53 protein-coding genes and 2 pseudogenes (1 of these 55 running past the window's edge) are annotated in these 57,671 nt (G+C 31.6%); 53 read left to right on the forward strand and 2 right to left on the reverse strand.

From position 1 onward, the window contains the following. The 14 genes and pseudogenes from EI71_RS05380 to ilvB all read left to right on the forward strand — a co-directional run. Positions 1–198 (forward strand): annotated as a pseudogene (locus tag EI71_RS05380) (group II intron reverse transcriptase/maturase); the annotation flags it as partial. Between the two features lie 263 nt (positions 199–461). After that, entirely contained in the window at positions 462–773 is a 312-nt protein-coding gene (locus EI71_RS05385; RefSeq protein ID WP_119016234.1) for a kinase to dihydroxyacetone kinase, read from the forward strand. Positions 774–807: 34 nt separating this feature from the next. Continuing rightward, positions 808–1,221, forward strand: coding sequence for a peptide deformylase (locus tag EI71_RS05390; RefSeq protein ID WP_119016287.1), 414 nt, complete (start codon positions 808–810; stop codon positions 1,219–1,221). Between the two features lie 74 nt (positions 1,222–1,295). Continuing rightward, positions 1,296–1,907 (forward strand): annotated as a pseudogene (locus EI71_RS05395) (cytidylate kinase-like family protein). Next, a complete protein-coding gene (locus EI71_RS05400; RefSeq protein ID WP_162849796.1) occupies positions 1,900–2,973 on the forward strand; it encodes an aminopeptidase in 1,074 nt (357 codons plus the stop codon). Before EI71_RS05395 ends, EI71_RS05400 begins: the two are co-directional and overlap by 8 nt. Next, entirely contained in the window at positions 2,961–3,287 is a 327-nt protein-coding gene (locus tag EI71_RS05405; RefSeq protein WP_119016236.1) for a Smr/MutS family protein, read from the forward strand. Before EI71_RS05400 ends, EI71_RS05405 begins: the two co-directional genes overlap by 13 nt. A 267-nt stretch (positions 3,288–3,554) precedes the next feature. Next, a complete protein-coding gene (gene ilvN, locus EI71_RS05410; RefSeq protein ID WP_119016237.1) occupies positions 3,555–4,052 on the forward strand; it encodes an acetolactate synthase small subunit in 498 nt (165 codons plus the stop codon). Between the two features lie 23 nt (positions 4,053–4,075). Next, the gene (ilvC, locus tag EI71_RS05415) at positions 4,076–5,101 is read left to right on the forward strand and encodes a ketol-acid reductoisomerase (protein ID WP_119016238.1); all 1,026 of its coding nucleotides are present in this window, start codon (positions 4,076–4,078) and stop codon (positions 5,099–5,101) included. A gap of 76 nt (positions 5,102–5,177) precedes the next feature. Next, the gene (gene cimA, locus EI71_RS05420) at positions 5,178–6,758 is read left to right on the forward strand and encodes a citramalate synthase (RefSeq protein ID WP_119016239.1); all 1,581 of its coding nucleotides are present in this window, start codon (positions 5,178–5,180) and stop codon (positions 6,756–6,758) included. 1 nt (position 6,759) lies between these two features. Beyond that, entirely contained in the window at positions 6,760–8,025 is a 1,266-nt protein-coding gene (leuC, locus tag EI71_RS05425; protein ID WP_119016240.1) for a 3-isopropylmalate dehydratase large subunit, read from the forward strand. 9 nt (positions 8,026–8,034) lie between these two features. Beyond that, positions 8,035–8,547: a 3-isopropylmalate dehydratase small subunit gene (gene leuD / locus EI71_RS05430; protein WP_119016241.1), complete on the forward strand. Its 513-nt coding sequence runs from the start codon at positions 8,035–8,037 to the stop codon at positions 8,545–8,547. A gap of 2 nt (positions 8,548–8,549) precedes the next feature. Then, positions 8,550–9,647 carry a 3-isopropylmalate dehydrogenase gene (leuB, locus tag EI71_RS05435; protein ID WP_119016242.1) on the forward strand — a complete coding sequence of 366 codons (1,098 nt, stop codon included), beginning with the start codon at positions 8,550–8,552 and terminating at the stop codon, positions 9,645–9,647. Between the two features lie 25 nt (positions 9,648–9,672). Continuing rightward, positions 9,673–11,337 carry a dihydroxy-acid dehydratase gene (gene ilvD / locus EI71_RS05440; protein ID WP_119016243.1) on the forward strand — a complete coding sequence of 555 codons (1,665 nt, stop codon included), beginning with the start codon at positions 9,673–9,675 and terminating at the stop codon, positions 11,335–11,337. A 36-nt stretch (positions 11,338–11,373) separates the two neighbouring features. After that, positions 11,374–13,047: a biosynthetic-type acetolactate synthase large subunit gene (ilvB, locus tag EI71_RS05445; protein ID WP_119016244.1), complete on the forward strand. Its 1,674-nt coding sequence runs from the start codon at positions 11,374–11,376 to the stop codon at positions 13,045–13,047. Between the two features lie 66 nt (positions 13,048–13,113). Here ilvB and EI71_RS05450 read toward each other — a convergent pair whose 3' ends face one another. Next, positions 13,114–14,772, reverse strand: coding sequence for a 2-isopropylmalate synthase (locus EI71_RS05450; RefSeq protein WP_119016245.1), 1,659 nt, complete (start codon positions 14,770–14,772; stop codon positions 13,114–13,116). Between the two features lie 252 nt (positions 14,773–15,024). Here EI71_RS05450 and EI71_RS05455 point away from each other — a divergent pair, with 252 nt between their 5' ends. The 11 genes from EI71_RS05455 (at position 15,025) to EI71_RS05505 (ending at position 24,782) form a co-directional block, all read left to right on the forward strand. Next, positions 15,025–16,578, forward strand: coding sequence for an ABC-F family ATP-binding cassette domain-containing protein (locus EI71_RS05455; RefSeq protein WP_119016246.1), 1,554 nt, complete (start codon positions 15,025–15,027; stop codon positions 16,576–16,578). A gap of 11 nt (positions 16,579–16,589) precedes the next feature. Next, positions 16,590–18,101: a 23S rRNA (uracil(1939)-C(5))-methyltransferase RlmD gene (rlmD, locus tag EI71_RS05460; protein ID WP_119016247.1), complete on the forward strand. Its 1,512-nt coding sequence runs from the start codon at positions 16,590–16,592 to the stop codon at positions 18,099–18,101. A gap of 103 nt (positions 18,102–18,204) precedes the next feature. Next, on the forward strand, positions 18,205–18,645 hold the full coding sequence (locus tag EI71_RS05465) for an SWIM zinc finger family protein (RefSeq protein WP_119016248.1): 441 nt from the start codon (positions 18,205–18,207) through the stop codon (positions 18,643–18,645). Between the two features lie 41 nt (positions 18,646–18,686). Further along, the gene (locus tag EI71_RS05470) at positions 18,687–19,676 is read left to right on the forward strand and encodes a radical SAM family protein (protein WP_147387566.1); all 990 of its coding nucleotides are present in this window, start codon (positions 18,687–18,689) and stop codon (positions 19,674–19,676) included. Positions 19,677–19,775: 99 nt separating this feature from the next. Then, positions 19,776–20,591 carry a hypothetical protein gene (locus EI71_RS05475; protein WP_211321046.1) on the forward strand — a complete coding sequence of 272 codons (816 nt, stop codon included), beginning with the start codon at positions 19,776–19,778 and terminating at the stop codon, positions 20,589–20,591. 2 nt (positions 20,592–20,593) lie between these two features. Continuing rightward, positions 20,594–21,127 (forward strand): GNAT family N-acetyltransferase, encoded by a 534-nt coding sequence (locus EI71_RS05480; RefSeq protein ID WP_119016251.1) that lies wholly within the window; start codon positions 20,594–20,596, stop codon positions 21,125–21,127. A 215-nt stretch (positions 21,128–21,342) separates the two neighbouring features. After that, positions 21,343–21,843, forward strand: coding sequence for an NUDIX domain-containing protein (locus EI71_RS05485; RefSeq protein ID WP_119016252.1), 501 nt, complete (start codon positions 21,343–21,345; stop codon positions 21,841–21,843). Between the two features lie 143 nt (positions 21,844–21,986). Further along, the gene (locus EI71_RS05490; RefSeq protein ID WP_211321047.1) at positions 21,987–22,388 is read left to right on the forward strand and encodes a MarR family winged helix-turn-helix transcriptional regulator; all 402 of its coding nucleotides are present in this window, start codon (positions 21,987–21,989) and stop codon (positions 22,386–22,388) included. A gap of 1 nt (position 22,389) precedes the next feature. Continuing rightward, positions 22,390–23,061, forward strand: a complete 672-nt coding sequence (locus EI71_RS05495; RefSeq protein WP_211321048.1) for a nitroreductase family protein — start codon at positions 22,390–22,392, stop codon at positions 23,059–23,061. Positions 23,062–23,176: 115 nt separating this feature from the next. After that, entirely contained in the window at positions 23,177–23,959 is a 783-nt protein-coding gene (locus EI71_RS05500) for a YwaF family protein (RefSeq protein WP_119016254.1), read from the forward strand. A 43-nt stretch (positions 23,960–24,002) separates the two neighbouring features. Beyond that, positions 24,003–24,782 (forward strand): histidinol-phosphatase, encoded by a 780-nt coding sequence (locus tag EI71_RS05505; protein ID WP_119016255.1) that lies wholly within the window; start codon positions 24,003–24,005, stop codon positions 24,780–24,782. A 32-nt stretch (positions 24,783–24,814) separates the two neighbouring features. On the opposite strand, the gene EI71_RS05510 is transcribed toward EI71_RS05505, so the two are convergent. Beyond that, positions 24,815–25,114 (reverse strand): hypothetical protein, encoded by a 300-nt coding sequence (locus tag EI71_RS05510; RefSeq protein ID WP_119016256.1) that lies wholly within the window; start codon positions 25,112–25,114, stop codon positions 24,815–24,817. Positions 25,115–25,352: 238 nt separating this feature from the next. Here EI71_RS05510 and EI71_RS05515 point away from each other — a divergent pair, with 238 nt between their 5' ends. From EI71_RS05515 to EI71_RS05645, 28 genes are all read left to right on the forward strand, one after another. Continuing rightward, entirely contained in the window at positions 25,353–25,988 is a 636-nt protein-coding gene (locus EI71_RS05515) for a hypothetical protein (RefSeq protein ID WP_119016257.1), read from the forward strand. A gap of 72 nt (positions 25,989–26,060) precedes the next feature. Next, positions 26,061–27,605 carry an NAD-dependent epimerase/dehydratase family protein gene (locus tag EI71_RS05520; protein ID WP_119016258.1) on the forward strand — a complete coding sequence of 515 codons (1,545 nt, stop codon included), beginning with the start codon at positions 26,061–26,063 and terminating at the stop codon, positions 27,603–27,605. After that, a complete protein-coding gene (locus tag EI71_RS05525) occupies positions 27,605–28,471 on the forward strand; it encodes an EFR1 family ferrodoxin (RefSeq protein ID WP_119016259.1) in 867 nt (288 codons plus the stop codon). Before EI71_RS05520 ends, EI71_RS05525 begins: the two co-directional genes overlap by 1 nt. Before the next feature lie 143 nt (positions 28,472–28,614). Beyond that, positions 28,615–30,603 carry an EAL domain-containing protein gene (locus EI71_RS05530; protein WP_119016260.1) on the forward strand — a complete coding sequence of 663 codons (1,989 nt, stop codon included), beginning with the start codon at positions 28,615–28,617 and terminating at the stop codon, positions 30,601–30,603. A 162-nt stretch (positions 30,604–30,765) separates the two neighbouring features. Then, positions 30,766–31,425: a hydrogenase nickel incorporation protein HypB gene (gene hypB, locus EI71_RS05535; RefSeq protein ID WP_119016261.1), complete on the forward strand. Its 660-nt coding sequence runs from the start codon at positions 30,766–30,768 to the stop codon at positions 31,423–31,425. An 18-nt stretch (positions 31,426–31,443) separates the two neighbouring features. After that, the gene (locus EI71_RS05540; protein ID WP_119016262.1) at positions 31,444–34,386 is read left to right on the forward strand and encodes an FAD-dependent oxidoreductase; all 2,943 of its coding nucleotides are present in this window, start codon (positions 31,444–31,446) and stop codon (positions 34,384–34,386) included. 1 nt (position 34,387) lies between these two features. Continuing rightward, positions 34,388–34,735 carry a hydrogenase maturation nickel metallochaperone HypA gene (locus EI71_RS05545; RefSeq protein ID WP_119016263.1) on the forward strand — a complete coding sequence of 116 codons (348 nt, stop codon included), beginning with the start codon at positions 34,388–34,390 and terminating at the stop codon, positions 34,733–34,735. Positions 34,736–34,918: 183 nt separating this feature from the next. Beyond that, complete coding sequence (locus EI71_RS05550; protein WP_119016264.1) at positions 34,919–35,803, forward strand: hypothetical protein; 885 nt, start codon at positions 34,919–34,921, stop codon at positions 35,801–35,803. Positions 35,804–35,824: 21 nt separating this feature from the next. Then, positions 35,825–37,735 (forward strand): hypothetical protein, encoded by a 1,911-nt coding sequence (locus EI71_RS05555; protein WP_119016265.1) that lies wholly within the window; start codon positions 35,825–35,827, stop codon positions 37,733–37,735. Positions 37,736–37,796: 61 nt separating this feature from the next. Next, positions 37,797–38,327 carry a DUF308 domain-containing protein gene (locus EI71_RS05560; protein WP_119016266.1) on the forward strand — a complete coding sequence of 177 codons (531 nt, stop codon included), beginning with the start codon at positions 37,797–37,799 and terminating at the stop codon, positions 38,325–38,327. Between the two features lies 1 nt (position 38,328). After that, the gene (locus tag EI71_RS05565; protein WP_119016267.1) at positions 38,329–38,508 is read left to right on the forward strand and encodes a DUF4250 domain-containing protein; all 180 of its coding nucleotides are present in this window, start codon (positions 38,329–38,331) and stop codon (positions 38,506–38,508) included. Between the two features lie 134 nt (positions 38,509–38,642). Further along, on the forward strand, positions 38,643–39,653 hold the full coding sequence (locus EI71_RS05570; RefSeq protein ID WP_119016268.1) for a hypothetical protein: 1,011 nt from the start codon (positions 38,643–38,645) through the stop codon (positions 39,651–39,653). An 816-nt stretch (positions 39,654–40,469) separates the two neighbouring features. Beyond that, positions 40,470–41,597, forward strand: coding sequence for a tocopherol cyclase family protein (locus tag EI71_RS05575; RefSeq protein WP_162849797.1), 1,128 nt, complete (start codon positions 40,470–40,472; stop codon positions 41,595–41,597). Next, positions 41,594–42,430, forward strand: a complete 837-nt coding sequence (locus tag EI71_RS05580) for an RluA family pseudouridine synthase (protein WP_119016270.1) — start codon at positions 41,594–41,596, stop codon at positions 42,428–42,430. Before EI71_RS05575 ends, EI71_RS05580 begins: the two co-directional genes overlap by 4 nt. After that, the gene (locus tag EI71_RS05585) at positions 42,423–42,674 is read left to right on the forward strand and encodes a DUF1292 domain-containing protein (RefSeq protein WP_119016271.1); all 252 of its coding nucleotides are present in this window, start codon (positions 42,423–42,425) and stop codon (positions 42,672–42,674) included. Before EI71_RS05580 ends, EI71_RS05585 begins: the two co-directional genes overlap by 8 nt. A 97-nt stretch (positions 42,675–42,771) precedes the next feature. Then, positions 42,772–43,821, forward strand: a complete 1,050-nt coding sequence (locus EI71_RS05590) for a Fic family protein (RefSeq protein ID WP_119016272.1) — start codon at positions 42,772–42,774, stop codon at positions 43,819–43,821. Between the two features lie 177 nt (positions 43,822–43,998). Further along, the gene (locus EI71_RS10155) at positions 43,999–44,136 is read left to right on the forward strand and encodes a hypothetical protein (RefSeq protein ID WP_162849798.1); all 138 of its coding nucleotides are present in this window, start codon (positions 43,999–44,001) and stop codon (positions 44,134–44,136) included. Then, complete coding sequence (locus EI71_RS05595; RefSeq protein WP_119016273.1) at positions 44,133–46,706, forward strand: glycosyl hydrolase 53 family protein; 2,574 nt, start codon at positions 44,133–44,135, stop codon at positions 46,704–46,706. The genes EI71_RS10155 and EI71_RS05595 overlap by 4 nt, the downstream gene beginning before the upstream one ends. Positions 46,707–46,811: 105 nt before the next feature. Continuing rightward, the gene (locus EI71_RS05600; RefSeq protein WP_162849799.1) at positions 46,812–47,450 is read left to right on the forward strand and encodes a hypothetical protein; all 639 of its coding nucleotides are present in this window, start codon (positions 46,812–46,814) and stop codon (positions 47,448–47,450) included. Beyond that, positions 47,447–48,304 (forward strand): hypothetical protein, encoded by an 858-nt coding sequence (locus EI71_RS05605; RefSeq protein WP_162849800.1) that lies wholly within the window; start codon positions 47,447–47,449, stop codon positions 48,302–48,304. Before EI71_RS05600 ends, EI71_RS05605 begins: the two co-directional genes overlap by 4 nt. After that, on the forward strand, positions 48,297–48,902 hold the full coding sequence (locus EI71_RS05610; protein WP_119016276.1) for an ATP-binding cassette domain-containing protein: 606 nt from the start codon (positions 48,297–48,299) through the stop codon (positions 48,900–48,902). The genes EI71_RS05605 and EI71_RS05610 overlap by 8 nt, the downstream gene beginning before the upstream one ends. Next, the gene (locus tag EI71_RS05615; RefSeq protein ID WP_119016277.1) at positions 48,871–49,614 is read left to right on the forward strand and encodes a hypothetical protein; all 744 of its coding nucleotides are present in this window, start codon (positions 48,871–48,873) and stop codon (positions 49,612–49,614) included. Before EI71_RS05610 ends, EI71_RS05615 begins: the two co-directional genes overlap by 32 nt. 184 nt (positions 49,615–49,798) lie before the next feature. Beyond that, positions 49,799–50,965 carry a galactokinase gene (locus EI71_RS05620; RefSeq protein WP_119016278.1) on the forward strand — a complete coding sequence of 389 codons (1,167 nt, stop codon included), beginning with the start codon at positions 49,799–49,801 and terminating at the stop codon, positions 50,963–50,965. Between the two features lie 56 nt (positions 50,966–51,021). Beyond that, positions 51,022–52,824 (forward strand): hypothetical protein, encoded by a 1,803-nt coding sequence (locus tag EI71_RS05625; RefSeq protein WP_119016279.1) that lies wholly within the window; start codon positions 51,022–51,024, stop codon positions 52,822–52,824. Beyond that, complete coding sequence (locus tag EI71_RS05630) at positions 52,797–53,057, forward strand: hypothetical protein (RefSeq protein ID WP_119016280.1); 261 nt, start codon at positions 52,797–52,799, stop codon at positions 53,055–53,057. The genes EI71_RS05625 and EI71_RS05630 overlap by 28 nt, the downstream gene beginning before the upstream one ends. Before the next feature lie 2 nt (positions 53,058–53,059). Continuing rightward, on the forward strand, positions 53,060–54,175 hold the full coding sequence (locus EI71_RS05635; RefSeq protein WP_119016281.1) for a glycoside hydrolase family 53 protein: 1,116 nt from the start codon (positions 53,060–53,062) through the stop codon (positions 54,173–54,175). A gap of 502 nt (positions 54,176–54,677) precedes the next feature. Then, entirely contained in the window at positions 54,678–56,399 is a 1,722-nt protein-coding gene (locus EI71_RS05640; RefSeq protein ID WP_119016282.1) for an extracellular solute-binding protein, read from the forward strand. Between the two features lie 87 nt (positions 56,400–56,486). Beyond that, positions 56,487–57,671, forward strand: partial view of a carbohydrate ABC transporter permease gene (locus EI71_RS05645; RefSeq protein ID WP_119016283.1) — the 5' portion only. The gene runs 372 nt beyond the window's last position; the window shows 1,185 of its 1,557 coding nt (coding positions 1–1,185); it begins with the start codon at positions 56,487–56,489; the stop codon falls past the right edge of the window.

Consider the following 57,671-nt stretch of genomic DNA (forward strand, 5'->3'; position numbering starts at 1 on the left):
ATGAAGGTAAATAAAGCCTATAATTGTGGCTTCACTGATGAAGAAATATATTCAGTAGCCAATACAAGACTAGGTTGGTATAGACAATGTGGTACAAAGATTGTTAACTATTTAATTAGTGCTGATTTACTTTCTAAGCCAAACAAAAAGAGGAATAGGCCGGGTTTGGTCAATCCTCTATTGTACTACCTAAAGTAGTTTGTGAATAATATAAATGTAGCGCCGTATACGAGACCCGTATGTACGGTGCAACGGGAGGGGCAAAGAATTATTTTCTTTCCTCTACCCTATTATTTCCACACTATAAATGTAGTTTATAAATTTATAAAAAATGATAAATTTCATTTATGTAAAATTATTGAAAATAGGTTTGTTTTAACTAACATTTATCTCATTTTTACTTTACAAATATACCCCTAAAGTATATAATCTATATAACTAAATATAGGAGGTTATTGATTATGGTTAAGGAACATACAAGCTTAGTAGAGTTTAAATTTGATACACAGCTTTTAATTGATATTGCGGATGGTGATATTGATGATGCTGAAGACTCTTTAAGAGAATTTATTTTAAATGAATTAGTAGGAGATTCACTTGTAATTGCTGCAATTGAGGGTGAAGATAAATATGGTAACCCAGAAAATTTCATCAAGGTACATTTCCATACAAATGAACCATGGCTTTTATTAGCAAAGGGACAGGAAATGGGCGATATTTATGATATCGTTGTAGAAAATATGCAGCGTCAAGCAGATGGTTTAAAAGGATAATAAAATGCCAATTTGGCATTTTTTCTTTATAGATATGATTAAAAATATAATTAAAGATGTTGAATTCTTAAAGAAGCCTTCTTCTAATTTATCTAAGGATGATTTATTTATTGCGGAAGATTTAAAGGATACACTCTCCTTCCATAGAAAGAACTGTGTAGGTATGGCAGCCAATATGATAGGATATTCTAAAAATATTATTATTTTCATTAATGAAAAGGAAGAAATGGAAATAATGATTCATCCCGTTATATTAAAAAAAGAAGGGGAATATCAAACAGAAGAAGGATGTCTATCCTTAACTGGAGTAAGAAAATGTATAAGACATAAGAAAATTAAAGTAGAATATATGACATTAGATTTTAAAAAGAGAATTAAGACTTATACAGGTTTTACTGCAGAAATCATTGAACATGAAATGGATCACCTACAAGGAATTATAATATAAAGCCAATTCGTTTGGCTTTTTATTTTATAAAAATAACATTGTTTGTTTTTGATTTATCGGTTATAATTATATTAATAAAGGACGGTGAACTGAATATGAAATATGTTATTACAATTGGCCGTGAATACGGTAGTGGTGGTAGATTTATTGGTAGATTAGTTGCTGAAAAGCTTGGCATTCCTTTTTATGATAATGAGCTTTTAATTTAGGCAGCTAAAAATAGTGGGTTATCCCCATCTATTTTTGAAAGCTATGATGAGAAGCAGGATGGCTTTTTAGGCGGAGGCTTAGGTATGTATTCTTATGATATGACCTTGTCTCAAAAGGTTTTCTTAGCTCAGTTTGACGCAATCAAAAAGATTGCATCTGAAGAGTCCTGTGTTATTGTAGGAAGATGTGCGGATTATGTATTAAGAGATAATCCAAATGTTGTAAATGTTTTTATTTGTGCGCCTATGGAAGATAAGATTAAGCGTGTAATAGACTATTATGGCATTAAGCCTGAAAAGGCAGCTTCCTATATTGTAAAAAAAGATAAGAAGAGAAAGGGCTACTACAATTTCTATACAGATATGGATTGGGGCAAGGCTTCCAATTATGATTTGTGCATCAATTCTAGAATTGGTATAGAGGGTTGTGTAGATACAATTGTTGATTACACCAAGCGAAGATTCAATCTTGAATAGGGAAAAAAGGCTCGCCTTAAGGGTTGTTTCTGAATATTATGATTTTTCTAGTACTAAATCCGTAGAAATATTATGCTCCTATGAGAATAATGATTTTGCTAAAATCCTTATGGAGCTTTTAGTAAAAAGTGGTGTAAGGAATATTTTTATTACATATACGAATGGCATAATGTGTGAGGAGATAAATAATGGATATAGGAAATATTTAGATGATAGAATTTCCTTTTATAAGGAAAGAATATCAGAAGAATTCATCCGGATCACCATTTTATCTCCTTTTCCTTTACCAGTGGTAATTACAGATGAAATCAGTGAATATCAGAAGCATTTAAGTGAGCTTTCCTTCTTAAATGATTATTTAATTGAATCTCCAAGGATAATGATTGTGAAGCCAAATCAGCTTTGGGCAAGAAAACTAGGATTAACATTAGAAGAGTTATGGGATAAGGTAGATTCTTTTTATGATTCCTTAGATTCTTATGATTCAATTAAAGAAAAACTGAATAATTATCAAATAAATAAAATACATTTTAAAAGTGATGAAGGAACCGATTGTATATTTGAACTTACACCAAATTTTAAATGGATTGGTAAAAAAATTAGTTGGAATGGCCATACATTTCAAGCAAATGCGCCTTCCTTAGAAATATTTACTGCTCCAAAGAAGTTTAGTGGGGAAGGGAAAATAGTATTTACTAAACCACTTTGCTATCACGGGAAAATCATTAATGATATGGAAATTCAATTGCATAATGGTAAAGTTATCGATAATAAGAATTTAGATTCAATTATTTCTTTGGATTCAAATCTTTCTTATATAGGAGAGGTTGCCTTATGCCCATATAAAGAAGGATTTTATTATTCTACAATACTAGATGAAAATTCAGGATGCCATATCGCACTTGGGAATGCATATCCATATGGAATAGAGAATAAGAACTTGATTAATCAATGCCCATATCATATAGATTTAGTCTTTGGTTCTGATTCTTTAGCTGTTGATGGTATTAAAGAAGATGGAAGTGTTATTCCTATTATGAGGGATGGTAAGCTATGTACACTGTAGATATACATAAATATAAGGAAACTGTAGATGCTGCCCTTTATGAATTGAAAGAAGCAATTCCCTTTGGAAAAAGAGAAAAGGACCATGTCCTAAAGGTGATTACAGGGTATGGGTCTAAGGGTGGTACCCATAAGATAAAAACTGCAGTTTTGGCTTACCTAGAAGAAAAAATAGGTCATGGTATAAAGGATTATATTAGTGGTGATGATTTATTAAATCATACGGAAAAATATTTTCGTTTTAAGTATTTAGGATTAATACCTCAAGAAGAAAAGATGTATCCAAATAAGGGTTGTATCTATATAATTGTCTAAAAATATGGACAAAAAAATAAAAAACGTTTTCAAAAAAGCGAATATTATTTATGCTATTTGTGTTATTATTTGATTTAAAAAATATAATTTCATATAATAACGTTTTCTCAAAATTTAATTTATGAAAAATATTATTTTCACAAAATGTAGTTCGTTTTGAGGCTCAAATCGGTTTGACAAAGTATTTTAAAATGTTATAATAAAACCATAATTCAAATTTGACTGCTTATATATTTATAATATATAGTGTCGGAAAGGATGGACATAGTGGCTAGACACACATTATCTGTACTTGTTAACAATCATATGGGTGTGCTATCTAGAGTATCAGGCTTATTCTCAAGAAGAGGATATAATATTGAAAGCTTATCTGTAGGTAAATCAGAAGATCCAAACGTCTCTAGAATGACAATCGTGGTTGAGTGTGAGGATGACGTGTACATGCAGATTAAGAATCAGCTAGCAAAATTAATGGATGTCATTAAGATTGCTGAATTTGAAGAAGAGCATTCTGTTAAAAGAGAGCTTGCTTTAATTAAGATTGATGCAATCAATGGTACAAGAAGTCAAATCATGGAAATAGCGAATATCTTCCGTGCACATATTATTGATGTTACAAACAGTACTATTATCCTAGAAATTACAGGTGATCAAAATAAGGTATCAGCTATTATTTCTATGCTTGATGAGTTCGGCATCAAAGAAGTAATCCGAACCGGAGTATCAGCTATCGCCCGTGGAGATAGCGAATTAAAAAATTATTAATATATAGAAAGAGGGATTAGAAAATGGCAGAAGCTAGAATTTTTTATGAAAAGGACTGTGACTTACATTATTTAGATGGTAAGACAGTTGCAATTATTGGATATGGTTCACAAGGACATGCACATGCATTAAACCTTATGGAATCTGGTGTAAATGTAGTAGTAGGTCTATATGAAGGATCTAAGAGCTGGGCTAAGGCTGAAGCTCAGGGTTGTAAGGTTATGGTTACAGCTGAAGCTGCAAAGATTGCAGATATTATTATGATTTTAATTAATGATGAGAAGCAGAAGGCTATGTATGAAAAGGATATCGCTCCTAATCTAAAGCCTGGTAAGATGTTAATGTTTGCTCATGGCTTCAATATTCATTTTGGTTTAATTAACCCACCTAAGGGTGTCGATGTAGCTATGATTGCTCCAAAGGCTCCAGGTCATACTGTACGTTCTGAGTTCCAGGCTGGTAAGGGTACTCCTTGCTTAGTTGCAGTTGAAAGAAATGAAACTGGTAAGGCTTTAGAGATTGCACTTGCATATGGTGCTGGTATTGGTGGCGCTCGTGCTGCAATTTTGGAGACTACATTTAAAACTGAAACTGAAACTGACCTATTCGGTGAGCAGGCAGTATTATGTGGCGGTGTTTGCGCATTAATGCAGGCTGGTTTTGAAACTCTAGTTGAGGCTGGCTATGACCCTCGTAATGCATATTTTGAATGTATCCATGAAATGAAACTAATCGTTGACTTAATTTATCAGTCCGGTTTTGCTGGTATGAGATATTCTATTTCTAATACAGCTGAATATGGCGATTATATCACTGGTCCAAAGATCATTACAGAAGACACAAAGAAGGCTATGAAGAAGGTATTAGCTGATATTCAGGATGGTACTTTCGCAAAAGACTTCTTACTTGATATGTCTACTGCATCAGGACAGGTTCATTTCAATGCCCTAAGAGCTAAGGCAGCATCTCATCAGTCTGAAAAGGTTGGTGCAGAAATCCGTAAGTTCTATGCATGGAATGATGAAAAGAATAAGTTCATTAACAACTAGTTTTAAGATTAATATAGTTTTTGAAAAATTATGGAAGTGGCTTAAGCTACTTCCTAATTTTCACATTTAAAAGGGGGTGAATTTCTTGCGTGCCAAGATATTCGATTCAACCTTAAGAGATGGAGCACAAGCAGAAGGAATCAGCTTTTTAGTTGGAGATAAGATTAAAATCGCTAAGGCATTAGATGAATTAGGAGTTGATTTTATTGAAGCTGGTAATCCTGGTTCTAACCAAAAGGATATGGAATTTTTCCATGTTGCTAAAGGATTAACATTTAAGCATTCTAAGCTTGTCGCATTTGGAAGTACAAGAAGATGTAATGGAGAAGCATCAAGTGATGCTAATCTTTTAGCCTTACTTGAGGCAGGGACAGATTATGTATGTATCTTCGGTAAATCCTGGGATTTCCATGTAACACAAATTATTAATACAACATTAGAAGAAAACTTATTAATGATTAAGGATTCTATCAGATTCTTAATTTCTAAGGGGAAGCATGTATTCTTTGATGCAGAGCATTTCTTTGATGGATATAAATCCAATAAAGAATATGCAATCAAGGCTTTACAGGCTGCAGAAGAGGCTGGTGCCGAATGCTTAGTACTTTGTGATACAAATGGTGGAACCTTCCCAGATGAGATGGTTGAAATTATAAAAGATGTAAAGAAAAACGTTCATACAGAGCTTGGTATTCATGCTCATAATGATTCTGGAATGGCAATATCCTTATCTGTCCTAGCTGTATTAAATGGTGTAACACAGGTTCAGGGTACATTCTTAGGCTATGGTGAAAGATGTGGCAATGCGAATCTTTCAGCTATTATTGCAAATCTAGAATTAAAAAGAAATGTGAAATGCTTACCAGATGGAAATATCAAGGATTTAACGAATACTGCTAGAGTAGTAGCAGAAATATCTAATTTTAAGCTTTTATCTACATTACCATATGTTGGTGAAACTGCATTTGCACATAAGGCTGGTATGCATGTGGATGGAGTATTCAAAAATTCAAAATCCTTTGAGCATATTTCTCCAGATTTAGTTGGTAATGAACGTAAGTTTCTAATTAGCGAGGTTGCAGGTAAAGCAACCGTCTTAGCTAAAATAGAAAAGATTTATCCAAACGTTGAAAAAAATGATCCAAGATTATCTATGATTATTCAAAGAATCAAGGATTTAGAATATTTAGGATATCAATTTGAAGGTGCAGATGCATCCTTCGAATTAATTGTCCATAAAACCTTTGGTGCCTTTAAGCCTTTCTTTGAGGTATTAGACTTCAAGACAATAGGTGAAGGTCCATCCAAAGCAAATCTTCATTCCTCTGCAGCAATCATTAAGGTTTCTGTTGAAGGAATAGAAGAAATTACAGCTGCCAATGGCGATGGCCCAGTGGATGCTTTAAACGAAGCATTAAGAAAGGCTATCGGTAGATTCTATCCAATTTTAAATATGGTTCACTTATCTGATTATAAGGTTCGTATTTTAGATGGTAAGGAATCTGCAACTGCAGCCAAAACAAGAGTATTAATTGAATCTACAGACGGAGCATCCACATGGTCTACTGTAGGTGTATCTAAGGATATTATTGAAGCTTCATTTAAAGCTTTAATTGATTCTATCGAATATAAGTTGTTTAAGGAGAATAATAAATAATATGGGAATGACAATGACACAAAAAATCCTTGCAGCTCATGCAGGATTAAAGGAAGTTACTGCCGGACAGCTAATTACTTGTAAGCTTGATTTAGTTCATGGTAATGATATTACTACACCTGTGGCAGTAAATGTATTTAAGAATATTGGAGTTGATCATGTATTTGATAAGAACAAGGTTTCTATCGTACCTGACCACTTTGTACCTAATAAGGATATTAAGAGTGCTGAGCAGTGTAAATATATCCGTGAATTTGCTCATAAGATGGGTATTGTAAACTTCTTTGAGGTTGGTCAGATGGGTATTGAGCATGCCTTACTTCCTGAAAAGGGCTTAGTAGTTGCAGGAGATGTAGTTATCGGTGCTGACTCTCATACATGTACATATGGTGCACTAGGTGCATTTTCTACAGGCGTTGGTTCAACAGATATGGCTTGTGGTATGGCAACTGGTGAGGCATGGTTTAAGGTACCTGCAGCATTAAAGTTTAATTTAACAGGAAAATTACAAAAGAATGTATCTGGTAAGGATGTAATTTTACATATTATCGGTATGATCGGTGTAGATGGAGCTTTATATAAGTCTATGGAATTCTCTGGCGAAGGCTTAAAGAATTTAAGTATGGACTCTCGTTTATGTATGGCAAATATGGCAATTGAAGCTGGTGCTAAGAATGGAATATTCGCTGTAGATGAGGTTACACTTGATTATATTAAGAAGCATTCAAAGAAGACTCCAGTAGTATATGAGGCTGATCCTGATGCAGTATATGATGCAGTTTATGATATTGATTTATCAAAGATTCGTCCTACAGTTGCATTCCCTCATTTACCAGAAAATACAAAGACTGTTGATGAGATTGGTCCTAAGGATGTAAAGATTGACCAGGTAGTTATTGGTTCTTGTACAAATGGTAGAATGGAAGATTTAAGAATTGCTCATGAAATTTTAAAGGGCAAGAAGGTTGACCCTAATACACGTGTCATTATTATTCCTGGTACTCAAAAGATTTATCTTGAAGCTATCGCTGAAGGCATTATTCAGGATTTAGTAGAAGCAGGATGTGCAGTATCTACTCCAACATGTGGACCATGTCTTGGTGGATATATGGGTATCTTAGCTGCTGGTGAAAGATGTGTATCTACAACAAACCGTAACTTCGTTGGTCGTATGGGACATGTAGATTCTGAGGTTTACTTAGCATCTCCAGCTACAGCAGCTGCAAGTGCATTAACAGGATATATCACAAATCCTGATTTGGTCTAGGAGGTTATTATGAACGCTAAAGGTAGAGCATTTTGTTATGGTGCGGATATTGATACAGATGTAATCATTCCAGCACGTTATTTAAATACATCAGATCCAAAGGAATTAGCTGTACACTGTATGGAAGATTCTAAGCAGGATATTAATGCTGGTTTACCAGTATTCTCTAAAAGAGTTAAGGATGGAGATATCATCGTAGCACAAAAGAATTTTGGTTGTGGTTCATCTCGTGAGCATGCTCCAATCGCAATTAAGGCTTGTGGAGTATCTTGTGTTATCGCTAAGAGCTTTGCTCGTATTTTCTATCGTAATTCTATTAACATTGGTCTTCCAATTTTAGAGTGCCCTGAGGCAGTTGATGGAATTGGTGAGGGTGATACTGTATCTGTTAACTTTGATACAGGAGTTATCACAAACGAAACAACAGGTAAATCCTTCCAAGGTCAGCCATTCCCAGAATTTATGCAAAATATTATTAAGGCTGGCGGATTAGTGAATAAGATTAAAGGAGAAAATAAGTAATTATGGCAACATTTAAGATTGTAACATTACCAGGTGATGGTATTGGTCCAGATATTGTAAGAGAAGCAGTTAAGGTTATGAACCGTGTTGGTGAGATTTATGGTCATACCTTCGAAATCACTGAAAAGAGAATGGGTGGTATCGCTATTGATATGGATGGTACATCCCTACCTCAGGATACTATCGATGCAGCACTTGCATCCGATGCAGTATTACTTGGTGCAGTAGGTGGACCAAAGTGGGATCATTTAACTAATGGAGACCGTCCTGAAAAGGGATTGCTTGGTATTCGTGGAGCTTTAAAGCTTTATGCAAATTTAAGACCAGCTGTATTATATAAGCAATTGCAGCATACATCTCCACTTAAGCCTGAAATCATTGGTGAGGGCTTAGATATCTTAGTTGTAAGAGAATTAACTGGTGGTATGTATTTTGGTGAGAAGGCAAATTCTCCTGCATTTAATCCTGAAAAGCCTGATTGCTGGGCATCTGATTTAGAGAAGTATTCTGTATTTGAAATTGAAAGAATTTTAAGAACAGGATTTGAAGCAGCAAGAAAAAGACAGAAGAAGCTATGCTGTGTACATAAGGCAAACGTACTTGAATCTTCAAGATTATGGAGAGCAGTATTTGAAAGAGTAAAGAATGAGTATCCTGATATTGAAACTAGTGAAATGTATGTAGATAATTGTGCAATGCAGCTAGTTCGTAACCCAAGACAGTTTGATGTAATTGTTACATCTAATATCTTTGGTGATATCTTAACCGATGAGGCTAGCCAGGTTGCCGGATCTATTGGTATGCTTGCAAGTGCATCCTTAGGTGCAGGTAAGTTAGGTCTTTATGAACCAATTCATGGTTCTGCACCAGATATTGCTGGTAAGAATTTAGCAAATCCACTTGCAACAATTCTTTCTGTTCCAATGCTATTTAGATATTCCTTAGGTTTAACTAAGGAAGCAGAGGCTATTGAGGCTGCAGTTAACGCTGTACTTGATGCTGGATGGAGAACTGGAGATATTAAATCTAAGGATACTCCAGCAAATAAGATTGTTGGAACAAAGGAAATGGGCGACTTAGTTGTTGCTGCAATTAAGTAATTTAAATTAGAAAAGGGGTGCCATCATGAAGAGTGATGTTGTTAAAAAGGGCGTTGAAAGGGTTCCTAACCGTTCCTTGTTCAAGGCTTTAGGCTATACAGATGAAGAAATTGAAAGACCAATGATTGGTATTGTATGTGCAAAATCAGAAATCGTACCTGGTCATATGTGGCTAGATAAGGTGGCTGAGGCCGTTAAAAGAGGTGTTTTAATGGCTGGTGGTACACCAATAGAGGTTCCTGCAATTGGTGTATGCGATGGTATCGCAATGGGACATAAGGGAATGAAATATTCCTTAGTAACTAGAGAGCTTATTGCAGATTCTGTTGAATGTATGGCTGAAGCACATGCATTTGATGGCTTAGTTTTAATTCCAAACTGCGACAAAATTGTACCAGGTATGCTAATGGGTGCATTAAGATTAAATCTACCTACAGTAGTTTGCTCTGGTGGACCTATGCTTGCTGGTAGAGTAGCTGGTCATAAGACTTCACTTTCCTCAACATTTGAGGCAGTTGGTAAATTCTTAGCAGGAAAGATTACACAGGAAGAATTAGATGAATATGAAAATAATTCATGTCCTGGTTGTGGCTCTTGCTCTGGTATGTATACCGCAAACTCTATGAACTGTATGTGTGAGGTTTTAGGTATCGCACTTCCTGGAAATGGAACAATTCCTGCAGCCTATGCTGAACGTATTCGTTTAGCTAAGCATGCAGGTATGCAGATTATGGAAATGGTAAAGAAGGATATCAAGGCACGTGATATCGTAAATGAAAAATCCTTAAGAAATGCTTTAACTATGGATATGGTACTTGGTTGTTCTACAAATACTATGCTTCATTTGCCTGCAATTGCACATGAGGCTGGTGTTCATATCGATTTAGATATGGCAAATAGTATTTCAGAGCATACTCCAAATCTATGCCATTTAGCTCCTGCAGGTCCTACATATATGGAGGATTTAAATGAAGCAGGTGGTATTCGTGCTGTAATGAATGAAGTATCCTCTTTAGGTATTTTAGATTTAGATTTAATGACTGTAACAGGTAAAACAATAAGAGAAAATATTGCTGGTGCAGTAAATAAGAATAAAGAAATCATCCGTCCTTTGGATAATCCATATTCAAAGACTGGTGGTATTGCTGTTTTAAAGGGTAATCTTGCTCCAAATGGCTGTGTTGTTAAAAGAGGTGCAGTTGCACCTGAGATGCTTAAGCATACTTGTGTAGCTAAGGTATATAATTCTGAAGAAGAAGCAATTGCTGCTATTGATGGTGGAAAGATTGAAAAGGGTGACATTGTTGTCATTCGTTATGAAGGTCCTAAGGGTGGCCCTGGTATGAGAGAAATGCTTGCTCCTACATCAAGATTAGCTGGTATGGGGCTTGCAAGTGATGTTGCACTTATTACCGATGGTAGATTTAGTGGTGCAACTAGAGGTGCATCTATTGGTCATGTTTCCCCAGAAGCAGCTGAAGGTGGCCCTATTGCATTTGTAGAAAATGGCGATAAGATTGATATTGATATGATTGCATGTACAATCAAGCTTCTTGTATCTGATGAGGAATTAGCAAGAAGAAAGGCAAACTGGGTTGCACCAGAGCCAAAAATCAAGACTGGTTATTTGGCAAGATATGCTAAGCTTGTAACAAATGCAGCTACAGGCGCAGTATTTAAAGATGAGTAAACAAATTATTTAAAACCTAGTAAGGGTGGTGTTGCTATGAAACTTAATGGTTCACAAATCATAGTAAAATGTTTAATCGAGCAGGGCGTTGATGTAATATTTGGATATCCAGGCGGCGCAGTATTAAACATTTACGATGAATTATATAAAAATCAGGACAAAATCCGTCATATCCTAACATCCCATGAACAGGGTGCATCTCATGCAGCTGATGGATATGCGAGATCAACAGGTAAGGTTGGTGTTGTGCTTGCAACTTCTGGTCCAGGCGCTACAAATTTAGTAACTGGTATTGCAACTGCATATATGGATTCCGTACCAATGGTTGCAATTACAGGTAACGTTGGTGTTTCATCCTTAGGTAAGGATTCCTTCCAAGAGGTTGATATTACTGGTATTACTATGCCTATTACAAAGCATAATTATATCGTAAAGGATATCAATAAGCTTGCTGAAACCTTCCGTGAAGCTTTCGCAATCGCAAGAAGTGGAAGACCTGGTCCAGTATTAATTGATATTCCAAAGAATATAACTGATCCAAAGTGTACTTGTGAATATGAGCCTGTAGAAATCGATACAAAGGTTATTGCTAAAAAGCTTCCTAAGGTTTCTGAGGATAAGATTAAAGAGGTTGCTGAGTTAATCAATAACGCAAAGCGTCCATTTATATTTGCTGGTGGTGGTATCATTCGTGCTAATGCTAGTAAAGAATTAAATGAGCTTGCAACAATGATGGATATTCCAACTTGTACATCCTTAATGGGACTTGGCGCATTTGATCAAACAAATAAGCTATCTACAGGATTAGTAGGTATGCATGGTACAGTCGCATCGAATAAATGTATTGTAGAATGTGATTTATTACTTGCCTTAGGTGTTAGATTTTCAGACCGTGTATTATCAAATCGTAAGCATTTTGCAGAAAATGCTAAGATTGTACAAGTAGATATTGATTTAGCTGAAATTGATAAGAATATTCCAACCGATTATTCTTTAGTTATGGATGCAAAGGAATTCTTAGACCGTCTACTTCCTTATTTAAGACCAAAGAAGAATCCTATATGGTTAGCCCTTGTAGATTCTTGGAAGAATATTTTTACAGAAAACCAAATGTCTTCTACATTAAAGCCTAGATTCTTTATGGAAGAAATCCAAAGAGCAACGAATGGAGATTGCTATATTTGTACAGAAGTAGGTCAGCATCAGCTATGGGCTGCACAGTATTTTAAGTATACAAAACCAAATCGTTTAATGTCCTCTGGTGGACTTGGAACAATGGGCTATGGTATGGGTGCATCTATTGGTACACAAATTGCTCATCCAGAGGCAATGGTATTTAATATTGCTGGTGATGGTTCCTTCCGTATGAATCTAAATGAGCTATTAACTATTTCGAAATATAATCTTCCAGTATGTGTTGTTGTTGCGAATAACCAAGTACTAGGTATGGTACGTCAGTGGCAAACTGCATTCTATGAAAAGAGATATTCTCAAACAATACTAGATACTGTACTTGATTATGAAGCCTTAGCTAAGGCTATGGGAGTTGCTTATTATGAATGCTTCACAAGAGATGATTATTCAAAGGCAATAGAAGAAACTGTTAAGCTTCGTCGTCCTACATTAATTAATGCACATGTTGAAATTGATGAAAAGGTATTACCAATGGTAGCACCAGGACATCAAATTGATGATATTATGCTAAAGTAAAAAAAATGACTACCTTTCGGTAGTCTTTTTTGATGGAAAAAAGGGGCTTCACAGCCCCTAAATATTTTATTTATATTGGTTATTGATTGCAGAAACAAGTGCGTAAATAGATGCACAAATGATATCTTCGTGAATACCAGAACCCCAAGTTTCCTTATCGTTAAATTTAACAGATACAAAGGCAGCAGCTTCAGATTTTGATGTAGATTCAAGTGCGTGCTCGTTATAATTTGTTAATACATAATCTAAATTATAACATTCCTTAATTGCGTTAGATACAGCATCAAGTCTACCTGAGCCTTCAGCTAAATAATCCTTACGAACTCCATTCCATTCTGTTGAAATCATTACCTTAAATAAATCTCCCTCACGAATGAAGTGATATTCTAGCATCTTAAGAGGAGTCTTAAGATTAACGAAGTTTTCAACGAATATAGTTTGTACATCAGAAGGAGTAAGCTCCTTATGTTCCTTATCGGATACATCCTTAACTGTATATCCAACAGTTTCTCTCATCTTTGGTGGAATGTTTAAGCCGAAGTTTGTTTCTAGAATATATGCAATTCCACCCTTGCCAGATTGAGAATTAATACGAATTACATCGGCAGAGTATTCTCTTGAAACATCCTTTGGATCTAGTGGAAGATATGGAACACTCCAAGTATCAAGCTTATTTGCCTTATGGTATTTCAAGCCTTTAGAAATAGCATCCTGGTGAGAACCACTAAATGCGGCAAATACGAATTTACCTGCATATGGCTGTCTATCATAAACCTTCATTTCTGTAACAGATTCATATAATTTTATGATATCAGGAAGATTTGAAAAATCTAAGATAGGGTTAATACCATGTGTATACATATTAAGCGCTAGAGTGATGACATCTACATTACCTGTTCTTTCACCATTACCGAATAATGTACCCTCAATTCTATCTGCACCAGCAAGAAGACCAAGCTCTGCATCTGCAACACCAGTTCCTCTATCATTATGTGGGTGTAGTGAAATTATTACAGAATCTCTTTTATTCATATATTTTGACATATATTCAATTTGAGATGCATATACATGAGGAAGAGACATTTCAACTGTTGCAGGTAGATTAATGATTAGCTTGTGATTAGGAGTTGGCTTAAATACATCAATTACTGCATTACAAACCTCAAGTGCGTAATCTGGTTCTGTGCCTGTGAAGGATTCTGGGGAATATTCATAATAAATATCACCCTTAGCCTCCTTGGCTAATTCTACAAGCATTTTAGCGCCTTCAACAGCGATTTCTTTAATTTCTTCCTTACTCTTTTTAAATACCTGCTCTCTTTGAGCTAAAGAAGTAGAGTTATATAAATGCACGATGGCCTTCTTACAGCCCTCTAGTGCCTTAAAAGTCTTTTTGATGATATGAGGTCTTGCCTGAGTTAATACCTGAATAGTAACATCATCTGGAATTAAATCCCCATCAATTAGAGTTCTTAAGAACTCATATTCTGTTTCACTTGCTGCAGGGAAGCCTACCTCAATTTCCTTAAATCCAATTTGAACTAAGAGCTTGAAGAATTCTACTTTCTGGTCTAGTGACATAGGTTTGATTAAAGATTGATTACCATCTCTTAAATCAACGCTACACCAAATAGGCGCTTTATCGATATATTCCTTTTTTACCCAATCATAACAGGGTACGGGTGGCATAAAATAGCCTCTGAAATACTTTTCGTATCCTTTCATAATAATCCTCCAATACTTTTCCTTAAATTTATAAATAAATTTATATATAATTATAACAAAAGTTCATATCCTAGTCAATTTTATCGAACAAAATATATTAAAATAGCGCTTTTATACATATATTTCATTATTATTGTCTTTTAAAATCAATTGGGAAATATATAGAATATATATTTTTCTTTTTGACTTTTCCTTTTTATATGGTATTATCTACTTGTTGAATTTTTAAGTAATTGATTTGGAGTTGAAAAAATGAGTGTATTAAAGTGTTCTAATGTTTCCTTTTCCTTTGGAAACCGTACAATTTTAGAGAATGCTTCCTTTGTTATGCAAAAGGGAGAACACATTGGTTTAATTGGTTTAAATGGTGAAGGTAAATCCACATTCATTAAAATGATCACTGGTGAATTAACACCAGACGATGGAAAGATTGAATGGTGTAAAAGAATTACAACTGGCTATTTAGATCAGTATACTACCCTAACTAAAGGCAAAACCATTCGTGATGTATTAAGAGAAGCATTCCAGCATATGTATGACATTGAAGCTGAAATGAATTCCTTATATGAAAAAATGTGTGATGCCACAGAAGAGGAAATGAATCAATACCTAGAGGACACTGGTGAAATGCAATCCTTACTTGAGTCTTCAGGATTCTACACTCTAGATGCAACAATCGAAGAGGTTGCTAATGGCTTAGGCTTAGGGGATATTGGACTTGACCATGATGTATCTAATCTATCTGGTGGTCAAAGAAGTAAGGTATTACTTACTAAGCTTATTTTAGCTAAGCCAATGATTTTAATATTAGATGAGCCTACGAACTTCTTAGATGAGGAACAAATTAATTGGTTAACTAATTATTTAGCAAATTATGAGAATGCATTCTTATTAGTATCTCATGATGTTCCATTCCTAAATAAGGTTGTTAATGTCATTTATCATATGGAAGATGGCACATTAACAAGATATAGTGGTAATTATGACCAGTATATGCAAATGTATGAAATTGAAAAAAGAAATCAAAATGTTGCGTATGAAAAACAACAAAAGGAAATCCGAGATTTAAAGGAATTTATTAATAAAAATAAAGCGAGAGTTGCAACTACAGACTTAGCCAAATCTAGACAAAGAAGACTAGATAAAATGGAAATCATTGATAAGGCAAAAGAGGTTATTAAACCAAATTTCAAATTTAAAGAATGTGGTGCTTCTGGTAAATTTGTATTTGTTGCTGAAAATTTAGTTATTGGGTATAATGAACCATTAACGAAGCCTGTTAATTTTACAATTGAGCGTGGTCAAAAGGTAGTAATTAAGGGTGCGAATGGTATTGGTAAATCTACCCTACTTAAAACATTACTAGGTATTTTAAAGCCATTAAGTGGTAAATGTGAAATGGATTATAATGTTCATTATGGATATTTCGCTCAGGAAGAGGAATATTCCGATAAAACAGCTCACCAAGAGGTTTGGGATATGTACCCTGCCATGACGAATGCTGAGGTTCGTGGTGCACTTGCCGCTTGTGGCTTAACAAAGGAAAAGATTGAATCTATGATGGTTGTATTATCTGGTGGAGAGGCTGCCAAGGTAAGACTTTGTAAAATTATGCTAAAAGAATGTAATACATTAATCCTAGATGAGCCTACCAACCATTTGGATGTTTATGCTAAAGAATCCTTAAAGGAAGCAGTTAAAGCATTTAAAGGAACTGTTGTTCTTGTATCTCATGAACCAGAGTTTTATAATGATATTGCAACAGATATTTTAAATGCAGAGGATTGGACAACAAAAATATTATAGGAGCTGATAAAATGGCATTAAAGGAGTTTAAAAATGTATCTGTAGGATATATTCCGGATACTGAAATTGAATTAAATAAAAAGAAATATAAAATCCATGATGTCATTAATGGCGAGGATATTTTAGTTGATACAGATAAAAATTATCCTACTTTAAGTAAAGTATTAAAGCCATCAAAGGATAGAATCTACGATGGATGTCCATATCAAGCAGAATGTGGTGGTTGTCAATTTCAGCATGTAAGCTATGAATATGAAAAGAAGCTAAAGGAAAAATACCTAAATGATTTATTTAAGCCCTTTGACTTACCATATATAAAGCTTGTATCAGGGGATTCTCCACTTCATTATAGAAATAAATGTCAAATGACATATAAGCTATCTAAAACTAAAAAGGTTGTTTGTGGCTTATATGAAGAATATTCTCATAAAATAGTAACAATTAGCAATTGCTTATTACAAGCAAATGAAGCAAATCATGTCATTGAGGCATTAAATAAGGTCTTAACTAAAAATAAAATAAGACCTTATGATGAAAAAACTAGAGAAGGTAACCTAAGACATGTTTACATTCGTTATGGTTTTAATTCTAAAGAAATAATGGTTGTATTAGTTACGAATGGAGAAATGTTTCCAGGAAGAAATAATGTAGTAACCGACTTAAAGAAATTAAATTTAGGCATAACTACTATAGTTCAAAATTATAATTCTAGAGATACATCCATAGTTCTTGGAGATAAGGAAAAGGTCATTTATGGTCCAGGCTATATTTATGAATTTGTAGGTGGCTATAAATTTAAAATCTCTGGTACATCCTTCTTCCAAATTAATACCATTGGAATGGAAAAGCTATATAATTTAGCCTTAGAAAAGGCTGAAATTAAAAATACAGATTTTGTCATTGATGCATACTGTGGAGTAGGTACTATTTCTATTTTTGCATCCAAATATGCAAAAAAGGTAATTGGTGTTGAATTAAATAAAAATGCCATTCAGGATGCTAAAATAAATGCCAAAATTAACAATATTACCAATGTAGATTTTATTGCAGATGATGCTACAAATTATATGACTCATTTAGCTAAGGATAGAGTTAAATGTGATGTTGTATTAATGGACCCACCAAGAGATGGATCAACTAAAGCATTTATTAATGCTATTAATTACTTAGGCGCAAGAAAGGTAGTATATGTATCTTGTAATGCGGAAACATTAAAAAGAGACCTATATCTATTTTCGGAAAATGATTATGTAGTTAAATCCATTACTGCAGTTGACATGTTCCCAAGAACTCTTCACACAGAATGTGTTGCGGTACTTGAAAAGGATTCAGAACTAGAATCCTTAGAAAAGCTATCTAAAATAAGTAAAAATGGTGGCAATGTTTTAGATGAATTAAATAAAAAGAATAAGAATAATTCAAATAAAATGAGAGTCATTCCTAAAGCAGATATAGAAATGATGAGAGAAGACCAGTATGAAAGAACTGGTAAAATATCTAGTAAAAAATATAAAAAATACTAAGAATGTATAAAGACCAATTGTTATTACACCAACAATTTGGTCTTTTTTCATGTTATAATTAATTTATGTTTAGGTGTGAATTATCAAAGAAGAAGGTGACTGTATGGGACTAATTGATTTGGCAAGTAGTAATTCTTTTTGGAGAGGTATTGATTATTATCAATCAAAAAAAGTTAAGAATGTTAAAAAAACTAGTGATTTGGAATTTGATTCAATTGTAAGTGGAACAGAAGAATATATGGTTCATATTGATTTGAATCATCCAAGAAAATCAACATGCACTTGTCCTTTTGCAGAGGGTAGAAGGGTAATATGTAAGCATATGGTTGCTACATATTTCACAATTTACCCGGAAGAAGCTGAAAGAATTATTAAAGAACAAGAAGAATACGAAGAGGAACAAGAAAGGATATTTGATGAACATTTAAACGAGGTTAGAGAATATGTTGATAGTCTAACAGAAGATGAAGTTAGGGCAATGTTAATTAATAAATTAATGGATGAATGGTATGATGACGACGATGATGATTATTATGGGTGGTAATAGATTCGTATAACTCTCATAATAGTATAAAGGAAATAAAAATGAAACAATTATTAGATAAACATATAAATTTAGTTGTAGACATGCATGGATGTCCCAATAGGTGCATGCACTGCTGGCTTGGTGATGTTCCAAATAACATAATACCTGATGCGATGGATTTAAAAATAGTAAATCGATTTAAAGAATATTTTAAGGATGTAACCTTTTATAGCTGGTTAAGAGAACCAGATTTCTTTCAAGATTATAAAAATAGATGGACTTTGGATAATGAATTATCTAATACAAAGCCTAATAGGTTTGAGCTTGCATCATTTTATAAGATTGTAAGAGATATAAACTATGTTAAATTCTTAAAGGAAGTTGGAACTAAAAAGGTTCAGTTAACCTTCTTTGGCATGGAAGAATTAACTGATAAATATATTGGAAGAAAAGGAGCCTTTAATGAGCTTTTACTTGCAACAACTATTTTACAAGAAAATGATATATCTCCTAGATGGCAAATATTCATTAATGAAGAAAATAAAGATGAAATATTAGATGTAATACATATTGCAAAAAATAATAATGTTAAGGATATCTTTATACATGCAGGATCCTGTGATGGCAATAATAGAAAGCTATATGATATAAGAATAAATAAAGAGGATATCTATAAAGAATTAATTCCTTATTATTTAGACTATAATGAATTATTAACAGAAAAGGAATGCTATAAATTATTAGAAAATGATAATAGCTATTTTATACCTGATTCTAGTGAATTAGTAATAAATATAACTTCAGATTATAATATGTATTTCAATTACACTAATCCAAGTAAAAAGTGGAGAATAGGTAATGTATTTGATGATAATTTTGAAGAAATTGTAAATAGAATTATAAATAAAGATATAGAGGCAATACGTATTGCAAAATCTATTCCTATAAAGGATTTAGTTAAAAAATATGGAAATTATAATTCGAATAGGGTATTCTTTTTAGATGATTATAAAATGTATTTATTAAATAATGAATTAAATAATAATTAAACATATCTCCATAAGTACAAATGAATACTTATGGAGTTTTTATTACAGTATTCATTTCTATTTTTATAAAAATAGTGTAAAATTAAAGAAATAAAGGAAGTGATTCCCTTGAAAATCGTTATTAAAGAATTAGATACTAAAGAAGTATGGGATCAAGTACTATATTTTAGATTAGAAAATTATCCTAAGATTAGTGATTATGAAATGAAATGCTTAATTGATTTCATTTCATATGAAAAAATGTATCAAAGAGATTGTCCTATTGAATGTGAGGATAAAGAATTATTATCATTTATCTATAAGGAATTAGATAATAAAGATTGGTATAAGGATATAAATGTACCTAAAATAATTAAAATACCATTAATGAATAAAAATTATGGTGGATATTTAACAGATTATGTATCTCATACTACAGATATAGAATCTGCTAAAAGTATATTTAAATCAGGAAAGTTAAAGGCTGCATATCTAGTTAGTGATAAAAGTGTAGAAGAATTACAAAAAGAAAAAAGAAATGCTGCAAATGATCCAATTGATTATTTTTATTATGTAATGTTTGCGTGGGGAAATCATTTTGGTGATTCCTTAGTTATGGAAAGAGAATTAAAAAGATTTCCTACTAGCTTAGATTATAAAATTAGATTTAAACCAGGTATAAGATTCATATTTAAATATGATAAGCTAATACACCACCCAAATTGTGTATTTGATGGTGTATTACCACTTAAAATTAAAGATAGTGTAATCCTTAAGGATTGGGTATATAAAATCATAATTCCTAAGGAATACTATAGTAGTTTAATAGGCTATATACCACAGTATTTATTTGATAGAATTCATTATGTCGACGATAAAGGATTAGATATATGGGATTATAATAAAAAAGTATATGAATTAATAATGGAGGAATAGTTATGGGTGAAATTGAACTTAAAAAACCAACCTTAGAATATAAGGATCAGGTAATGAAATATAAAGAGGATTTCTTAAAGAATAACCAAAGATTTGATGGTTGCTGCAAGCTTGAAGAATGTAATACCTATGAGGAATGGTTAGAGTTTGAAAAAAGAAATAAAAAGAATTATTTATGGGGCTATGTACCATCTACTATTTATTTAGCTGTAAGAAAAAGCGATAATAAGGTAGTAGGTATAGTAGATTTCCGCCATGAGCTAACTCCATTTTTATTGAACTTTGGTGGTAATGTAGGATTTAGTGTTGCCATAGATGAAAGAAAAAAGGGCTATGCAACAGAAATAGTTTCTTTAATTAAAGAAGAAGCTAAAAAAATAGGCTTACATGAAATATTAATTACCTGTGATGGTATTAATGAAGGTTCATCTAAGGCAATTCTTAGAAATGGTGGTATACTTGAAGATGATGTTGTAGATGAGGCAGGTTTAACTAAATCTGGTCTCATTCAAAGATATTGGATAGAAATAAAATAATTATAAATTGAATTTATCAAAATTATAAGAATTATAAATTTGTGTAATATAATTATTATATTTATAAGTTTAATTTATTATTATGAATAAAATTATAAATTCTATTTATATTGCAATATATATCTTACAAAACAAATCTTAATACATTAAACGATAAATGAAATTTATAAGAATGATAAGATATATAAATTTTCTTTATGTAGAAAGGCTTTATTATGATAGTACAAAAGTGTTGCCCAGAATGTGGAAGTTTACTAATTGAAAAGGAATTAGATAATGAGGGAATGGTTCCTTATTGTAATAGCTGTAAGGAATATAGATTCCCTATGTATAATGTTGCAGTATCTATGATTACTATAGATACAAAAAACAATAATGTATTATTGATCCAGCAATATGGAAAAAAGGATAATATATTAGTTGCTGGATATGTAAATATTACGGAATCCTTAGAAAATGCAGTTTATAGAGAATTAAAGGAGGAGATGAATTTAATTCCAAGTAGAATTGAATTTAATGCAACTAAGTATTTTCCTAAAACAAATACCTTAATGTGTAATTTTATAGCATATATGGAAGATATATCAAAACTTAAGACAAATAATGAAATAGATAGCTTTAATTGGTTTTCATTTATTGATGGTTTATCTAATATAAAGCCTGATTCGACTGCTAAATATTTTTATGAATTATTTTATGAAAAATATGTTAAATAGTTGATTATTTAGAATGACTTCGGTCATTCTTTTTTTTATGCTAATCATCTTGACGATATTTGATTCTTATGTTAAAATGTTCAATATAGAACAGTTCGATATTGAACGGAAGTGATAAAATGAGTGAGGCTTTCTGGGATTCGATGAATCAATTTAAAAATGCATATGATGAAATGATGAACGATGTTTGCCAAAAGTTTGGCATAAATCCTGCGGAAGCAAACATCATTTTATTCTTAGGAAGAAGAAAGGAAGATACCGCAACAGATATTGTGAAATATACCGGGTATTCGAAATCGAATGTATCTACTGCGGTAAGAAAGCTAGAGCTAGGGAATTATTTAGAAACAATTTGTCTCAATTCCAATAGAAGAACGATTCATTTAAAACTTAAGGATAAAGCGAAGCCTGTAATTAGCTATTACCAAAGGCAAAAGAAAAAATTAGAACAAGAGCTATTTAAAAATTTTACAAGTGATGAATTAAATGCCTTATTCTTATTATCTAATAAGGTATCTAATAATATAGTTGGGAAGGTGAATTAATATGATGAAAATGGAAGAAGCAATGAGAAAAAGACATACAGTAAGAAAATATTCGGATAAGAAATTATCGGAATCATTCATTGATGTATTAAATGAAAGAGTTGAGATGAATAATCAAAAATATCATTTAAATATGAAGCTTGAGGTAAAAGACCATAAGGCTATCCCTTTAATCTTTAGATTATTAATCTGCAAGGGTGTTAAAAATTATGTAGTCCTTGCAGGAGATAATTCTAAGGATTTAGCGGAGCGTATCGGTTATGCTGGATCGGATATCATGTTATTTGCCCAAACCCTAGGATTAAATAGCTGGTGGGTTTCTGGTACTTATAATAAGTACCATGTAAGAAAAAAGGTTAAAAATTCCACAGTTTGTGGAATACTAGTTATAGGCTATGGTATTCATGAAGGTATTCCTCATAAAAGTGATAAAACCCCATTAGATATTTCAAGCTATACATCAGGAGATACTCCTGAATGGTTTAAAGAAGGAGTAGAGGCAGCTCTATTAGCTCCTACTGCCTTAAACCGTCAGAAATTTAAAATTATTGGCAATGAAAATAAGGTTAAAATTGAAATTGAAGATGGAGCATTTTATGGGCTAGATAAGGGTATTATTAAATATCATTTTGAACTTGGTGCTGGAAAAGAAAATTTTGAGTGGGAAGATTAGTATAATCACCCAATAATTTTGTTATAAGAAACGCTTACATCACTCCTCTTTTGTAAAATTTATTTGACATTTTTTTCAAATGAGACTATCATTGAATTAGGGAGGAGGGACAATTATGGATTTCTTTAGCGATAGATTTGCATACCCGGTTTGTGGTATGTATAGTTTAGGACACTTCATTTTTGTACTTATCATTGGTATTTTAATTGTCCTTGGTGTTAATTTATCTAAAAATTTAACAAAAGAAGGACTAAGAAAACAAACTCTAATCATCATGATTATTTTATGGGCATTAGAGATATTTAAAATTGGGTTTAATCACTTAAAAGGTTATTTTGGATGGGACAATTGGGTGCCACTTGCTTTCTGTAGCTTATTACTTTATGCTGGATGGCTATCCTTATCTAAAAATGAAGTGATTCATAAAATGGGAGTTACTTGGATTATTGTTGGTGGATTGATTGGTGGTGCAAGCTATTTACTTTATCCTTCCACATCCTTAACTGAGGTTCAAGCATTCCATTTCCTAGCATTCCATGGTATGGGATATCATGGTACTATGGTATATTTGGGAATTTTGTATTTCATTCATGGTGATGTTGAAATATCTGTTAAGAATTTTAAATATTATTTCTTGTTCTTATTCGTTGTATTCCCAATTGTTATTGCACTTGATTATATCTTCGGTGTAAATTTAATGTTCTTTAGAGATGCATATAATTTACATGATTTTGTAAAGGCAGTAAATGCATGGAACCAACCAATATATACATGTATTGTTGTATTATTCTATTTAGTACTTCCATATTTCCTTATTTATGGAATCGATAAGGTTGGAGATTTCATTCATAAGAAGAAGGAAAATACATTATTTACTGAAACAGAAGTAAAAGAATAAAAAAGAACTTTAACGTTCTTTTTTTTCTTATTTGGAGGAGAAGATGTATAAAGAAAATTATCATACACATATGAGATTATGCCATCATGCAGAGGGGAATATTGAAGATTATGTATTAAAAGCTATATCCTTAGGATTTACTCGCTTAGGTATATCCGATCATGGACCAATAAAAAATCCTGGATTTCCTCGCATGAGTTTAGAAGAATTTAAAAATGAATATATAACTGAGTTTAAATATTGTAAAAATAAATATAAAAATATCCATTTATATTTGGGATTAGAAATGGAATATTTTTATGGAATGGATAACTATTATAAAGAATTACTAAAAGACTGTGATTATTTAATTTTAGGAAATCATTATTATTCTGGATATGTGAACAGAAATGAGACATCAAGCTATAATTGTAATACTAAAGAGAAATTAGAAGAATATGTTAAATTAGTAGAGGATGCACTGAATACGGGATTCTTTAAAATACTTGCTCACCCAGATTTCTTTTTATGTGGATATCCAAAGTGGGATAAGATGGTTGATAATTCAGTAAGAAGAATATGTCTTGCATGTATTAAAAATCATGTTTTATTAGAATGTAATTGTAATGGCTTCAACAAGGGTAAAAAGGATTTTATAGACTTTATAGATTATATGTATCCAAATTATCATTTCTTTCAAATTGTAAGTGAATATAAGGATTTAGAAGTCATTGTATCTAGCGATGCACATAAGCCTATAGATTTAGATTCTAATTTAGAATTGGGTTATAAGCTATTAGAATCTTTAGGTATAAAACCTAAATTACACCCTTTAGACAAATAAAAAAGGCCTTAAGGCCTTTTTATATTTTGATACTATTTTTTGTCTAAATCCTTGATTTCCACTGATTTATCACGATTAACGGATAAGGCAGTAAGCTTAACATTTAAAGCACAAGAGAAGAATCTTTCAATATCATCAATGATAACTTCGCTAGCATTTAAGTGATCTAATGTAACTGGAGTAGGAATATTTAAGCCATAGCCTTGAGCCTTAACTAATAATCTTTCTACTCTAGCCTGAGATTCACAAAGGATTGGAACATTCTTTTCTGCGCTTAGGGATAGTAGCTCCTTTGTCTTGCCACTTCCTGGGTTTCCTAAAATAATTTTCATGTATGCCTCCTGGATTTAATTTGTAATGTATCTTGTATCTTCTATTATAGTATAGTTTCTTTATGAAATCTATATGAAAAAATAAAAAACTAAATTTTGGCTTTCATTGTTTGTTTTCATAATAAATGTGTTATTCCTGTACAATAAAACGTTTTAGATTCCGTTTATCATTTATAAAATTGTCATTTGAATGAAAAAGTGATATTATTGTTAAATGGTTGAAAGGAGAAATTGAAAAATGAAAAAAACTTTACAGACTGCCATTACTACATGGATTACAGCAGCTATCATTTTAACTGTTGGTATTTTATGTATTGTTGCCCAAAATGCAAATGGTGATGTAACAAGTAATGCTTATGATGCAATTTCTATTGTACTTGGTGTTACATTAATTATTGTTTCTGCATTAGGTTTAATCTTAAATGCCTTAGTGTTAAAAAGAACAGCAGCAGCTGAAACATTAGTAAATGGTATCATTCTTGCAGCAGGTATTTACCTTGTTGTACAAAAGCAGGCAGGCTACCTATTACATGTATTAACAGATTATTCTGCATATGTAATGCTAGTTATTGGTTGCTTATTCGTTGTTGATGCAATTTTAGTATTAGTATTTGGCTTAAAGGCTAAGGCTGATAAGAAGGTATTAATCGTTCCTGTTCTAGCTGAATTCATTTTAGGTGCAGTTGCAGTTGTACTTGGAACATTAGCATTACCAAGTGTAAATGTAATTTCTAAGAGATTAACTATCTTAGGTATTATCTTAATCACTTATGCATTATTCTTAGTTGCTGTTGGCGTATTATCCTTCTTAGGTAAGAATCCTAAAAAGTCAAATGAAGCACTAGATGTAGAAGTTAAAGAAGTTGAAGAATAAGAGGATAAAATCCTCTTTTCTTTTTTCTCCTTTTTGAATATAATGTAAGAAAAACAATTTGGAAGTGATTTTATGCTTGTATGCTTGACTGGCGCAACAGGAAACATGGGACAATCTGTCTTAAAGGAATTATTAAGCTATGATAAAATTGATAGGATTCGTCTTTTTATATTAACGGATGATCCCCTATATAATAGAGTAAAAGGCTTAATTAACAAAAATAAAAATAGAATTTCTATTGTTCATGGTAATTTAGGAAATAAAGAAGATGTAAGAAGATTCCTATTTGGGGCAGATTATGTAATTAATTTGGCTGCTGTAATACCACCAAAAAGTGATAAGAATCCTAAGGCTGCAATTGAATGTAATGAAATTGGTGTTAAAAATATTGTAAATGTTATGGAAGATATGACGCCACAGCCAAAATTAATTCATACATCCTCTGTAGCCTTATATGGTAATAGAAATGAAAATCATCCTTTTGGTATGGTTGGAGATCCACTTTTAGTATCTCCATTTGATATATATTCTGTAACAAAGCTAAGAGGAGAGCTTTATGTTTTAGAATCTAATATTCGCTACTATGCTATATTAAGACAATCCGCAATGCTACATAAATATATGTTAATGGATAATATCAGTGATGGATTAATGTTCCATACCTGCTTTAATTCTCCTTTAGAATGGGTAACTCAAGAGGATTCTGGAGTATTAATTAAAAATATCATTAAAAGAGATATAGAAGAAAATGATCTAGATAAAATATTTTGGAGACGTGTATTTAATATTGGTGCAAAAAAAGAAAATAGAATTACAGGCTATACTACTCTAAGTGATGGCTTTAAGCTAATGGGTGGAAATACCAAAAAGATGTTTAAACCTGATTTTAACGCAACCAGAAATTTCCATGGAATGTGGTTTTATGATGGAGATAAGCTTGAAGAATTATTCCATTATCAAAAGGATACCTGCAAGGATTACTGGGCTAGAATGAAAAAAAGGTATTGGTATTATACATTTGGTAGAATTATACCAGCTAAGCTTATTTCTAAGCTTGTTATCCAAAGATTATTTAAGGATAATAATTCTATTAAATATTGGTATAACCATAAGGATGATGCAAGAATATTTGCATCCTTTGGTGGTTATAAGGAATATGAAAAAATAGGCAAGGATTGGAATAATTTTTATCTTTTAGATGAAAATAAAAAATCCAATGGAGATTTTATTTCTTTTGAAGATTTAAGAGAAAAAAGAAATGCAAAGCTAATTGATTATGGATATGATATAAAAAAGGATATTTATACACTTGATGAGGCTGATTTTAAAAACATAGCTAAATTACATGGTGGAGAAATGGTATCTCCTTTTGAAGGATTATTTATTCCTGCATTATTTAAAAACTCTGATGGTATAGAATTTATGATGAAGCCCTACAGCATACTTGCAGGTCACTGGATGAATATTACTTATAGAGAATATAAATGGGATTTTGATAGGCTTGCTAAAAAAGATAAGATTTATGCATCCATTTGGTATGATTCTCATAAAGTAGATGAGGATAAGCTATATTCTATGGATTTAAAATTTAATTCTTTTATGGAGGATATAAAATAATGAAGGCAATCCTTTGTTATTTTTCCGCAACAGGAAATACCAAAAAATGTGTAGAGGAATATAAAAAGAATTTAGAATCCTTAAATGTAGAAGTATCTATTCATAATATCGATGATGGATTTATAAGTGATACATCTAATTATGATTTGGTATTCTTTGCATATCCTATTCATGGCTTTAATGCACCAGAAAATGTATTAAAGTTTGCAAAGCATTTAAAAAAAGAAGAGAAGAAAAAGAGATTAATTATTCTTAAAACCTCAGGTGAGCATTTAAGAATAAATAATATTTCTTCATATTCTTTACTTAGAATCTTAAAAAGAAGAAATTATTATTTAACTAATGAATATCATTATTTAATGCCTTATGATATTATTTTCCGTCATACAGATTTAATGGCATATAATATGTATGAGACCATGAAGGGTTTAATTCCTTTAGATATAAAGGATATATTAGATAATAAACAAGTAAAACTAAAATATATGCCCTTTGGTCATATCATTCAGCTAATTATGCTAATAGAACATCCAGGAGCTAAAATTAATGGTTGGTTTATGCATACGAATAAGAATTGTGTTTCTTGTGGTATGTGTGAAAAGATATGTCCTGTTAAAAATATAACAATCGATGATAAGGGTAAGGTTCATTTTAAAAATCACTGTCTTATGTGTACAAGATGTGCATTCTTATGCCCTAAGAATGCGATTGTCTTTGGCTTATTTAATTCTTGGAAGGTTAATGGAAAATATTCCTTCATAAAGCCAGATTATGAAGAAATCAATAAGCATAAAAGATATTGTAAAGGATCTTATGAAAGATATTTTAATGAAGCTAGTAAGAGAATAGAAGAAAGTATAAAATAAGATTATGGCAAATCAAGGGTTTGCCATTTTCTTTATTTAAAACATTTTTTCTATTTTATTTAATTAAAACACTGCTATCAGCGAATTTATTTGAAAGCGTTTTAAGATAATGTTATAATGGATTTATTGAGGAGGATAAAAGTATGGTAGGAAGCTATTTTATATATCTAGATGCATGCGCGATAGTTTTGTATTTAGCATTAATCTTTTCTATTATAAGTAGAAAAAAGGTTAATACCAAAAAGGGTAAGCTATTATTATCTATGTTTATCGTAGGCGCTATTAGTGCTTTAGCTGATATATTAAGCATCAATAGTAATATGGGTACTATACCTGTATTTATTGCAAGTGGAATATATTTAGCCTCTAGAGCTTTTACATCCTTTGGATTCTGTTTATATTTTATATGTGCTACAGATAACTGTCATAGGTTTTATAAGAAACCCTATTTACGGTTATTGCTTGCACTACCATTCCTTGCAATTTTGGGATTAATCATTTCTAATTGGTGGACAGGATATATGTATACTGTTACTGATGGTGTATATGAAAGAGGTATGGTAATTACTTATGGTATTATGATATTTAGTGCTGCAATCTATATGATTATAGCTTTAGTATTTATCATAATTTATCGTGATTTCTTTACTAAGGGTAAAAAGTTTGCGATTGCATTTATTTATATATTAGTTGCAGTTGCGCTATTAATTCAAACATTAAAGAGCCTTTGGCTAATTGAAGAATTAGCTAGTGCTATAGGATTTTTGATTTTATTAGATGTAATCGAAAGAAGTGAGCTTACATTTGATTATGATATAGGCTTTAAAAAGTATTCTACATTTAAAGAGGATGCTTATATGGCAGCTAGAACAAATAAGAAATCAGCTCTTATTTTTGTTAAAGTAATAAATGATTCCTTATTAGGCTCTAGATTAACCTATCAAGAGGAATGCTCTGTAAGAAGAACTATTGGTGAAATAATGAAGGCTACAGCTAAGGATTTTTCCTTAAAGGGTGAGTATTATTATTTAGGACAGGGATCATTTTCAGCAGTGTTTACAAATGAAATAGAAGAAAATGCAGAATCCTATGCAATGACTTTAAGAAGAAGATTAAATGTTCCTGTAAAATGTGATTTTGGTATTGTTGATTTATATTCTAATGTTGCAGTGGTTTATTGTCCTAAGGATATTAATTCCCATGAAACATCCTTAACCTTCTTGGATAATTTTATTCATATTCCAAAGGTTTTAGATACTGTACTTGATTTATCTAAGGTACCAAATCGTATAGATTTCGAAATCAATATGAATATGGCATCTATTATTAAACGAGGATTAATGTATCAAAAATTTGATGTTTATTTCCAACCTATATATTCCGTTAAGGATAAAGCATTTACTCGTGCTGAGGCATTACTTAGATTAATGGATGATAAATATGGTGAAATCAAACCAGAACAATTCTTAAGTGAAGCGGAAAGAAATGGTTCTATTCATAAGATTGGTGATATTGTATTTGATAAGGTATGCTCCTTTATTGCATCTAATGAATTTAAAAAATCTGGTTTAGAGAAAATTGAAATTAATCTATCCGTTTCTCAGTGTGCCAATGAGGATTTACCAATCCACATAATGGATTGCGTAAAAAGATATAATGTATCTCCAAGTAGGATTAATTTAGAAATAACAGAAACCTCTGATGCTTATTCTAGAAAAATGATGGAGGATAATATTAAGGTATTAAAGGAATTAGGCTTTAGCTTTTCCTTAGATGATTATGGTAATGGCTATTCTTCTATGGATAATGTATCCTCTATGCCTGTAGATACTATTAAATTAGATAGAACATTAACAAATAATGATAATCCTGATATGAAGGTAATGTTTGAGCATTCCATTAAAATGATTAAGGATTTGAAAAAGAAAATTGTTATCGAAGGTGTAGAAAATGAAGATATCTTGAAGCATTTTGAATCCGACTTATGTGATTATATTCAAGGATTCTATTTTTCTAAGCCTTTACCTAAGGAAGATTTAATTAAATTCTTATTTGTTAAAAAGGGTATTATAAAAGAAGGGGAAGAACTTCCAAAAGAAAATGAAGAAATGAATGATGAAGCAGCAAATTAAGCTGCTTCATTTTCTTCAAAATAGTGTTTATTATTTCAATAAAAACTTTAACGCTGTTTTTGTACAATTTTTTCGTAAATTGATAGAAAAAATTGAGGTCTATGATATTCCATTTATTTATAATAAATGATAGAATGAAACTAAAGAAGATATGGTGAGTTTATGAACGATGTAGATATTTTATTAGTAAAAGAAAGTATTTTTAAAAATAATGATGAAAGAGCAAAAGTTTTAAGAGATGAGCTTACAAAGAAAAACCTTTTATTTGTTAATGTGATGTCATCTCCAGGTAGTGGTAAAACAACTACCTTATGTGCCATTATTGAAAAATTAAAAAAAGATTTAAATATAGCTGTAATGGAAGCAGATATTGATTCGGATTGTGATGCAAGATTAATTAAAGAAAAAACAGGCGCAAGAGTCATTCAGCTTCATACAGGTGGAATGTGTCATTTAGATTCGGATATGACAAGACAAGGCTTAGATAAAATGGGTATTGATGGCATTGATTTATGCTTTTTAGAAAATATAGGTAATTTAGTTTGTCCTGCGGAATTTGATACTGGGGCTCATTTAAATATGGTTATTTTATCTATCCCAGAAGGAGACGATAAGCCAATTAAGTATCCACTTATGTTTCAAGTTGCAGATATTGTTGTAATTAATAAAATAGATACCTTACCAATTTTTGATTTTGATATTAATCAATGTATCCAAAATATTCAAAAAATAAATAAGAAAGCCAAGGTATTCTTAGTCTCAGCCAAGACTAAAGAAGGAATTAGTGAATTAAGTAAATATTTAGCTTTATATAAAATATAAGAAAACGAGGGGATTTGTATGGCTAAAAAAATAGGAAAGCTTGATGTTGTTCCAACCTATCCAGGAGCAAGATCAGTTCATGAGGGAGAAAAACCATCTAGGGAGAAAGTAGTTAAGCTTGGTAAGAAGATTACCGATGTTTTAGACCATAAGCTAAAAGGAGTTAAAACAGAGGACCCTGAATATTGGGGACTTGCAGAAATCTTAACAGATGAAATGTGTGATATCGCACTAAAGATGAAAATTCGTACTCCATATAGCTTTGAAGAAATGAAAAAGCTATGTCCTGAACAATCTAGTGATCCAGAGCATTTCAAAAAGATATTAGATGAAATGGCATATATTGGATTATTAGAATTAGAATGGGGATACCATTTTGATCATAATGGTAGAACTGCACCACAGGATAATGATGTTAAATATATTCTTGCAATCTTTGTTCCTGGTTCTGCAGAAATGTTTAATATGGATGAAACTCCAGATTGTAGAAATCCACGTCTAGAAGAGCATAGAGCAGTTGCGAACTTCTTTGAAAGAATGACCTATATCCCACTTGCCGGTATTACTCAAATGGTACCAGAGGGTGGTTCTGGTGTTGGTATGCATGTCATTCCAGTTGAAGAAGCCATATCTATGAATAATGAAGCCCTAGATATTGAAAAGCTATCCTATTGGTTAAAGAAATATGATGGTGAAATTGGTGTTGGACAGTGCTCCTGTAGAGCTTCTCGTAAGTTACTCGGTACTGCCGATGACCCACAAGGCTGTGCAGATGACCAGTGGGGCTGGTGTATTGGTTTGGGTGATTTTGCAAGATATTGTAGAGAAACCGGTAAGGGTCATCCAATTACAGCAGATGAGGCTATTGCTATATTAAAGAAGGGTGAAGAACAAGGATTCGTTCATCAGATTACAAATATTGATGGTGAAAATAAGATCTTTGGTATTTGTAACTGTAATATCAATATTTGTAACGCCTTAAGAACTTCCCAGCTATTTAATACTCCAAATCTATCTAGAAGTGCATATACAGCTAAGGTGACTCCGGAAAACTGTGTTGCTTGTGGTAGATGTGTAGAATACTGTCCTGCAGGTGCTGTAAAGCTTGGTCAAAAGCTATGTACAAAACAAGGACCTATTGTATATCCTCGTCATGAGCTTCCAGATTGGAATAAGTGGGGACCAGATAAGTGGGACCCAGATTATAGAGATAATAATCGTATTAACTGTTATGATACAGGTACAGCGCCATGTAAAACTGCCTGTCCTGCCCATATCGCAATTCAAGGCTATTTAAAAATGGCTGCCCAGGGTAGATATGAAGATGCCTTAGCCTTAATTAAAAAGGAAAATCCATTCCCTGCAGTCTGTGGTAGAATTTGTAACAAAAGATGTGAGGCTGCATGTACTAGAGGTACAGTAGATGAGGCTGTTGCGATTGATGCAGTAAAGAAGTTTATTGCAGAGCGTGACTTACATGCAAAAACTAGATATATTCCAAAAATTGAAATGGCAGTATCTCCTGCAAGACAAATTAAATTAGACCATTGGGAACAAAAGATTGCAATTATTGGTGCAGGTCCTGCCGGACTTTCTTGTGCATATTATCTTGCAATTAAAGGATATAAGCCAGTAGTATTTGAAAAGAACCAAAAGCCAGGTGGAATGATGGTTTATGGTATTCCATCTTATAAGCTTGAAAAGGATGTCATTGAAGCTGAAATTGATATAATTAGAGCTTTAGGTGTAGAAATTAGATGTGGCGTTGAGGTTGGTAAGGATATTACTATTTCTGAACTTAGAAAAGAAGGCTTTATGGCATTCTATTTAGCTATTGGTTGCCAGGGTGGTAATTTACCTGGAATTGATGGACAAGATGCTAAGGGCGTTGAAATTGCAGTTGATTTCTTACATAAGGCTACAGAGGATAACACAACTAAGTGGACTGGGGATGTCGTAGTTGTTGGTGGTGGTAATGTTGCGGTTGACTGCGCAAGAACTGCCAAAAGATTCACATCAGGAAATGTTACAATGCTATCTTTGGAAACTAAAGATACAATGCCTGCATCTAAAGATGAAATAGAAGAAACATTAGAAGATGGCATTGAAATTAAAAATGCTTGGGGTCCTAAGGAAATTAAGAAGGATAAGGATGGAAATGTTTCATCTATCATCTTTAAAAAATGTATTCAAACCATTGACCCTAAAACAAAGATGTTCTCCCCTTTATATGATGAGAATGAATTATTAGAAATTAAGGCAAGCCATGTAATCTTCGCAATTGGTCAAAAGGTTGTCTATGGTGATTTATTAAAGGGCACTAAGGTTGAATTTGGTAGAGGTAATAGACCACTTGCTGATCCATTAACATATCAAACGAAGGAAAGAGATATCTTCGTTGGTGGAGACGTCTACACCGGACCTAAGTTTGTTATTGATGCGATTGCCCAAGGTAAGAACGCAAGTGAATCCCTACACCGCTTTGTGCATGAGGGTGCATCCTTAACTATTGGTAGAAATAGAAGAGAATTTATTGAACTTGATAAGGAAAATATTGTACTTGGTGAATATGATACAGCTAAAAGACAAACAGCTATGCCAGATAGTAACGCTAAACCATTATCCTTCAAGGATTATTCTGGTACACTAACTGAAGAACAGGTTAAGATTGAAACTAAGAGATGTTTAGGCTGTGGTGCATCCATTGTTGACCCTAATAAGTGTATTGGCTGTGGTATTTGTACAACAAAGTGTGAATTTGATGCTATTCACTTAGTAAGAGATCATCCAAATGCTTCTAATATGAGAAGAAGCGAAGATAAGTTTAAATATATTCTTCCATATTCTGCAAAGCGTGCATTTAAGATTTTATTTAAGGTAAAGCCTGAAGAACAAAAGAAATATGAGAAGGATTATAAGGCTTATAAAAAGAAAGTAGCAGAAGCAAAGAAGGATAAATAATATGCATGAGCTTGGTGTTACCTTCACTGTAATTAAAAGAGTTGAAGAGGTTGCAAGAGAAAACAATGTTAAACATATTTGCAAGGTAACCTTATCCTTAGGCGAGGTATCTACAGTTATCCCTGAACAATTAATTGATTGCTGGAATTGGGCAGTAAACAATAAATCAGAGATTCTATCGAATTGTGAGCTTGTCATAGAACCAATTGAAGCAATCACTTATTGTAGTGATTGCAAAAAGGAATATAATACAATAAAATATGGCAAGATTTGTCCTTATTGTGCATCTAGCCATACTTGGTTAAAACAAGGAAATGAATTTATTATAAAGGATGTTACAGCGGATTAAAGCACTCATTTTTGAGTGCTTTTCTTTTCTTTTTCGCAAGAATTATATATAATATAAATTGAAAAACTCTTTTTAAAAAAACGAGTAGTTATTCGTTAGTACTAATGAAAGATGAAAATAATTAGAATCAATAGAAAATATATATTTGTTTCCATCTTCAAAAAAATATAGGAGACTAACATTATGAAAAAAATTATTACATTTATAATTTCCTTCTTTGGATTACTTTTTATTTCATCTTGTGGAAATGAAGAAACATATTCTTTAAAGGATATTTCAAAATCGGAAGTATCAAATATTTCAACTATTATGGCTTCTACATCTGTATTTCAAAGTGTATGCTGGCCACTATCTGATACCTCATATTCTTATTTAGATACAAAGTATATTAAAACGGATTTTAACATTGAAGAAGAATTTATGAAATATCCACCTAAAGAAGATCAAGATGATGCATATTGTTTGCATGTAGATTTTAATGATTCAGCTACTCATATATTCTATATTTCTCATAAAACAAATTATATGTATTATAAAGGTATAGAATATACCTATAGATCTTTAGATATTGTTCCTAAAGAATTAATAGATATAATTAATGATAAGCCAAAAATTAATACATTTGATACAACCATAATGGTAGATTATGGCTTTCATAGAGAAGACCATGTAACCTTTTTACTTGGTGGTGCAATAATACCAGGTATTGTTTATGAAAAATATTCATTACCAATTGTTGCCTATGATAGTGTTCATGTTACATATATCGGTGAGTGGTTAACACAAACAACTTATCCAGAAACAATAATTACTGGTAATTCAACAGTATTAAATGTATCTGTAGAGCATAAAGATTTTATTGAAGTAAAGGTATTTAAAAATTCTGGTGAAATGGAAGTAGAACCATTAGATAGTAATATAATAGTGAATACTTTGAATACACATTATTCTATAAATAGCGATGGAACATTTGATGATATTAGTATTTTTACAGAAGAAACAAATCTTTATGCTGTTTATGATAATGGTACAATTCATGCTCTTTATAGCTATAATCCATATGAATAAATAAGATTTAAGGAGGTGCCTATGGAAGATAAATCATTAATTAAAAAATATGAAAATTTTTTAAAGCTAAATCATTTAAATATATCTTTTGAAAGCGCCTCTGATTTTATTGATTTAGAGGAAGGTCCAACATTAATGGAGCTTTCTATGGAATATGTAAAAAGAGGTTCTCTTATGAGAACTAAGACAACTAAAATAAAATATTACCATAATGCTTTAATCATATATAAGGATAACTTTGCAGCGAAAATAGCTATAGTAGAGGCAAATGGTTTTAATGTTTTAGATTATGAGGATATCCTAGATAAGGAATATGAACGCTTATTAAATTTAGATTATTTAGAATCGAAATATTATCCAAATGGGACTATTGATTTTTCTAAATACCAAGAAACATTTAATTACCTAAGAGGACTTAGAAGCTACTATATAACCTTAGTAGCGAAAGAAGATTATGATAAGGCTATATCTATAGGAAATAGGATATTAGAGCTTAATCCTTGTGATCATTATCATATTAAATCCTCTTTATGCTTCTTATATTTAAAATTAAAGGATTTAATGTTTATTGAAGATTTATTTAATGATGCATCAATTATTGTAGGAACAAAGGAATTAGCTCATTCCTTTATGGCTTATTTAAATAAGGATATAAATAAATCCTTAGAATACCTATCGGATTTAGAGGCAGTAAATCCATATTTATATAGACTTGTTACAGGTGAGGTTCGATTACCTGAAAATATGCAAATAGAATCCACTTATTCAGATTCTATTTATGTATATTTAAGCTTTGTAACCTTGGGTAAGGATTTAGAAGGATATGAAGAAATTGTTAATAAATCAAAGAATGAGCATTTCATTTTAAAATCCTTAACTAAGGATGAAATTGATGTATTAACTGTAGCAGTATTTGAAAATATTACCTATATTCATATAGATTTTATTAAAAAGGCAGCCAAGAATTATCATTTAGTGGATTATGTTTCAAATTTTAGTGATGGTAGAATGGAATCTATTCTAATTGCTTTAACATCAAGAGGAATTATTAAAGATAATAGAATTACTTTATATGGAATTTTTGTTAAGGATTATTTAGAGGAATATTTAATTAAAGAAGCTAAAAGAATAAAGGATGAGGCTTTAGAATTATATAAGAATAATTTAGACCATCAAGCCGAAGAAAAGCTAATGCTTTCTATGGATTATTCCCCACATGATTTCTTTTTAAAAAAGCTATATTTATTCCATAAGGAGCCATTTGATTATCATTATGCAAGAAACCTAATCCATGAAATGGGATTAACCTATAAGGAATATGATAATAATAATTATGGAAATATCCATTTTAGGGGAATGCTTGAGGATGCAATGGATGAAATCCATTACATGTATTACAAAAATGCATATCAAGATGGTGGCTTAAATGGTTTAATTGAGGCTTATACAAAGCTTGAAAACCAATTTGTAAAATATACAAATTTAATTCAAATGGCACAGTATTTAAACCATGATCTATTACCACTAGATTCTATTCATTCATTTTATGCTTTATATAAAGAATATATAGAGAAAAATACATTATCTTATGATAAAATAGTAAATATATTAAAAAAGTCAAAGCTAGAATATGCATTATATAAAAAGGGTATAAATAGAATTCCATATCAAATATTAGATGAAAAATTCTATAGAGCTTATTTAGGTGTATTAGATGTAATATCCTTAGATGAAATATTATCTATTGAAGAAATGGATGTATTAATTTCTATAGCACAAGGTAAAATAGATGATATGAAATCCTCTTATTCCTTCTTAATAAATGCGAAAGCCTTAGAAAAATCATTCTTTTTAAAAAGTATGAATCATAAGGATGAATATGAATTAGAAGAATTTGTAAAGGAATATTTAAAAAAGTTAAAAAAAATATAAAACCATACATAATTCTACGTTAATTTAGGTATATACTAACCAATAAAGGAGGAGATTATATATGACAAGAGAAGAAAGAAAAGCATTAGATTATCTTAGAGTCATGGAAATGCCTATCGATCATGAAATTACAAGATTAGAGCTTAAGAATCAGTTTTTAATGCTTGAAGAAAAATATAATCCTAACAATATAGAAAATGGCATACAGTATTTTGACATAAAAAATGCATATGATTATTTATATGATCATATGGAATTATTAAATGAAGCTATTCATAATGCTTTAAATCCATATAATGAAACTCATGAATATAGCTATAGCTATTGCTATACAGAAGATGAGGTTAATAATATTAAAGAAGAAAAAGAAAAGAAGGATGAATACTTTAATCCAGGAAATATAAATACTATGCCAGAAATAAAGGATAGACCTACAGTATTTGGTGCAGTATTATCCTTGCTTTCTCCTGTTCTTGGCTTTTTAATGTTTGCATTAACTAGAAAGGTTACACCAAAATCCTCTTGGTTATATTTAATACTTGCGATTTTAAGTATTGCAGTATCCTTTGTAGCATTATTTTTCTTAGTATAATATGCTACCAAAGAATCCAAATATATTATTATCTATCATTAATACAAAGCTTAGAGATTTTTATCCATCCTTAGAGGATTTATGTATGGATATGGATGAATCTATTGATGAAATAAAAGAGATTCTATTACAAATAGGCTATAAATACGATAGTAATACTAATCAATTTAAAGAAATTTAGGAATTGTCTTCTAGACAATTCTTTTTGTTTATGTATTTAGACAATTCTTTAGGTTTATGTATTTGTATTTTTTTGTTTTTTAAATTATAATGGTGTTATAGAGTTCACTAAAAATTATAAACAAGGAGAAAAATATGAAAAAGAAATTATGTTTAGGACTTTTATTTACTTCCTTTGCGTGTTTAACACTAGCCTCTTGTAATAAAGGGTATGAATCTATTGCTTCAAAAGAGGTGGATACTTCAAAGGATTTTGTTTTAGAAAAACCAGAACCATTATCAAGCGCGAAGCTATTGTCGCAAGATGAGAAGGTTGAATACATAAATAAGAATAGTAATCCTGATTTAGATGCAATTTATGCAAATGCAAAGAATAAATATAAGACTATGGTATTATTATATAAATATAAAAGAGTCGAAACAAAAGATAATAATGAGATTTTAAAGCAAGGTTGTTCTAAAACAGTTGTTGATTTGAAAAATGGTAATGCCTGGTATTATGAAAAATATAATGTGGAATCTAAAGAAGAAAAAATATCAAGTTTTGAACTAGAAACAAAAGTTGTAAATAAAGAAGGTAATTATATTATCCGTAGTACTATGGATTTAAATGATTATGTGTATGCCCCAAGTTTTAGTCAAAAGCCAACTTATTTAGTTACTGGGAAATCAAATTTGTATACATCAATTTCTTCAAATGGATTAGTTTTGAATTTTGAAAATCGTAATATAAGAAATAGAATTGATACTCTAGCAGGAACTATTGCGCGTTCAGAAGATGAAGCCTATAATCTATATGTTGATGAAAGTAATAGCTACACATATTATAAAACCGAAAATGAAATGGCTTATGATATAACAATAACTGCAGATAATTTTTATGGGCACTATAGAAATACTTATCCAGATAAAGTAGTCGAAGTTGCAGAAGAAGTTTATTTTTCAGATAAAAGCATAATAAATGATGAAATAGATACAACTGATTATAAAGAATATTCAATCGATGATTGGAACATGAGTTATGATTATAATTTGCCTTTATTTAGATTTGATAATAGTGCTATTGTTTTATGGTATAACACTACAAATACGAGTCTAACTTTAGAAAGCTTTTATAGGAAATTCTTTACAGCTACAAAAAAATAAATCTAAAATATTATTCTTAAAATTAGCCATCAAATGATGGCTTTTCATTTTTAATTCTTTGCTTTTGGGTTATAATATTATTTGGAGGGGTGCGCCAGTTCGGTTCACTTAACATAGTCGGTGGGAGTCCGACCTAGAAAGAGTTAGCACCTCATCTAGTACCGAGACCTTGGAGCCAAAATCGTGAGACTAGGTTTAAGCGTAGGTCAGGGATACTGCAAGCCTAAATGCGTAAGCGTGAAGCAATTCAGCCTCGTCATATATAAAGTCGTGGGAGCAGAGACGTTCCTTCTCGTTGAAAGCAATACCGGTTATATCGTTAGTGCGAGATATAATGAGAGTTCCACCGGGGTCAATAAGAGCTAGGCGTGTAGATTAATGATGTTAAATGGATACCTGGGAGAACTTATATTCTCTAGAGATAGTAAGTCATATACAAGAGCTTGAACCTCAAGATATGATAACGGAATATAAGTGGTCGGAGCCGACATAGTACCTAAGAAGGTAGTAATGATACTGGAGGGAAGGAAGGCCACCGACAATCGTTTCTTTATATGTAAACATTTGGTACACTGGTGGTACGTAAGAAATGGAAAATGAACATAAAGATATAAGAACATTAGCCAACCATTAAAGCAGACATATGGCACTGGCAAATGGAATAAAGATTGTTGGTGAAGAGCCGTATGCAGAAAATCTGCACGTACGGTTCTGTGAGGGGCAAGCAGACAGTAACCACTCACATTATGATATTTTAACACAATATAAAATGGAAAGAGAGGGAATGTCGAGTCTTGTCTACTCGACTAGAGGAATATGTTTAATAAAAAAGATGCAAAAAGACAGCAGTGTATGCTAACAGGAAAGTTTAGAAAGCAAGGCTATGACTGGTGGTGGCATTCTTTTACTGCAGTAAATAGAAAAACAAAAGAAGAAAAAGCTTTTTTTGCTGAATTCTTCTTAATTAATCCAGCATTAGGTGGAAAAAAGCCAATATTTGGTCAATTAAAAGAAAATAAAGAAAAAGGAATTAGACCATCTTATTTAATGGTGAAATGTGGTTGCTGGGGCAAGGATGCCAAACAATTACATCGATTCTTTGGCTGGAATGAGGTTAAGGTTCATATGGGAGTACCATTCCAAGTTGAGGCACCGGATTGTTATTTAGATAATGAAAGATTAAGATTAAAGGTAGATGTACATGATTCAAAGAATCATCCAGAATGGATGTCTAGTGATGGATCATTAGAGATGGAATTAACTATGTCTAAGGAGATTACTTATAATGTAGGATATGGCGCATCAGCTTTATTTAGAGCCTTAAAGGCATATGAAATGTATTGGCATGCGGAAGGTATTAAAACAAAATATTTTGGTACGATTATTTTAGATGGTGAAATCTATGATGTTACCCCAGATACATCCTATGGATACCAAGATAAAAACTGGGGCTCTAATTTTACTACCCCATGGGTATGGCTATCCTCTAACTCTTTAAAGAGTAATTTAACTGGTAATGTTTTATCGAATTCCGCATTTGAAATTGGTGGTGGAAAGCCAAAGGTATTTGGTATTTCTTTAGATAGAAAGCTTTTAGGCTGTATGTATTATGAGGGGAAAGAGATGGAATTTAATTTCTCTAAATTCTGGACAGGCTCTAAAACAAGCTTTGATTGTGGTGTAGAAGATGGTTATATGAATTGGCATGTCGTACAATCTACTAAAAAATATATTATGGAAACCAATATTAAATGTGATATATCTGAAATGCTACTTGTAAATTATGAGGATCCACTTGGAATGAAGCGTCATAATAAGCTATATAATGGTGGTACAGGTGTAGGAAATATTAAGCTATATCAAAAGAAGGGTAAAAATAAAATTTTAATTGATGATATAGAAGCTACACATATTGGTTGTGAATATGGTGAATTTGATTCATGAAATTAGAATATATATCAGAAAATGATAATATACGTTTATCTGAGGAGCTAAAGCTCCATACAACAAGAAAATTATATAAAAGTATTAAATCCTTAAATTTAAAGGTTTATGTGAATGGAATAGAAAGAAAGACCTTTGAATTCATAAATAAAGGAGATGTTATTTCTATAGATTATGATATAGAAAAAGAATCTTCTTGGCCACTTTATGAATCTAGTCTTGATATTTATTATGAGGATATGTATTATATTATCGTAAATAAAAGGAAGGGCTTATTATCTATTCCAACTAAGGCAGAGCCTTATAGTATTTACCAAGAGGTTTTATATTATTTAAAGAATAAAAATGAACCATTAACAATATCCTTATTAAATCGATTAGATAAGGAAACTGGTGGGTTGATGATGATTGCTAAAAATAGAATTGCAGCCAATCTAATGCAACCAACACATAAGAAGATGGAAAGATTTTATATATGTAAAACTCATGGTATTTGGGATATAAAGGAAGGGACTATAGATAATTATATTAATAAAGATATAAATAGTAATAAAAGATATATAGATACTATAGGTAAAAGAGCGATATCCCATTATAAGGTTATAAAAGAGGATAAGGATATATCTTATGTATTATTCCACCTAGATACAGGTAGAACACATCAAATAAGATTACATACAAGCTATATGGGACACCCAATACTTGGAGATAAGCTATATGGAATAGATGATGGAATAGAGGAAATGGCACTTTTAAGTGTTAAAATTAAATTCCATCATCCATTTATGGATTATGATATAGAAATAAGCTTAAAGGAGAATTTGTATGAGTAAAGAAGATATTATTACATTTAAAGGTGAAAATGGTAAAGAAATGTCATTTGAGCTTATTGCTGAGCTTTCTTATTTAGATTACGATTATGTGATTCTAAGACCACTTAAAAAATATGACGATTTAGATGAGGATCAAGCGATTGTATTTCGAGTAGAATCCGATGGTAAAACAAATAGTTATGTCATTGAAGAAAATGATGAAATTATTGATGCCATAGATGAAATATATAATTCAGAATTATAATGATCATTTACTGCATATTTTTTACTAAAAATTATGCATATATAGATTGATTATGTGCATAAAAAAATGTAAAATATATGCAGAAAGCGGTGATTTTATGAGAAAATATGATTATTCATTCTTAGAAAAAGATAAAATACCTGCAAAATTGGTAAATTTATTAACAGGTATTTATTCTATGAAAACGAATAATGATAGTAGGAAAGAGAATTATCCAAAAGTATTTACTGAATTAGAAAAAATTGCAATTGTTCAATCGGTAAAGGGAAGTAATGCAATTGAAGGTATCATAACTTCGGATGAAAGAATTAATGAAATAGTAAATAAAAGTAGTGCCCCACTTAATCATAATGAGGAAGAGATTGCTGGATATAGAGATGTATTGGATCTAATTCATACAAATTATTATAGTTTAAACATTTCAGAAGCAAATATATTAACTTTTCATGAAATGTTATTAAAAGTTGCAAAACCTAATGTTGCTGGTAAATATAAAATTGAAGATAATGTTATAATGGAATTAAGACCTGATGGAACTCGTAGTATTCGATTTAAACCTGTATCTGCAAGTGAAACTCCTAAAGCTATGGAGCAATTAATATTAGCTTATATAGATGCAAGGGATAATCCAAATATTAATCAACTATTATTAATTCCTTGTGTAATATTAGATTTTTTATGTATTCATCCATTTTCAGATGGCAATGGTAGAATGTCTAGACTTTTAACTTTACTATTACTTTATAAAGCAGGGTTTGATGCAGGTAAATATATTTCCTTTGAAGAACAAATAAATAAAACAAAAGGATATTATTATGAAGCATTAAGACAATCATCTATTGCATGGGATAATAATCAAAATGACTATTACTATTTTGTTTATAATTTCTTGTATACATTGTTTAATTGTTATAAAGAATTAGATAAGAGATTTGCAACAGTTAATAGTAAAAAGATTAATAAAACATCAAGAGTAGAAGCAACTATTTTAAATAGTGTTTTACCAATAACCAAAAAAGAAATATCAGATATCCTACCTGATGTTTCAGTAACAACAATTGAAGCAGTTTTAAATAAGATGCAAAAAGAAGGAAAAATCACTAAAATAGGTGATGGTAGAAACACAAGCTATATTCGAAAAAGCTAAAAGAGGTGAAAAACCTCTTTTTTGTACATTTTTATAAATTTTGTTTTGAAAATAACTAAAACGTACTTTTGTTTTTAAAAAATTTCGTAATAATAACGAAAATATTGAAAATAAATAATGACAAAAATTTCTTTATGTTATACAATGAATATGTGTTTGTTTAACAAGGAGGAAAAAATGAAGGAGTATTTAAAACCAGTAATCGAAGAAGAATTGGTAGAGTTATGTGAGATTATTGCTGCATCTAATGTAGGTGCAACAAAGGATGGAGAGAGTGGAGATTTAGAAGATATTATGGGAGGCATTTTATCATGAGAAAGCTTATAAGTTTTACTTTTGTATTTTTCGCCTCTTTATTTTTATTTGTTTTGGGAGTTTCAAATTTTAAAGTAAATGCGGATTCACAAATAAATACATATCTTGAACAGCAAGAAAATGATTCAACTGGAAATGAAACAAAGATTCGTTTCATTTGTACAATTGAAAATGTATCAGATTTAAATAGCATTTCTAAAATTACATTTAATTTCTATTTATATAACTATATATCTACAGGTTCTTATTCTGAAAATGGTACATATACGACTACTACAGTATATGACTCTGTAGAAGGAACAAATGGTAAGAATAAAATAGATAATACTTATTATGCAGTATTTACTTTAACAGGTGTGGATAAATTTAAAGATTATACTTTATCTACATCTGTAACATTAGATACTAATGTAGGAGATATTACAACAAATGAAGTTACACATACTATTCAAGATAGTGGGGATACCTTCTTTAAGGGAATGGATTCTAGTGCTGTACCAGCATTAGAAGCTGCAGGTGTAACTTATAAGAATGATAATGGGGATGTAGAGGATGTATTTAAGGTATTAGCTGACCATGGCGTAAACTATATTAGAGTACGTGTTTGGAATGATCCATATTATACAGATTCTAATAATGTAAAGTATAGCTATGGTGGAGGAAATTGTGATTTGGCAAATGCCATAGCAATAGGTAAAAGAGCCAATAAATATGGAATGAAGCTACTTGTTGATTTCCATTATTCTGACTTCTGGGCAGATCCTGAGAAGCAAAAGCTTCCTAAGGCTTGGGAAGGCTATAGCGATAGTCAAATTGTAACTGCAATTTATGATTTTACATATGCATCATTAACTGAAATGAAAGATGCAGGTATTGATGTTGGTATGGTTCAGGTTGGAAATGAAACCAATGACGCATTATGTGGTCATATGGGAGATTCCAATATGAGCGCAATTTGTAGCTTCTTTAATAGTGGATCTTCTGCAGTAAGAGCAGTATACCCAAGTGCACTTGTTGCAGTGCATTTTGCAAATCCATCGAATTATTCTGATTATCAATGGTATGCATCTGAGTTAAATAAATATTCTGTTGATTATGATGTCTTTGGTACATCCTATTATCCATATTGGCATGGTTCACTAAATAATTTATCAAAGCTATTAAGTGAGATTGCAGATACTTATAATAAGGATGTTTGTGTACTTGAAACAGCTTATGCAAATACAGAGGAATATACCGATTCAAGAAGCGATGGCTATAACAATACTGTATTTACAAGAGAACAAGAATTAGCTGATAACACAAACTCCTCACTACCTTATGAATTTACTGTAGATGGCCAGAAGAATGCCGTAATTAATTTAATGGATACAATCAAGAATAAGACTACTAATGGTCTTGGCGTATTCTATTGGGAAGGTACTTGGATTAAAACACCATCCTCTAGTGCTAGTATCACTAATTCCTATTCTAATGATTCTGAGGTATATGGTACTGGATGGGGCAATAAGTATGCTTATTATTATGATTCAGCTAACTATAAATTAGAAAATGGTGGATGTGCTATTGAAAATGAAGCCTTCTTTGATGAAAATGGAAATCCATTTGATTCCTTAAATGCATTTAAGGTTGATGTTTCAAGCGCAATTACTAGAAGTACAGATGGATATGCTAGTGCTACATTATGCAATTCCTCTTTTGAGGATGAATCTTTAGATGGCTGGGTATTAAGAAGCTCTGTAGATGGTACTTGGCCAAAGAAGGATTATAAAAATGATGGATCTTATGGCCTTTCCTTTGGTAGTAGTTCAAGCTATACATTAGATTTATATCAAGATATTTCTTATATCACTTATGGTACATATAGTTTTTCATTAGATGTTATGGGTAATATCTTATCAAGTAATATTTATATCTATGTATCTATTAATGGTGTTAAAACAACAGTATCTGCACCACTTGCTGGTTGGGATTCATGGAAGACTTATACAGTTACCTTTAGTGCAACTTTAGAAGATACTGTAGAGGTTGGCTTTTATGTAAGTGCATCTGGTATTTGGGGATATATTGATAATGCCAAGCTTGAAAGAGTAGATTCTTCTAGTGGCACAGATGTATCCTTTGTAAATGATATTGAAGATAGTACATTCGATTCCTATTCTAGTTGGACGATAACACAAAATGTTGCAGTTACCCCTAGTATAAAGACGGATTCTAATGCTACAAATAATACCACTCCATTATTAAATATGTGGGGTGGAAATGATATTGGATTAGATTTTTCTATAAGTCAGGATGTATCAGGAAATAATGGTACTGCATCATTTTCTATAGAGATTTCTAGTGGTTCTTATTCGGGTTGTGAGATATATGCGTATATATCTGTTAATGGAAATGTTACTAAGGGCCAAACTGTTACAGCTACCAATGGCTGGGATGTTTGGCAAACAATATCTGTATCTAATGTTAGTGTTAAGGATACGGATACAGTAATTGTTGGATTATATGTAAAAATATCTGACAATAATTCATGGATCTATATAGATAATGCAACCCTTTCTATAAGCTAAATATTAAAAATAGGTAGGAATTTTAAAATTCTTGCCTATTTTTTTATTTTCTTTTAATTTTTTTATATTTTCTTCCTATTTATTATTATGAAAGGTGGAAAACATATGAAAAAGAAATTTGTTATTTTATTTTTAATTTTTTATTTTTTCTTTGGCATATCGGCATTAAAGGGATATGCAGAAGAATCTTCGGATTATTTATCCTATAGTGAGATTATGCTGTCTTCTGGAAAATTAATTAGGTATTACACACAAGAAGAATACGAACAATTAATTAAAAAAACAGAAGGGGGCTATTGGATGGATATATTAGTTATCATAGATAATAAGGCAGTTGATGGGTCTTATATATCGAATACCTTATATAGTGTAGAAAATACATCGAAAACAGCAATTGAATATAATTTAGAATATTCTATTGAAACGAATAATAAGGTATCCTTCCAAACGAGTGAATCCTTATCAGCTTCTGGAGGTGGAACAATTAAAAAGGTAAAAGTTGAGTGTGCGGCCAAGGCATCTATTGATTATTCAACTACTACCTCAACTTCGGTAAAAGAAAAAAGAACTATGAAGCTAACTATAGAACCAGATAGTAGATTAATTGTTTATTTGACTGGTGAGGTAACAGTTACCAATGGAGTTTGTGCAGTTTATTATTGGTGGGTTAGAGCTTACGTTGGGGCTTTTGAATTTGTCACATTAAAGAGTCAGTTTTCAAAAATGGAGAAAAGAAGCATATGAAAAAAGGAATTATAATTATCTTTTTTACATTAATAGGCTTAATTACTTTCATATTCATTTATTCAAATAATAAGCTTACTGTATTTGATTATTATTCTCCATATGAATCAAAGGCATATGTGAATAATAAGGATAGAGAGATGTCTTTTGATATTTATACAAAGGAAAAGGATTCCTTACTTTTAAATAAGGATATGAATACCTATACCCTATATTTAGATGATTTATCTATTGTGCTTGAGGATATAAGAATATCCTCCTTTGATTTAGGAGATTATTATTTGATTAGGGTATATTCTTTGATGCCTGGTTTTAGTGATATGGAATATAAATCAGAAGAATGTAATTTAGAAATTAAGAATCCTAAATATACAGTAAAGCTTAAATATGGCAAAATATCCTTTTTAAAGGAGGATGCTTATCCTTTAGCTTCCATATCTGGTTTATATGGAAGCTATAGCTATATGAATGGAATATTAATTATGAGTGGAATTAATATTATTTTAAGTAATCATTTTTCATATTTAGGAAGCATAAGAATTGGGAATACCTGTTTTGGAACATTATCTAGTGCTATTTTTGATTTACAAATGGAAAATATTTGTGATATCACAAAAATTATTCCATCCTATAATCCTAAAAAAGTAGAAAAGGATCATATTATTGGTTTAGAATCTAATACATTATTTATCCCCTTAGGTTATAAAGAAATCACTTTATTAAGAAGTGGATATATCATGCTGACATTAGATGATAAAACATATTATATTGACACCTTTGATTTTATGACCAATGCATATGATTTTAATGATTATAAGGATATGATGATAAAAGGAGAGGTTATCTATGCTTGAGCTTATCACTGTTGAAAAGAAATATAAGGATCATACGGTATTTTCTAATATGACCTTATCCTTCAAGGAAGGGAATCTATATATATTACAAGGAGTGAATGGTAGTGGTAAATCTACCATTTTAAAGCTTATTGCAGGTATTGCATATAAAACATCAGGTAAAATTATGAAATCTGGTAGTGTTTCTTTTTTACCAGATAAGTTTACATTTCCTAAGCTTATGAGAGTAAAAAGCTATTTGATGGAGGTTTTTTCTTTTGTTAAAGATAAGAATAAACTATACACAGATTTAATTTCTTTATATCAAATACCAAATAAACGAATCGGAGATTTATCAAAAGGAAATTTAGAAAAGCTTGGTATATTACAAATATTAAATACTCCTGCAGATATCTATTTACTTGATGAACCATTAGATGGATTAGATGATTTTGCAAAAAAGATATTAAGGGATGAGATTAAAAATAAGCTTAAGGAAAATAAAATAGTAATATTATCCTTGCATAATAAAACCTATTTTAATGAGCTTAATCCAATCATTATAGAAATAAAGGAGGGCATGGTAAATGAAAAGAAGAAAAGAAAAGAAGCTAATTAGCTTAACTTCCCTATATTTGAATTACACATTTCAAAAAGCAACAATCCTAGTATTTAGTATATCCTTAGCATTCATGGTAATTGCATTAATTGTCATTGCAAATCCAATGTATGATAGAAATAGCTATTTATTAAGCCCAGAATCCTATCATCAGGTATATTTTAATGGGGCATTATTTGTAATAAATCTATTTAATGGAATAATTATTACAACTATATCTATATTACTATTTTTACAAAGCAATTCCTTTGATGCGTTATTCTTACCAAACACGAAAAGAAGTATGCTGTTATCTATAAAGATATTAGCTAGTGTAATATTATTCTTATTATTATCTTTATTTGAATTTGTTTTATTATATGGAATACCTCTATTCTTATATAGCTCCTATAAAATGGATATATCCTCTATGCTCACAATTTTGTATCTATTTTTAGGTATGATATTTGATTTTTCAATATCCATAATTCTATCTATTTTAGTTCCAACAATATTTTCTCCTATGATTGTTTTATTCATTTCTTTAGTAAAAAATATGATATCTACAACCTTCTTTAGTATAAAGGAAGTAATATCTGAAATATTACCCTTACTTACTTATAACAATGGTATTATTATGATGCCAAGTGTATATATAATTCCAATATTTTCATTATTGTTTTTGTTCATTTATTATTTACTATATAATATCAGAGATATTAAAATATCCTAATTGTGTCTTATTTACTCGTTTTCACAAGTTTTTATAACTGTTTTCATACTTGTTTCAGTAATATTTTCGTAAACATTTCGAGTTTCGTTTCAATGCTTGAATTTGATTGAATAATACTTGAAAATCTCATATAATTTCAGTGGTTATCAAATGACTGGAAAGTATAAATTTATGGAGGAAATTTATGAGAGAAAAGCTAATAGAGGGATACAAAAAAGCTTTTGGGGCTAAACCAAGTGAGCTATATTTCTCACCAGGTAGAGTAAACATTATTGGTGAGCATATTGATTATAATGGTGGTAAGGTTTTACCTATGGGTATTAGCCTTGGCATTTATGGTGCATTAACATGGAGAAATGATTCTTTATGTAGATGTGTTTCTGAAGGATTCAATCATGAAGCAATTTATGAATTTGATTTAAAGGGCTATAGTGAATCCGATGATTTTACAAAATATGTTAAGGGCGTTATTTATGTTTTAACAAAATATAAGAATGCAAAAATAGATTATGGATTTGATTTATATATGACATCAACCCTACCTGCATCTTCTGGATTATCCTCTAGTGCAGCACTAGAGCTATTAATTAGCCATATAGTAAATGATGAATATAAGCTTGGGCTTTCGAATTTAGATTGTGTATTAATGAGCCAAGCTGCAGAAAGAGAATATGCACATGTAAACTGTGGTATTATGGACCAGTTCGCTATCGGTATGAGTGAAAAGAATAAGGTAATACTTTTAGATTGTGCAACTGTAGATTATGAATATTTTGATTTCAAGCTAGATGGAGCTACATTAGTTATCATCAATACTTGTAAGCCAAGAAATTTATCTGAATCTAAATATAATGAAAGAAGAGCAGAGTGTGAGGCTGCCTTAGAGGTATTAAAGGCTAAATATGGCAAGGAAACACTTTGTGAATATACTATGGAAGAGCTTGATTCTGTAAAGGATAAACTTTCAGATAATTTATATAGAAGAGCTCGTCATGCAATTACAGAAGAATTAAGAGTTGAAGAGGCTACAAAGGCTATGGCTGAGGGTAGACTATCTGACTTAGGTAAATTATTAAATGGCTCTCATAAGTCCTTAAAGGAGGATTATGAGGTAACTGGATTACACTTAGATACAATCGCAGAGGAATTACAGAAGTCTCCAATTGTTTTAGGCGCTAGAATGACTGGTGCTGGCTTTGGTGGATGTGCAATCGCACTTGTTGCTTCAACAGATTCTAAGGTAATTAATAAGCTTATGGATGATACAAATGAAATCTACCATGAAAAGACTGGTATTTATTATAAGTATTATTATTGTGAATCTTCCGATAAAACGGGAAGAATGGAATAGGTATAACGTCATAAGACTTTATATAAAACGAGGAATATAGAAAGGTATTTTAAATTATGGAGAACAAATTTGTAGTAAATATCATTCATCGTCCTGAATTATCCCCTGAATACGCTGAAAAGGTTGGCGGAAAAAAGGGCTTAAAGGATGAATCATTAGATATTTTTATCTTCCAGCAGGAAATGGCTCATAAGTATGGCTTAAAAACAACTATTCAGATTACTTATGCATCTCTTTTCTCTGATAAGATTTGTGAAATGGCAAAGGAGCACCATGAAAAATATGGTGATGAAATTGGTGTATCCTTACTAGGATTACCTTGTAAGGAATTTAAAGAAAAATATAAAACAGAGGATTTCTGTATTTGGATGTTTGATGATGCAACAAAAGCAGAAATCATCGATGATGTATTTGGATTATTCTATAAGAAATTTGGATTCTACCCAGAATCTACAGGCTCTTATTTCCTAGATGCATATTGTATTAATTACATTAAGGAGCATTATCCTACAGTAAAATGTGCAGTTGCAACATGCTGGGAGGAAGGCCCTAAGGCATACCATACATGTAATAACTCCTGGTATACATTTATGGATGGTGGTCCATGGAACCCATGGATTCCATCAAAGATTAATTCTCATTGCCCTGCATCTTGTGAAGCAGATGACTCTGGAATTGTTGCAATTCCACATTTAAGCCGTGATTTAATGGCATGCTTTGATGGTAATGGCTCTAACTTTGGTACTCATCCACAGAATGTATTACGTGGTATGATTTACTATAAGGATAAGGGTACTTGGGAATATCCATATTTATATAACCTAATTGATCAGTTTAGACATTTAGCTAAATATAATAATGGTTATGCATATAATATGATGTTTGTAGGACCAGGCTGGTTAAACCGTAAGGGTAGATGGGAAGCTCCATATGAGCTTTTAGCTAAGTCCTATGAGGATGGTATGAAGTATTATGGTAAATTAAAGAAGGAAGGCAAGCTATTAGATTTAACAATGGCTGAATTTGCTGATTTCTATAGAGGATGCCATCCAAACTATAATACTGGTGAATGTGCACTTTGGAAGGATATTTTATATGGATCTAATAAGGAATTATTCTGGTATGCAGACCCATATATTCGTACATGCTTAGACTTTAACCAGGGTGGTGCAATGATTGACTTACGTCCATATGTTGCAAGAATCCCTCAAAAGATTGGTATTGGTACAGAAAATGTATATGATGCATCCTATCCATATTTAATTCAAATTAACTACCGTGCTGGTTTCTTTACACATTATGCAGGTGCAGGTACTATTAAGTCTTGTAAGGTATCTTATAAGGGAGAAGAAACTGACCTATGTCTATGCCGTACTATGGCAAAATATGAGCATGTTGATGGTGGTGTTAAAATTACTGCAGACCCTGTAACTGTTACTTTAGCTGATAAAGATATTACTATTGAATCTATCTTCACATTTGTAGAAGGTACAGGTGAGGTTATTGCTGAACGTAATATCTTAACTGATTTAGAGGGTGAAGAGGTTACATTAACTGAATATATTACTGCAGGATATGGCACGACAGAATATCAGCAGGATTTAACTCATGTATTACTTGGAGTAGATCAGGATAATATGCTATATGGCTTTAAGGGTAGAAAGATTACTAAGACTTGTGCTAAGGAAGCCTATATTATCGTTCCTGAAATCCAGACAAGAATTGTTATGTCTGGTGATGTTAATGAATATGAGGTAGAAGAAGGTATTGCCTTCTCCCCTGTATTCCGTATTGCATTACGTAAAACAGTTAAGAATGGAGGAATGAAGACATGTCTCAGTCTACAAAAGGCAAATTAAATTTCCGTTGTCCATCATGCTTTATGCGTGATATCGACATGGATATGTTCTTTGATGAAGAAAAAAAGGAGTATTACTGCTTAAGATGCGGTTTTACTGGCAGTGAGGCTGATGTTGAAAGACTAAATGAGCAGGCGAGATATCGTTATAAGCTTATGAAGTATAGAGTTGTTGATTTTGGAGAAGATAATGAGCCAATAAAGGTAGAACCTCATAAGGCTGGTGAACAATAATCATGATTCTAGGCGTAGATACATCAACATATTTAGAAGAGCTTGAAGTAGGTAATAAGTTTTATCTTGATGGCAAGGAAATTGACCCACTAGATAGATTTATTCAAAATGGTGTAAATTATATGCGTATCCGCTTATGGCATAATCCATACACATTAGATGGTAAGCCATATGGAGCAGGTACTTGTGATTATAATTATTTTATTCGTTTGGCTAAGCTAGCACAGTCTAAGGGCTTTAAAATCTTACTTGATATTCATTATTCTGACTTCTGGGTAGATCCTGCTAAGCAGGTTTTACCTAAGGCATGGAAGGATCATTCTTATGAGGAAGTTCTTAAGGATGTATATGAATATACAAAAGAAACCCTTTTAAATGCAAAAAAAGACGGTGTAGAGATTTCTTTAATCCAAATTGGTAATGAAATTACAAATGGACTACTTTGGCCATATGGTAAGCTTTTAGAAAATCCTAATGGTGGCGTAAGATTAGGCTATGATAAGGTTTGTGCATTATTAAAGGAAGGTATTAAAGCTACTAAGGAAACTACACCAGATTGTAAGATTATTATTCATCTAGAAAGAGTATATGATACAGAGGTTTATGATGAATATTTAACACAATTAGAAAAATATGGAGTAGAATATGACATTCTAGGTGCATCCTATTATCCATATTGGCATGGAACATTTGATGATCTATATAGAACATTAAATTTATGCCGTAATAAGTTTAAAAAACAAGTAATGGTTATGGAACTTGGCTATGCCTTCACCCTAGAGGATTATAAAGAAGGCTGTAATAACCATTTGGTTATTAGAGAAGATACATATTCCTTATATGGCTTTAAAAAGGAATTTGATTTCACAAAAGAAGGTCAGGCCGCATTTGTTAAGGCATTCTTAAAAAGAGCAGAAGAAGAGAAGCTAGATGGCGTATTCTTCTGGGAGCCATTATTAATTCCAGGCGAAGGTATAAAATGGGGGACTAAGGAAGCTCAAATTTATAATGCAGGTGCCTTTATTAAAGAAGAAAGAAGTGATTGGTGTAACCAATGCTTTGCCGATTATAAGGGAAATTTACTTCCTTCCTTTGATGCATATACATTAAAAAAATAGTATTTCTTATGAAAAGTACAAAATGATTTTCTTTGTTTTGTGCTTTTTCCTTTTAAAGATTTTTAAGTAAAAATTTTTAGAGAATCATTATATTATATATAAAATAGGATAAATAAAAGATTTTCATTTTTGTTTCATTAGTCAAACTTTTATAAAAATGAAATAATATTGTTATTTTTATGAAAAAGATGCAAAATAATTTTGTTATAAATGTAAAATTTACTTTACGAAAATGAATAAATGAAACCCTAAATAATGATAGTCTGACTATCAATACAAAAACAAATGTATCGAAAATGTCGTATTTAACATTAAAAAGCAGAAAATTTAACGATTTTTTCGAAAAAATGCGAAAAAAATTTCGAAAACCCATTCTAAGATGAAAACGCTATTGACTTGTTTTCCATAAGTGCTATAATGAAAGTACTGAAAGCGTGTGCATATGCGCATACTTTACACAAAACAAAACACTTAAAAATATTTAAAAGGAGAACAAAAAAGTATGAAGAAATTTTTAAGTACTATCGCTATCGCTGGTGTTGCTACATTAGCTTTAGCATCTTGCGGTGGAACTACTGACACTGCAACTAAGACAGATGGTGGTGAAACTACAACTACTACATCTGTTAAGCCATCTGGATCTGGCCAGGGAACAACAACTACAACTGAGGCTCCAGTTGAAAAAATCGATCCAACAACTTATGATTGGGACAACATTCAGGATAGAGAAATCCATGTATGGTGTTCTGAAAAGGCTGGCGTTGCTGACTTATTCGAATCTCAGATTAACGCTTATCTTGAATCTATCGGAGCAGAAGACTTCGATGTTACAGTTGAAGGCGTTGGTGAAGGTGATGCAGCTTCTAACGTATTAAAGGACTTTACTGCTGCAGCAGATATTTACTGCTTTGCTCAGGACCAGTTAGCTCGTTTAGTATCTACAAACTCAATTGTACCTGTATCTAAGAAGGTAACTCAGACATTAGCTACTGAAGTTGATGATTTCTCTGTAAAGGCTGCAACAGTTGGTAACACAATGTATGCATATCCTATTACTTCTGACAACGGTTATATTATGTTCTATAACAAGACTGATATGGCAGGCGTTGATATGACTGACTATGAAGCAATTATTGCTAAGTGTGAAGAAAAGGGAACTAAATTCTCTTGGGATTTAAAGAATATTTGGTTCTCTGCTGGTTTCTTCTTCGGCGCTGGTTGCGTTTCTGAATGGGAAACAGATGACTATGGTGAGTTCATCCATATGGAAGATAACTTTGCTGAAAAGGGTCTTGATTCTATTAAGGCTATGTATAAGTTATTAAGCTCTTCAGCATATGTTAATTCATCTTCTGGTGCTGACTTCAGTGCAGCAAATAGATCTTCTGTAGTTATTACAGGTTCTTGGGATATTACTACTGCTAAGGGTGCATTAGGTGATGACTATGCAGCTACAGTATTACCTAAGTTCCATAACGAAGCTGGTGAAGCTACTCAGATTTATGAATTCTCTGGTTGTAAGCTAATGGGTGTTAAGCCTCAGGTTGAAGAAGACAGAGTATTATTATTACAGTTCATTGCTAACCATTTAGCTGGTGAAGAGTGCTCTACAGCAAGATTCAATCAGTTATCTTGGGGTCCATCTAACTTAGCATCTCAGAAAAATTCTGATGTTTCTTCTGAACCTGCTTTACAGGCATTATATACTCAGCGTGATAACTACTCTGTTGCTCAGGGTAACATCTATGGTTCTTGGTGGACATTAGGTAACAATATTGCTACTGAAGCTGCTGAAACTGATGGTTCTGATGAAGCATTACAGGCTGTATTAGACAATTATGAAACTAAGTTAAAAGAAGCATTCCAATTACGTGGATGTAGCTTAGTTGGTGACTGGAATGGTTGGGGTAATGCAAATCCAGATAATGTTATGACTTATAGTGCTGCAGATGGTACTTATACAATGACATTCACTATTCCTGATACATTAGCTGGTGATGATGATGAAGGTAACCCTAAGAATAGAGGTGGCCGTATTGTTAAGGCTGGTACTTGGGAGACAATTGCTAACGTTGAAAACGTTGATGAAGCATCTCAGGCATTAGTTGATATGGAAAAGTCTATGGCTAATGGTGATAAGAACATTTACTTCTTAGAAGTAGGTACTTATACATTAGTTTATGATGAAGTAGCTCAGACTATTCACATTACTAAGGCAGAATAATTTAATCATTTAGATTAAAGAGGCAGGTTGTGGTCGTCTATGACCTCAACCTGCTATTTTTAATAAAAGAAGAAGGAGGGGGCATATATGACCCGATATACAGATCTAGAATATTTAAAATTAAGTAGATTTGGTAAGATTTCGTATAAGTTTTTACTATTCCTTTATGCGATTCCAGTTTGGTTCAAAAACTTAGGTATAACTATCTGGAAAGGAACAAAATCATTCTTCTTAAAGATAGGCGCTGAATTTAAAGAAATTGGACAGACATTCGTACATGGTGATTGGAAGACTAAGGTTTCTTTTTTCATCTTTGGCTTTGGTAGCTTTGCACGTAAACAGTATATTCGTGGAGTTCTATTCTTAGCTATGGAGCTTGTTTTTATTTGGTATATGATTGTTAATGGTGGCAACTGGCTATCTCAATTAGGTTCACTTGGTGATGTGCCAAGACATGTAAAACCTGGAACAGGAACATATGATCCTAATTATGATAACTCATTTAATATTTTATTATATGATGTGTTAACTATTGCATGGGCATTTGCTTTCATTTGGACTTGGAGATTAAATATTAAGCAGAATAAGATTGCTGAAGATATTCTTAAGTCTGGTAGAAGATTAAGAACTTCTAAAGAAGATATGCGTTCTTTATTAGATGATCAATTCCATAAGACAATGTTAGCATTACCTTTAGTTGGTATTATGATATTTACTGTTTTACCAATTGTTTTCATGATATTAATTGCATTTACAAATTATGGTACAGGCCATGATCCTGCAAATGGTCAGCTATTTGACTGGGTTGGATGGGACAACTTTGGCCAGTTATTCACTTGGAGTAATGGTACAACTGGTACATTTAGTGCAACATTTGGTCAAATTCTTGGTTGGACATTAATTTGGGCATTCTTTGCAACATTCCTAAACTATATTATGGGTGTATTCGTTGCACTTATGATTAATAGAAAGGGTATTAAGTTTAAGAAATTATGGAGAGGTATCCTAGTTATGACTATTGCCATTCCTCAGTTTATCTCTTTACTATATGTATCCAAGATTTTCGGTAATAATGCATATGTAATTAAGGCATTACAAGATATGCACATTGTTGGAGATAAGTTCTCATTCTGGGATGATAAGGTTTTATCAAGAGTAATGGTAATCATTATTAACCTTTGGGTTGGTATTCCATACTTAATGTTAATTGTTACTGGTGTATTAATGAATGTACCTGCAGATTTATATGAATCTGCAAAGATTGATGGTGCA

Origin of the sequence: Anaeroplasma bactoclasticum (genome assembly GCF_003550015.1) — a bacterium.
Classification (GTDB): Bacteria; Bacillota_I; Bacilli_A; order Acholeplasmatales; family Anaeroplasmataceae; genus Anaeroplasma; species Anaeroplasma bactoclasticum.

Bases quoted from the DNA above. Each gene is read 5' to 3' on its own strand.
- EI71_RS05630 (WP_119016280.1), top strand. From the start codon at position 52,797: ATGTCTCAGTCTACAAAAGGCAAATTAAATTTCCGTTGTCCATCATGC.
- EI71_RS05495 (WP_211321048.1), top strand. From the start codon at position 22,390: ATGATGAAAATGGAAGAAGCAATGAGAAAAAGACATACAGTAAGAAAA.
- EI71_RS05595 (WP_119016273.1), top strand. From the start codon at position 44,133: ATGAGAAAGCTTATAAGTTTTACTTTTGTATTTTTCGCCTCTTTATTT.
- EI71_RS05405 (WP_119016236.1), top strand. From the start codon at position 2,961: ATGTACACTGTAGATATACATAAATATAAGGAAACTGTAGATGCTGCC.
- EI71_RS05605 (WP_162849800.1), top strand. From the start codon at position 47,447: ATGAAAAAAGGAATTATAATTATCTTTTTTACATTAATAGGCTTAATT.
- EI71_RS10155 (WP_162849798.1), top strand. From the start codon at position 43,999: ATGAAGGAGTATTTAAAACCAGTAATCGAAGAAGAATTGGTAGAGTTA.
- EI71_RS05565 (WP_119016267.1), top strand. From the start codon at position 38,329: ATGCTACCAAAGAATCCAAATATATTATTATCTATCATTAATACAAAG.
- EI71_RS05525 (WP_119016259.1), top strand. From the start codon at position 27,605: ATGAAGGCAATCCTTTGTTATTTTTCCGCAACAGGAAATACCAAAAAA.
- EI71_RS05480 (WP_119016251.1), top strand. From the start codon at position 20,594: ATGGGTGAAATTGAACTTAAAAAACCAACCTTAGAATATAAGGATCAG.
- EI71_RS05555 (WP_119016265.1), top strand. From the start codon at position 35,825: ATGGAAGATAAATCATTAATTAAAAAATATGAAAATTTTTTAAAGCTA.
- hypB (WP_119016261.1), top strand. From the start codon at position 30,766: ATGAACGATGTAGATATTTTATTAGTAAAAGAAAGTATTTTTAAAAAT.
- EI71_RS05585 (WP_119016271.1), top strand. From the start codon at position 42,423: ATGAGTAAAGAAGATATTATTACATTTAAAGGTGAAAATGGTAAAGAA.
- EI71_RS05490 (WP_211321047.1), top strand. From the start codon at position 21,987: ATGAATCAATTTAAAAATGCATATGATGAAATGATGAACGATGTTTGC.
- EI71_RS05450 (WP_119016245.1), bottom strand. From the start codon at position 14,772: ATGAAAGGATACGAAAAGTATTTCAGAGGCTATTTTATGCCACCCGTA.
- EI71_RS05455 (WP_119016246.1), top strand. From the start codon at position 15,025: ATGAGTGTATTAAAGTGTTCTAATGTTTCCTTTTCCTTTGGAAACCGT.
- EI71_RS05520 (WP_119016258.1), top strand. From the start codon at position 26,061: ATGCTTGTATGCTTGACTGGCGCAACAGGAAACATGGGACAATCTGTC.
- EI71_RS05560 (WP_119016266.1), top strand. From the start codon at position 37,797: ATGACAAGAGAAGAAAGAAAAGCATTAGATTATCTTAGAGTCATGGAA.
- EI71_RS05500 (WP_119016254.1), top strand. From the start codon at position 23,177: ATGGATTTCTTTAGCGATAGATTTGCATACCCGGTTTGTGGTATGTAT.
- EI71_RS05600 (WP_162849799.1), top strand. From the start codon at position 46,812: ATGAAAAAGAAATTTGTTATTTTATTTTTAATTTTTTATTTTTTCTTT.
- EI71_RS05610 (WP_119016276.1), top strand. From the start codon at position 48,297: ATGCTTGAGCTTATCACTGTTGAAAAGAAATATAAGGATCATACGGTA.
- EI71_RS05550 (WP_119016264.1), top strand. From the start codon at position 34,919: ATGAAAAAAATTATTACATTTATAATTTCCTTCTTTGGATTACTTTTT.
- EI71_RS05590 (WP_119016272.1), top strand. From the start codon at position 42,772: ATGAGAAAATATGATTATTCATTCTTAGAAAAAGATAAAATACCTGCA.
- EI71_RS05620 (WP_119016278.1), top strand. From the start codon at position 49,799: ATGAGAGAAAAGCTAATAGAGGGATACAAAAAAGCTTTTGGGGCTAAA.
- leuD (WP_119016241.1), top strand. From the start codon at position 8,035: ATGAACGCTAAAGGTAGAGCATTTTGTTATGGTGCGGATATTGATACA.
- EI71_RS05570 (WP_119016268.1), top strand. From the start codon at position 38,643: ATGAAAAAGAAATTATGTTTAGGACTTTTATTTACTTCCTTTGCGTGT.
- leuB (WP_119016242.1), top strand. From the start codon at position 8,550: ATGGCAACATTTAAGATTGTAACATTACCAGGTGATGGTATTGGTCCA.
- rlmD (WP_119016247.1), top strand. From the start codon at position 16,590: ATGGCATTAAAGGAGTTTAAAAATGTATCTGTAGGATATATTCCGGAT.
- EI71_RS05470 (WP_147387566.1), top strand. From the start codon at position 18,687: ATGAAACAATTATTAGATAAACATATAAATTTAGTTGTAGACATGCAT.
- ilvD (WP_119016243.1), top strand. From the start codon at position 9,673: ATGAAGAGTGATGTTGTTAAAAAGGGCGTTGAAAGGGTTCCTAACCGT.
- EI71_RS05385 (WP_119016234.1), top strand. From the start codon at position 462: ATGGTTAAGGAACATACAAGCTTAGTAGAGTTTAAATTTGATACACAG.
- EI71_RS05540 (WP_119016262.1), top strand. From the start codon at position 31,444: ATGGCTAAAAAAATAGGAAAGCTTGATGTTGTTCCAACCTATCCAGGA.
- EI71_RS05545 (WP_119016263.1), top strand. From the start codon at position 34,388: ATGCATGAGCTTGGTGTTACCTTCACTGTAATTAAAAGAGTTGAAGAG.
- EI71_RS05465 (WP_119016248.1), top strand. From the start codon at position 18,205: ATGGGACTAATTGATTTGGCAAGTAGTAATTCTTTTTGGAGAGGTATT.
- EI71_RS05615 (WP_119016277.1), top strand. From the start codon at position 48,871: ATGAAAAGAAGAAAAGAAAAGAAGCTAATTAGCTTAACTTCCCTATAT.
- EI71_RS05625 (WP_119016279.1), top strand. From the start codon at position 51,022: ATGGAGAACAAATTTGTAGTAAATATCATTCATCGTCCTGAATTATCC.
- EI71_RS05530 (WP_119016260.1), top strand. From the start codon at position 28,615: ATGGTAGGAAGCTATTTTATATATCTAGATGCATGCGCGATAGTTTTG.
- EI71_RS05635 (WP_119016281.1), top strand. From the start codon at position 53,060: ATGATTCTAGGCGTAGATACATCAACATATTTAGAAGAGCTTGAAGTA.
- EI71_RS05515 (WP_119016257.1), top strand. From the start codon at position 25,353: ATGAAAAAAACTTTACAGACTGCCATTACTACATGGATTACAGCAGCT.
- ilvB (WP_119016244.1), top strand. From the start codon at position 11,374: ATGAAACTTAATGGTTCACAAATCATAGTAAAATGTTTAATCGAGCAG.
- EI71_RS05640 (WP_119016282.1), top strand. From the start codon at position 54,678: ATGAAGAAATTTTTAAGTACTATCGCTATCGCTGGTGTTGCTACATTA.
- leuC (WP_119016240.1), top strand. From the start codon at position 6,760: ATGGGAATGACAATGACACAAAAAATCCTTGCAGCTCATGCAGGATTA.
- EI71_RS05390 (WP_119016287.1), top strand. From the start codon at position 808: ATGATTAAAAATATAATTAAAGATGTTGAATTCTTAAAGAAGCCTTCT.
- EI71_RS05580 (WP_119016270.1), top strand. From the start codon at position 41,594: ATGAAATTAGAATATATATCAGAAAATGATAATATACGTTTATCTGAG.
- EI71_RS05485 (WP_119016252.1), top strand. From the start codon at position 21,343: ATGATAGTACAAAAGTGTTGCCCAGAATGTGGAAGTTTACTAATTGAA.
- EI71_RS05575 (WP_162849797.1), top strand. From the start codon at position 40,470: ATGTTTAATAAAAAAGATGCAAAAAGACAGCAGTGTATGCTAACAGGA.
- ilvC (WP_119016238.1), top strand. From the start codon at position 4,076: ATGGCAGAAGCTAGAATTTTTTATGAAAAGGACTGTGACTTACATTAT.
- EI71_RS05510 (WP_119016256.1), bottom strand. From the start codon at position 25,114: ATGAAAATTATTTTAGGAAACCCAGGAAGTGGCAAGACAAAGGAGCTA.
- EI71_RS05505 (WP_119016255.1), top strand. From the start codon at position 24,003: ATGTATAAAGAAAATTATCATACACATATGAGATTATGCCATCATGCA.